At 67.3% G+C, this 55,819-nt stretch carries 54 protein-coding genes and 1 pseudogene (1 of these 55 cut by a window edge); 19 read left to right on the top strand and 36 right to left on the bottom strand.

Features of this window, described 5'->3' with window-relative positions; translation table 11 throughout:
- Positions 1 to 422: the 5' portion of a flavoprotein gene (locus VES41_RS18410; RefSeq protein WP_324820399.1), read on the bottom strand. The gene continues 211 nt to the left of window position 1, outside the view; only the first 422 of its 633 coding nucleotides appear in the window; its start codon is at positions 420 to 422; its stop codon lies beyond the left edge, outside the window.
- The gene (locus tag VES41_RS18405; RefSeq protein WP_324820022.1) at positions 403 to 2,496 is read right to left on the bottom strand and encodes a sigma-54-dependent Fis family transcriptional regulator; all 2,094 of its coding nucleotides are present in this window, start codon (positions 2,494 to 2,496) and stop codon (positions 403 to 405) included. The genes VES41_RS18410 and VES41_RS18405 overlap by 20 nt, the downstream gene beginning before the upstream one ends.
- Before the next feature lie 147 nt (positions 2,497 to 2,643).
- On the opposite strand from VES41_RS18405, the gene VES41_RS18400 reads away from it, so the two are divergent.
- A complete protein-coding gene (locus tag VES41_RS18400; RefSeq protein ID WP_324820020.1) occupies positions 2,644 to 3,153 on the top strand; it encodes a dihydroneopterin aldolase in 510 nt (169 codons plus the stop codon).
- A 16-nt stretch (positions 3,154 to 3,169) separates the two neighbouring features.
- Here the strand turns inward: VES41_RS18400 and fae are convergent, their stop codons facing one another.
- The 8 genes from fae to VES41_RS18360 form a co-directional block, all read right to left on the bottom strand.
- Positions 3,170 to 3,682, bottom strand: a complete 513-nt coding sequence (fae, locus tag VES41_RS18395; RefSeq protein WP_324820018.1) for a formaldehyde-activating enzyme — start codon at positions 3,680 to 3,682, stop codon at positions 3,170 to 3,172.
- Between the two features lie 122 nt (positions 3,683 to 3,804).
- Positions 3,805 to 4,710 carry a triphosphoribosyl-dephospho-CoA synthase gene (locus tag VES41_RS18390; RefSeq protein WP_324820016.1) on the bottom strand — a complete coding sequence of 302 codons (906 nt, stop codon included), beginning with the start codon at positions 4,708 to 4,710 and terminating at the stop codon, positions 3,805 to 3,807.
- On the bottom strand, positions 4,707 to 5,645 hold the full coding sequence (locus VES41_RS18385) for a RimK family alpha-L-glutamate ligase (protein ID WP_324820014.1): 939 nt from the start codon (positions 5,643 to 5,645) through the stop codon (positions 4,707 to 4,709). Before VES41_RS18385 ends, VES41_RS18390 begins: the two co-directional genes overlap by 4 nt.
- On the bottom strand, positions 5,645 to 6,646 hold the full coding sequence (mch, locus tag VES41_RS18380) for a methenyltetrahydromethanopterin cyclohydrolase (RefSeq protein ID WP_324820012.1): 1,002 nt from the start codon (positions 6,644 to 6,646) through the stop codon (positions 5,645 to 5,647). The genes VES41_RS18385 and mch overlap by 1 nt, the downstream gene beginning before the upstream one ends.
- Positions 6,643 to 7,785 carry an ATP-grasp domain-containing protein gene (locus VES41_RS18375; RefSeq protein WP_324820010.1) on the bottom strand — a complete coding sequence of 381 codons (1,143 nt, stop codon included), beginning with the start codon at positions 7,783 to 7,785 and terminating at the stop codon, positions 6,643 to 6,645. The genes mch and VES41_RS18375 overlap by 4 nt, the downstream gene beginning before the upstream one ends.
- Before the next feature lie 13 nt (positions 7,786 to 7,798).
- Complete coding sequence (locus tag VES41_RS18370; RefSeq protein WP_324820008.1) at positions 7,799 to 8,719, bottom strand: NAD(P)-dependent methylenetetrahydromethanopterin dehydrogenase; 921 nt, start codon at positions 8,717 to 8,719, stop codon at positions 7,799 to 7,801.
- A 22-nt stretch (positions 8,720 to 8,741) separates the two neighbouring features.
- Complete coding sequence (locus tag VES41_RS18365) at positions 8,742 to 9,785, bottom strand: beta-ribofuranosylaminobenzene 5'-phosphate synthase family protein (protein ID WP_324820006.1); 1,044 nt, start codon at positions 9,783 to 9,785, stop codon at positions 8,742 to 8,744.
- Between the two features lie 122 nt (positions 9,786 to 9,907).
- A complete protein-coding gene (locus VES41_RS18360) occupies positions 9,908 to 10,297 on the bottom strand; it encodes a 4a-hydroxytetrahydrobiopterin dehydratase (protein WP_324820004.1) in 390 nt (129 codons plus the stop codon).
- Positions 10,298 to 10,402: 105 nt separating this feature from the next.
- Here VES41_RS18360 and VES41_RS18355 point away from each other — a divergent pair, with 105 nt between their 5' ends.
- Complete coding sequence (locus VES41_RS18355) at positions 10,403 to 11,200, top strand: pentapeptide repeat-containing protein (protein ID WP_324820002.1); 798 nt, start codon at positions 10,403 to 10,405, stop codon at positions 11,198 to 11,200.
- Positions 11,201 to 11,221: 21 nt separating this feature from the next.
- On the opposite strand, the gene VES41_RS18350 is transcribed toward VES41_RS18355, so the two are convergent.
- The 3 genes from VES41_RS18350 to VES41_RS18340 form a co-directional block, all read right to left on the bottom strand.
- Entirely contained in the window at positions 11,222 to 12,937 is a 1,716-nt protein-coding gene (locus VES41_RS18350; protein ID WP_324820000.1) for a response regulator, read from the bottom strand.
- Between the two features lie 4 nt (positions 12,938 to 12,941).
- Positions 12,942 to 14,444: an ATPase domain-containing protein gene (locus VES41_RS18345; protein WP_324819998.1), complete on the bottom strand. Its 1,503-nt coding sequence runs from the start codon at positions 14,442 to 14,444 to the stop codon at positions 12,942 to 12,944.
- 163 nt (positions 14,445 to 14,607) lie between these two features.
- Positions 14,608 to 14,892 (bottom strand): hypothetical protein, encoded by a 285-nt coding sequence (locus tag VES41_RS18340; RefSeq protein WP_324819996.1) that lies wholly within the window; start codon positions 14,890 to 14,892, stop codon positions 14,608 to 14,610.
- 177 nt (positions 14,893 to 15,069) lie between these two features.
- Here VES41_RS18340 and VES41_RS18335 point away from each other — a divergent pair, with 177 nt between their 5' ends.
- Entirely contained in the window at positions 15,070 to 15,444 is a 375-nt protein-coding gene (locus VES41_RS18335; protein ID WP_324819994.1) for a response regulator, read from the top strand.
- Between the two features lie 167 nt (positions 15,445 to 15,611).
- Complete coding sequence (locus VES41_RS18330) at positions 15,612 to 16,883, top strand: twin-arginine translocation signal domain-containing protein (protein WP_324819992.1); 1,272 nt, start codon at positions 15,612 to 15,614, stop codon at positions 16,881 to 16,883.
- Between the two features lie 93 nt (positions 16,884 to 16,976).
- Here the strand turns inward: VES41_RS18330 and VES41_RS18325 are convergent, their stop codons facing one another.
- From VES41_RS18325 to VES41_RS18295, 7 genes are all read right to left on the bottom strand, one after another.
- On the bottom strand, positions 16,977 to 17,600 hold the full coding sequence (locus VES41_RS18325; RefSeq protein WP_324819990.1) for a TIGR02466 family protein: 624 nt from the start codon (positions 17,598 to 17,600) through the stop codon (positions 16,977 to 16,979).
- A 29-nt stretch (positions 17,601 to 17,629) separates the two neighbouring features.
- Entirely contained in the window at positions 17,630 to 18,760 is a 1,131-nt protein-coding gene (locus tag VES41_RS18320; protein ID WP_324819988.1) for a hypothetical protein, read from the bottom strand.
- A 103-nt stretch (positions 18,761 to 18,863) separates the two neighbouring features.
- Entirely contained in the window at positions 18,864 to 19,274 is a 411-nt protein-coding gene (locus VES41_RS18315) for a hypothetical protein (RefSeq protein ID WP_324819986.1), read from the bottom strand.
- A gap of 83 nt (positions 19,275 to 19,357) precedes the next feature.
- Positions 19,358 to 19,972 (bottom strand): hypothetical protein, encoded by a 615-nt coding sequence (locus tag VES41_RS18310; RefSeq protein ID WP_324819984.1) that lies wholly within the window; start codon positions 19,970 to 19,972, stop codon positions 19,358 to 19,360.
- A 65-nt stretch (positions 19,973 to 20,037) separates the two neighbouring features.
- Positions 20,038 to 21,948: a TRAP transporter large permease subunit gene (locus tag VES41_RS18305; RefSeq protein ID WP_414719179.1), complete on the bottom strand. Its 1,911-nt coding sequence runs from the start codon at positions 21,946 to 21,948 to the stop codon at positions 20,038 to 20,040.
- Entirely contained in the window at positions 21,906 to 22,925 is a 1,020-nt protein-coding gene (locus VES41_RS18300) for a TRAP transporter substrate-binding protein (protein ID WP_324819979.1), read from the bottom strand. Before VES41_RS18300 ends, VES41_RS18305 begins: the two co-directional genes overlap by 43 nt.
- A 35-nt stretch (positions 22,926 to 22,960) precedes the next feature.
- Positions 22,961 to 23,770: an IclR family transcriptional regulator gene (locus VES41_RS18295; protein ID WP_324819977.1), complete on the bottom strand. Its 810-nt coding sequence runs from the start codon at positions 23,768 to 23,770 to the stop codon at positions 22,961 to 22,963.
- 189 nt (positions 23,771 to 23,959) lie between these two features.
- Here VES41_RS18295 and VES41_RS18290 point away from each other — a divergent pair, with 189 nt between their 5' ends.
- The 3 genes from VES41_RS18290 to VES41_RS18280 are packed head-to-tail and all read left to right on the top strand — an operon-like array spanning position 23,960 to position 27,363.
- Positions 23,960 to 24,532, top strand: a complete 573-nt coding sequence (locus VES41_RS18290; RefSeq protein WP_324819975.1) for a TetR/AcrR family transcriptional regulator — start codon at positions 23,960 to 23,962, stop codon at positions 24,530 to 24,532.
- 30 nt (positions 24,533 to 24,562) lie between these two features.
- Positions 24,563 to 25,084, top strand: coding sequence for a (2Fe-2S)-binding protein (locus tag VES41_RS18285; protein ID WP_414719187.1), 522 nt, complete (start codon positions 24,563 to 24,565; stop codon positions 25,082 to 25,084).
- Between the two features lie 14 nt (positions 25,085 to 25,098).
- Entirely contained in the window at positions 25,099 to 27,363 is a 2,265-nt protein-coding gene (locus VES41_RS18280) for a xanthine dehydrogenase family protein molybdopterin-binding subunit (protein ID WP_324819971.1), read from the top strand.
- 46 nt (positions 27,364 to 27,409) lie between these two features.
- Here VES41_RS18280 and VES41_RS18275 read toward each other — a convergent pair whose 3' ends face one another.
- The 3 genes from VES41_RS18275 to VES41_RS18265 form a co-directional block, all read right to left on the bottom strand.
- Positions 27,410 to 27,907, bottom strand: a complete 498-nt coding sequence (locus tag VES41_RS18275) for a hemerythrin domain-containing protein (RefSeq protein WP_324819968.1) — start codon at positions 27,905 to 27,907, stop codon at positions 27,410 to 27,412.
- Positions 27,908 to 28,099: 192 nt separating this feature from the next.
- The gene (locus VES41_RS18270) at positions 28,100 to 28,624 is read right to left on the bottom strand and encodes a DUF421 domain-containing protein (RefSeq protein ID WP_324819966.1); all 525 of its coding nucleotides are present in this window, start codon (positions 28,622 to 28,624) and stop codon (positions 28,100 to 28,102) included.
- 11 nt (positions 28,625 to 28,635) lie between these two features.
- The gene (locus VES41_RS18265) at positions 28,636 to 28,911 is read right to left on the bottom strand and encodes a hypothetical protein (RefSeq protein WP_324819964.1); all 276 of its coding nucleotides are present in this window, start codon (positions 28,909 to 28,911) and stop codon (positions 28,636 to 28,638) included.
- A gap of 238 nt (positions 28,912 to 29,149) precedes the next feature.
- Here VES41_RS18265 and VES41_RS18260 point away from each other — a divergent pair, with 238 nt between their 5' ends.
- The gene (locus tag VES41_RS18260) at positions 29,150 to 29,371 is read left to right on the top strand and encodes a hypothetical protein (protein ID WP_324819962.1); all 222 of its coding nucleotides are present in this window, start codon (positions 29,150 to 29,152) and stop codon (positions 29,369 to 29,371) included.
- Between the two features lie 49 nt (positions 29,372 to 29,420).
- Here the strand turns inward: VES41_RS18260 and VES41_RS18255 are convergent, their stop codons facing one another.
- Both VES41_RS18255 and VES41_RS18250 read right to left on the bottom strand, forming a co-directional pair.
- Entirely contained in the window at positions 29,421 to 30,782 is a 1,362-nt protein-coding gene (locus VES41_RS18255) for an MFS transporter (protein ID WP_324819960.1), read from the bottom strand.
- 201 nt (positions 30,783 to 30,983) lie between these two features.
- Positions 30,984 to 31,985, bottom strand: coding sequence for a tripartite tricarboxylate transporter substrate binding protein (locus VES41_RS18250; RefSeq protein ID WP_324819958.1), 1,002 nt, complete (start codon positions 31,983 to 31,985; stop codon positions 30,984 to 30,986).
- Positions 31,986 to 32,166: 181 nt separating this feature from the next.
- Between VES41_RS18250 and VES41_RS18245 the strand changes: the two genes are divergently transcribed.
- From VES41_RS18245 to VES41_RS18235, 3 genes are all read left to right on the top strand, one after another.
- The gene (locus VES41_RS18245; RefSeq protein ID WP_324819956.1) at positions 32,167 to 33,312 is read left to right on the top strand and encodes a helix-turn-helix domain-containing protein; all 1,146 of its coding nucleotides are present in this window, start codon (positions 32,167 to 32,169) and stop codon (positions 33,310 to 33,312) included.
- A 238-nt stretch (positions 33,313 to 33,550) separates the two neighbouring features.
- Entirely contained in the window at positions 33,551 to 34,096 is a 546-nt protein-coding gene (locus VES41_RS18240) for a hypothetical protein (protein WP_324819954.1), read from the top strand.
- 110 nt (positions 34,097 to 34,206) lie between these two features.
- Complete coding sequence (locus tag VES41_RS18235) at positions 34,207 to 34,719, top strand: VOC family protein (protein WP_324819952.1); 513 nt, start codon at positions 34,207 to 34,209, stop codon at positions 34,717 to 34,719.
- 333 nt (positions 34,720 to 35,052) lie between these two features.
- On the opposite strand, the gene VES41_RS18230 is transcribed toward VES41_RS18235, so the two are convergent.
- Positions 35,053 to 36,126: an AraC family transcriptional regulator gene (locus VES41_RS18230; RefSeq protein WP_324819950.1), complete on the bottom strand. Its 1,074-nt coding sequence runs from the start codon at positions 36,124 to 36,126 to the stop codon at positions 35,053 to 35,055.
- A 220-nt stretch (positions 36,127 to 36,346) separates the two neighbouring features.
- Here VES41_RS18230 and VES41_RS18225 point away from each other — a divergent pair, with 220 nt between their 5' ends.
- Positions 36,347 to 42,370: a hypothetical protein gene (locus tag VES41_RS18225; RefSeq protein WP_324819948.1), complete on the top strand. Its 6,024-nt coding sequence runs from the start codon at positions 36,347 to 36,349 to the stop codon at positions 42,368 to 42,370.
- 87 nt (positions 42,371 to 42,457) lie between these two features.
- Complete coding sequence (locus VES41_RS18220; RefSeq protein ID WP_324819946.1) at positions 42,458 to 43,015, top strand: DoxX family protein; 558 nt, start codon at positions 42,458 to 42,460, stop codon at positions 43,013 to 43,015.
- On the opposite strand, the pseudogene VES41_RS18215 reads toward VES41_RS18220, so the two are convergent.
- The 4 genes and pseudogenes from VES41_RS18215 to VES41_RS18205 form a co-directional block, all read right to left on the bottom strand.
- Positions 42,958 to 43,257, bottom strand: a pseudogene (locus VES41_RS18215) (DDE-type integrase/transposase/recombinase); the annotation flags it as partial. The gene VES41_RS18220 and the pseudogene VES41_RS18215 overlap by 58 nt on opposite strands.
- A complete protein-coding gene (locus VES41_RS24250) occupies positions 43,148 to 43,381 on the bottom strand; it encodes a hypothetical protein (protein ID WP_414719178.1) in 234 nt (77 codons plus the stop codon). The gene VES41_RS24250 and the pseudogene VES41_RS18215, both read right to left, overlap by 110 nt.
- Before the next feature lie 23 nt (positions 43,382 to 43,404).
- A complete protein-coding gene (locus VES41_RS18210; protein WP_324819944.1) occupies positions 43,405 to 43,503 on the bottom strand; it encodes an IS3 family transposase in 99 nt (32 codons plus the stop codon).
- 205 nt (positions 43,504 to 43,708) lie between these two features.
- Complete coding sequence (locus VES41_RS18205) at positions 43,709 to 43,984, bottom strand: transposase (RefSeq protein WP_324819942.1); 276 nt, start codon at positions 43,982 to 43,984, stop codon at positions 43,709 to 43,711.
- 374 nt (positions 43,985 to 44,358) lie between these two features.
- Between VES41_RS18205 and VES41_RS18200 the strand changes: the two genes are divergently transcribed.
- Positions 44,359 to 44,772 (top strand): nuclear transport factor 2 family protein, encoded by a 414-nt coding sequence (locus VES41_RS18200; protein ID WP_324819941.1) that lies wholly within the window; start codon positions 44,359 to 44,361, stop codon positions 44,770 to 44,772.
- Positions 44,773 to 44,866: 94 nt separating this feature from the next.
- Positions 44,867 to 46,435, top strand: coding sequence for a TerC family protein (locus VES41_RS18195; RefSeq protein WP_324820397.1), 1,569 nt, complete (start codon positions 44,867 to 44,869; stop codon positions 46,433 to 46,435).
- A 68-nt stretch (positions 46,436 to 46,503) separates the two neighbouring features.
- Here the strand turns inward: VES41_RS18195 and VES41_RS18190 are convergent, their stop codons facing one another.
- From VES41_RS18190 to VES41_RS18175, 4 genes are all read right to left on the bottom strand, one after another.
- A complete protein-coding gene (locus tag VES41_RS18190) occupies positions 46,504 to 47,166 on the bottom strand; it encodes a MarC family protein (RefSeq protein ID WP_324819939.1) in 663 nt (220 codons plus the stop codon).
- 10 nt (positions 47,167 to 47,176) lie between these two features.
- Positions 47,177 to 47,854, bottom strand: coding sequence for an FAD/NAD(P)-binding protein (locus VES41_RS18185; RefSeq protein ID WP_324819937.1), 678 nt, complete (start codon positions 47,852 to 47,854; stop codon positions 47,177 to 47,179).
- Between the two features lie 414 nt (positions 47,855 to 48,268).
- Positions 48,269 to 48,694 (bottom strand): hypothetical protein, encoded by a 426-nt coding sequence (locus VES41_RS18180; RefSeq protein WP_324819935.1) that lies wholly within the window; start codon positions 48,692 to 48,694, stop codon positions 48,269 to 48,271.
- 462 nt (positions 48,695 to 49,156) lie between these two features.
- On the bottom strand, positions 49,157 to 49,990 hold the full coding sequence (locus VES41_RS18175) for a penicillin-binding transpeptidase domain-containing protein (protein WP_324819933.1): 834 nt from the start codon (positions 49,988 to 49,990) through the stop codon (positions 49,157 to 49,159).
- 62 nt (positions 49,991 to 50,052) lie between these two features.
- Here VES41_RS18175 and VES41_RS18170 point away from each other — a divergent pair, with 62 nt between their 5' ends.
- Positions 50,053 to 50,277, top strand: coding sequence for a hypothetical protein (locus VES41_RS18170; RefSeq protein ID WP_324819931.1), 225 nt, complete (start codon positions 50,053 to 50,055; stop codon positions 50,275 to 50,277).
- 53 nt (positions 50,278 to 50,330) lie between these two features.
- Here the strand turns inward: VES41_RS18170 and glmS are convergent, their stop codons facing one another.
- Entirely contained in the window at positions 50,331 to 52,217 is a 1,887-nt protein-coding gene (glmS, locus tag VES41_RS18165; RefSeq protein ID WP_324819929.1) for a glutamine--fructose-6-phosphate transaminase (isomerizing), read from the bottom strand.
- A gap of 139 nt (positions 52,218 to 52,356) precedes the next feature.
- Between glmS and VES41_RS18160 the strand changes: the two genes are divergently transcribed.
- Positions 52,357 to 52,839 carry an Lrp/AsnC family transcriptional regulator gene (locus VES41_RS18160; protein ID WP_324819927.1) on the top strand — a complete coding sequence of 161 codons (483 nt, stop codon included), beginning with the start codon at positions 52,357 to 52,359 and terminating at the stop codon, positions 52,837 to 52,839.
- Between the two features lie 19 nt (positions 52,840 to 52,858).
- Here VES41_RS18160 and glmU read toward each other — a convergent pair whose 3' ends face one another.
- Positions 52,859 to 54,292, bottom strand: coding sequence for a bifunctional UDP-N-acetylglucosamine diphosphorylase/glucosamine-1-phosphate N-acetyltransferase GlmU (gene glmU, locus VES41_RS18155; protein WP_324819925.1), 1,434 nt, complete (start codon positions 54,290 to 54,292; stop codon positions 52,859 to 52,861).
- A 247-nt stretch (positions 54,293 to 54,539) separates the two neighbouring features.
- Here glmU and glf point away from each other — a divergent pair, with 247 nt between their 5' ends.
- Together glf and VES41_RS18145 are read left to right on the top strand one after the other, a co-directional pair.
- On the top strand, positions 54,540 to 55,631 hold the full coding sequence (glf, locus tag VES41_RS18150; RefSeq protein ID WP_324819922.1) for a UDP-galactopyranose mutase: 1,092 nt from the start codon (positions 54,540 to 54,542) through the stop codon (positions 55,629 to 55,631).
- A 2-nt stretch (positions 55,632 to 55,633) separates the two neighbouring features.
- Positions 55,634 to 55,819, top strand: a 186-nt coding sequence (locus tag VES41_RS18145; protein WP_324819920.1) for a hypothetical protein, incomplete at its 3' end; no start/stop codon positions are given.

Here is a 55,819-nt window from a genome sequence, read left to right as displayed (position 1 = left end):
ATGCCCGGGATGCCCTGCTTGCCGGCCTGCGCGAACATGTTCGTCGGCAGCGTGTCGCTGATGCCGAATGCGCACTTGGCCACGGTGTTGCTCGTGGCCGGGGCGACGACGACGGTGTGGTAGATGCCGTCGTAGAGCATGCCCACCGGCACGCCGCTGGCGGTCTTGTCGCGAAAGATCCTGAACCGCCCCTTGAGGCTGTCGATGTGCAGCTTGTAGATCTCCAGCACCTCTTCGCCGGCAGCCGAGAGGAACAGGTCGACCTTGGGCAGCCGCGCGGCCAGCGCCATCGACTCGTCGAGGTAGTGGCCCGAACCGGTGACGCACCAGGCGAAGCGCGAGCGCGGCTCGCCGTCCGCCGCCGGCGCCTCGTCGCCGGGCGCCGGCTGTGCGCCGGCCGCATCACGCGTCGTGGTCTGGATGGGAAACCTCGATCTGCAGCTTGTGGATCTTGCGATAGAGGGTGTTGCGGCTCACGTCCAGCGCCTTGGCCACGTTGCTCACGTTCCAGCGGTGCTGCTCCAGCATCTGCAGCAGCAGGCGCCGTTCGTTGGCCTGGATCGGGTTGAGCTTGGCCAGGCCCGGCGCGGCATCGGCATGGCCGGCGCGCGACGGGTCGCCCGCCGTACCGCCGCCTGCCGCCGCCTGCGCCGGCTCGCCGCGCCCGTAGCCCGGCGCCGGCGGGTGCTCGCCACCGGCGTGCGACGGTTGGCCGGGGGCCAGCGCGGGCAGGTGGTTGCGGGTGATCGGCTCGCCATCGGCCAGCGCGGCCGCGGCGCCCAGCACGTGGCGCAGCTGGCGGATGTTGCCGGGCCAGAAATACGCCAGCAGGATGCGCTCGGCCTCGGCGCTCAGGCGGGCGTCGGCGCCGCCCTCGGCGGCCAGCACACGGCGCATCAGCTCGAGCTTGTCGCTGCGCTCGCGCAGGGGCGGCAGGTGCACCTCGACGCCGGCAAGCCGGTAGTACAGGTCTTCGCGGAACCGGCCCTCGCGCACCAGCGTCAGCAGGTGCCGGTGGCTGGCGCTGATGAGCTGGAATTCGACCGCGTGCGTCTCCTCGGTGCCCAGCGGCGTCACGCGCCGCTCGTCGAGCACGCGCAGCAGGCGCGACTGCAGCTCCATCGGCATGTCGCCGATCTCGTCGAGGAACAGCGTGCCGCCGTCCGCCTGCAAGATCTTGCCGCGCCGCCCGGCGCGCTGCGCGCCGGTAAAGGCGCCGGCGCTGTAGCCGAACAGCTCGGACTCGATCAGGTTCTCGGGCAGGCTGGCGCAATTGATGGCGACGAAGGCCCCGGCGGCGCGGGCGCTGCTGTCGTGCAGGGCGTGCGCGAACACCTCCTTGCCCGAGCCGGTCTCGCCGCAGATCAGCACCGGCGTGCCGCGCGCGATGACGCGCCGGCCGGTCTCGAGCTGGGCGACGATGCGCGGGTCCTCGATGGCTGCGGCCGGCTGCGCCGCGCGCGCAAGGCCCGGGCGCGGCCTGGCGCGCGTGGCCGTCGTCCCGATCGGCACCGGCGTCGCCGCGGCGCCGAGCGAGCCGCACGCGGCGTCGGCCTGCGAGGCCGGGCGCCGCGCCACCGCGAAGAAGCGCAGCGCCGCGTCGGTGCCGTAGGTGACCACCGGGTGGAAGGACGAAGACGCGCTGCGCTGCAGCATGTCGGCCAGCGAGGTCTGGAACAGGTCCTCGATGCGGCGCGCGCGGATCTGCTCCATCGACTGCAGGCCGAGCTGGAACATCGCGCTGCGGTTGGCGGCCAGCACGCGCCCGTCCTCGTCGACCGCCAGCTTGCCCTCGTGCAGCGTGTAGACGAACTCGGGCCGGCTGTGGAAGTGCAGCGGATGGGCGTCGCGGAACTGCCGGTCGATCAGGCGGTTCTCGATCATGCGGGCGGTCATGCCCAGCAGCACCAGGATGTGCTGCTGCATCAGCAGCGAGCGGCTGGTCACGTCGAGCGCGGCCACGATGTTGCCGCCCGGGTCGTACACCGGCACGGCCGAGCAGGTGAGCTGCGTGTACTGCGTGTAGAAGTGGTCGTCGCGGCGCACCGACACCGGCCCGCCGGCGGCCAGGCAGGTGCCCATGCCGTTGGTGCCGGCGCCCGCCTCGCTCCAGATGCCGCCCGCGCGCAGGCCCAGCGGCCCGACCTCGGCGGCGAACTCGGGCGAAGACACCATGTGCAGGATCACCCCGTCGGTGTCGGTCAACACCACGCCCATCTCGCTGTCGGCCAGTTGCTGGTAGAGCGTGGTCATCTCGTAGCGCGCACATTCGATCACCGCGGCGTGGCGCGCGCGGCGCTCCTCGAGCGGCACGCGCTCGAGCACGTCGGGCGCATGGGGCTTGTCGGGATGCAGGTGGTATTGCTCGACGCAGCGGATCCACGACAGCGTCACCGGGTCGCTGGCCTGTTCCTGGATGCCGGTCCGCACGATGTCCAGCACGCGGTCCGCGTGCGGATCGACCGGCCGAATGCCCTTGCTCAGCGTCAGCGCCATGTTGTGTCTCCTGTCGGGGCCGGATCGCCGGTGCAGCGTCCCGCCTCCATCCTGACTTCGGATACTGGCCCACATTTTGCAGTTTGGGGTGGCCCAAACGATACACATTGCAACAGCATTCGGCGGTTGCGACCAAAGGAGACAGGCATGCCGCATCCGGACCCGGAACCGACGCAGCACGACCGCCCGCGCGCTTGTGCACCGCAGCAACCCGCGACGGATGCGCCGGCGCAGGCGCTCGACCTGATCTTCATCGAAGGCTTCGTCGGCGAGACGGTCATCGGCCTGCATGAATCCGAACTGCACCAGCCGCAGCCGCTGGTGATCGACGTGCATGCGGGCCTGCCGCGCGCGCACGCGTGCGACACCGACCGCATCGGCGACACCATCGACTACGGCGTGGTGTGCGAACGGCTGCGCCAGCTGCTGTCGACCCATCGGGTTCAGTTGCTGGAGGCCCTGGCCGAGAACATCGCCGGCATGCTGCTGGACGAGTTCGGCGCCCGCTGGGTGCGCGTCAAGGTGGTCAAGCCGCGCAAGTTCGCGGACGTGGCGGCCGTCGGCGTGCAGATCGAGCGCCGGGCGGCGCCGCGGCCGTCCCGGTCAGGCGCGGTGCTGCGCCTGATCGGGTCCGGCATGGTGCCCGGCGGGCGCTGAGGCCCCCGCGCCACCTTCAGCTGTGCGCCTGGAACGGGTGGTCGACGCTGCCCTTCTTCGCGACCACGTCGGCGGCGCTGGGCGAGCCGGAGACGGCCCGCTGGATCGACTCCTTGACAGCCTGGTAGTTGTAGTCCTGGATCTTCTTGTCGTCCTCGGCCAGCCAGTGGATGAACACGCCGCAGCAGATGAAGAGGTTGTCGGCCTCGTCCTTGGGGATGGTTCCGTCTTCGACGCAATCGGCGACGGCCATCGCCACCGCACGCTGCGCCGGCCCGAACATCTGCACGGCCTGCTTGGCGCCCTTGATCGTGACCTTGTTGAACAGCACCGTGGCCGGCTTGGTCAGCAGGTTGGGCGCGACCACCGCCAGCAGGCAGGTGAACCCGTCCTTCTGGTTGGTCAGGGCGTTCGCGAACGCTGTCTCGGCCGGGCTGCCGCGCGGCCCGATGATCAGGTCGATGTGGGCAACCTCGTTGCCGTCACCGACGAGCGATTCGCCGACCATCATGCGATCAATCTTTGCCATGGCTTCTCGTCTCCTGTGTTGCGTTTCTGGGGCCATAGGGACACCGGCCTTGCGGGCCAGGCCTGATGCCGTCGTTATCACGTTCCGTGCCACCCGCGGCCGGGGCGGCCGGCGGCACGGCTTCAGGCGCGCGCCAGCAACGCCGCGATCAGCAGTGCGGCCACGGTCATGTCGGCGCTCGTCCCGGGGTTGATGCGCTGCGCCTTGAGCGCCGCGTCCCACGCGGCGAAGTCGGGATCGGCGCCGATGGCCCCACCGCGGCCGGCCTGCCGTTGCCAATGCTGCGCCGCAGCCATGACAGTCTGTGCCACCGCCTCGCCATGAATCCGGACAATGTGTGAATCGGGCACGCTCGCCAGCAGCGCCAGATAAAGGCGCAGCACGGCCGCCGAGGTGGCTGCATCGGCCATGCCATCCGTTGCCGCGGCGGCAGGAAAAGCACCCGGGTCGAGCACCGCATCGACCAGTTCGAACAGCGGTCCGTAGCCGTCCCGGTACAGGCGTGCAATGGCATCGCGCCGCGCCGCCAGCGCCATCGCCGTGCGCAGGTCGACGCTGGGCGCCTGGTTGACGTCCTGCTCCGGCGCCGCGCCCAATCCACCCGGACGGGCGCGCGCGATCGCGCGGAAGGCGGCCTGCGCATCGGCCAGGTCGAGCTCCTGCAGCACGCCGTCGATCGCCTCGCGCAGCGCCGCCGCGGTGACGGCATCGGGCCGCAGGTCGACGGCGCGGGCGATGGGCGCGCACAGCAGCACGATGCCCAGGTTGGTGTTGCAGCCGGCGGCGGCCCAGCTCGCCTCGACCGCGGCTTCGATGCGCTCGCCCACCCGCGCGCCAGGGCGGAACAGCGGCACCGCGGCGGCGCGCGCACTGGCGATGAACAGCTCTGCCGTCATGCCGTGGCCGGGCGAGGCGCGGCTCACGTTGCCGGGCTTGCGCACGGCCACGTCCAGCTCGCACGCGCGCAGGAAGCCGGCCCGCGCCCGCTCGATGGCGCGCTGTCGCGTCGGCGTGACGGGCGCGGTCACGCGCTGCGCGCCTGCGGCGTGCGCATGGGCGCGCCGGCCAGGCGGCGGTCGAGCAGATCGTCGACGATGGCGCGGGCGATGTTGAAGGACGTCACGCGCTGCAGGCCCTGCCAGGCGGCCGCGCCGTTGACTTCGATCACCTGCGTGCCGCGCCGCGAAGGCATCAGGTCGACGCCGGCGTAGTCCATGCCGAGCGCGGCCGCCGCCGCCTCGGCCAGCGACGCGAGGTCGGCCGTCAACGCCGCCGGCTCGCAGCGCGCGCCCTGCGCCACGTTGTGGATCCAGTGCCGGCTCACCCGCCGCATGGCGGTGACCGCGCGCCCGCCGACCACCAGCACGCGCCAATCGAAGCCGGGTGCCTCCTGCGCGGGGATGAAACGCTGCAGGTACGCCAACGCGCCGTAGGCGCCCTCGATGTCCGGCAACGGGTGATGCACGCCGGCCACCCGGCCCACCAGCCGCAGCCCCTTGCCTTGCGAGCCGAACAGCGGCTTGAGCACCAGCGCATGCCCGGCCGCGCCTTCGCGAATGGCAATGCGCTGCGCCTGCGCGAGCGATTCGGTGGCCCAGGTCGGCGGCGTCGGCACGCCTGCCGCATGCAGCAGCAGGCTGGTCATCGACTTGTCGACGCTGCGCTCGATCGCGCGGGCGTCGTTGTAGACCGCGATGCCCAGTTCGCGCAGCGCGTGCAGGACGCCCAGCCGCTTGGTCACCTGCTCGAAGCTGCCGCCGGCGATGCCGCGCACCAGCACCGCGTCCGGCAGCTCGCGGCCGAAGCCGGGAATCACCAGCCCGTGCCATGCGGCGGTGGTGTCGATGCGGCAGTCGGCCAGGTCGACGCAGCGCCCGACGCCGCCGCGCGCGCGCAGCGCGGCCTGCAGCTGGCGCGTGTGCCAGCCCACCTCGTCGGTCATGATGGCGACGGCCGGCGGCATCACGCCTCCTGGCGCCACTGGCCCATCAGCAGCGGCATGTCGAGGCCTCCGGCGTGCCAGGTGTTGCCGCTGTCGAGGTTGCTGACCCACGCCTCGGCCGGCGCGAACAAGGCGCCGTCGATCTTGTAGAAGTCGAAGCCGGCGGCCTGGAAGATGTCGGCGAACGAGCGGCCATGGTCGCGCGAGTTGCGCGAGGGCAGCTGCTGCGCCAGCTGGCGCGCGGCCGCATCGTCGCAGCGCACGGTCAGGTGCACGCGGCCGCCGTACAGGATCGCGTCGTTGGTGCGCCCCATGGCCTGCACGCCGTCCGGGCTGGGCGCGGGCAGCGGCGCCGTGCCCGAGCCGCCCATGATCGCGCCCAGGTCGAAGCCCAGCTCGTGCGCCTTGTGCAACGCCACCTCCAGCACGCGCGCCACCACCTGCGTCGTCCCGCTCGCGCTGGTCGTGGGCGTGAGGATGACGGTCAACCCGGCCGCATCCAGGCCGCAGTCGCGCAGCAGCTTGTCCATGATCACCGGCGGCGGCGGCCGGTCGACCTCCATCACCAGCACGCCGGTGCCGGCGCGGTCGCGGTAGCCGATGTCGGCGAAAAGGGTTTCCTTGGCCGCGAGCGCGCGCGCCGGGCCGGAGCCGAGCGAGAAGAACTTCCTGCCGCCGGTCTCTTCCTTGCTGGCCGCGAGGCTCCAGCCGGCGTACTGGCTGGCCAGGCAGGCCAGCACGGGTTGCGCGCTGTGCACCTCGACCCAGGTCGGCCAGTCCTGCGCCGCGCCGCTGCCGCCGCTGCGCAGCCGCACCTGCCCGAGGCCGCCCATGCAGATCCGCGCCACGCGCAGGCCCGCTTCCACGCTGCCCGCGGCTTCGATGCCGGCATCCACGATGCACGCACCGGATGCGTCCTGGCGCACCTGCACGCCCAGCGCCGCGGCGTTGTGGATCAACGCTTCGACCAGGGGACGGGCAAGCGTGTTCACGCTCAGTGCGGGTGCGGCGGCGGTGTTCATGCGTAGGTCTCTTCCAGTAGGCGCAGCACGTCGCCGCGCCGGCTTGCCAGCATGGCGTGCACGGCCTGGGCATCGGGGCCTCGGGCGCTCACGCTGCACAGCGGATCACCCGCGCCGACCACGGCGGGCCCGGCCGGGATGTCGTGGCAGTCGCCGCGGGCCGCGAGCCGGTCGATTGCCGCGGCGTCCAGCCGCAACGGGCGCGGCGCGAACACGAACTCGCTGCCATGGACCGGATCGCGCGCGCCCTGCGGCGGCCAGCGCGGCAGCAGCCCCTGGACGCAGGCGCGCACGTGCGCGGCCACGATGCCGCCACGCGCGGCATAGAGCGCCATGCTGGCCGATGGCCGGGCGTTGACCTCGAGCACCTGCACGGCATTGCCGTCGGCCATGAAGTCGAGGCTGCACAGGCCGCGCAGGCCGAACCCTGCCGCCGCCGCGCGCACGGCGGCGGTGGCGCGGGCGGCGACCTGCTCGCCTGGCGCGACCGGTCCGACCGCGCCGCAGAACACGAACGGCCGCCCGCCGAGCGGACGCACGATCAACTGGTTGAAGCCGAGGATGGCGGCATCGCGCCCGTTGGCCACGAAGGTGGCAGACATCGGCTGGCCTGGCACCTCGCGCTGGAAGTAGCGCCCGCCGCCCTCCGCATGCCCGGCGTCGTCCGCTTCGCCGGCCGGCCGGATGTGCCAGCCGCCGCAGCCGTGCGCGTCCTTCACGAGCCAGCCGACCGCGTCCGGTGGCGCCGTTGCGCGCACCGGCGGGTGCGCGATGCCGTGCGCATCCAGCAGCGCGAAGAAGGCCTGCGGGTCGCGCACGCGTCGCAGGGCATCGGCCGGCGTGCCGATCAGCGGCAACATGGCCGCGCCGCGTTCGAGCAGGTCGGGCCGACCTTCGAAGCCGGCACCGGCGATCCAGCCTGCCGTGCGCCCGGCCTGGGCGATCGAGGCCAGCGCGGCCAGCAGCCGGTCGCCGTCGATGGCCATTGCCGCCGCCTCGCCGATCGCATCCCAGCGTGACGCGGCCTGGCGGGTGTCGATGTCGCCGAAGAGATCGAGCGCCGCCACCTCGAAGCCATCGTCGCGCGCCGCCTGGGCCAGCATGCGGGCGGAGATGGCGGCCAGTGCGAGTCCGGTCATGGCGGCGCGGCGCTCAGGCCGCCGGCTTGCCGGCCTTCTCGGCGAGGAAGGCGCGCGCGGTGGCGAAGGCGTCGGGGAAGCTCAGCACCACCGCCGAGGGCGCCTCGTGCATCTGCTGCAGCAGGCGCTGCTGCGTCTGGTACTTGACATTGCCGACCGCCAGCGCGCCGATGCCCACCGCACCGGTGCCGGCCAGCGGCTTGGCGTCGTCCGTCGCGCCAACGCCGGCAATGCCTTCGGGGGGCACGGCGTTCAGGTCGGCGGCGACCTTCAGCCGCGCGGCCGATGTCAGGGCCTGCGCCGGCACTGCCTGCACGCCGGCCGCGGCGCACCCGAGCAGGACGTCGGCCTGCGCGATCGCCGCCTGCAGCGCCTGTGCGTCGGCCAGCGACGTGCCGTGCAGGCCGACGGCGAAGCGCTGACCGGTCTCGCGCGCCACCTTGTCGGCTGCCGCGGCGTCGCCGCGACTGCCCAGGTAGACCTCGGCGCCGGCCTGGGCGGCGATCACCCCCGCCACACGGCCCACCGGCCCGCTGCCGCCGACCACGAGCACGCGCAGGCCCTTCAGGCCCTGTGAGTGCCCGGGGCGCAGCGCCGCTTCGACGCATGCGACCATCGCCGCCGCCGTGGTGTAGGCCCCGCTGGGGTCGGCCATCAGCGACACCAGGAAGGGCTTGAACATGGCCGACTTCGCGCGCTCCAGCAGGTCGGCCGCCACCAGCGCGTCGCGCCCGCCGATGAAGATGCCGGTGCGCAGGAGGCCCTTGGGGCTGCGCGAGAAGATGGTGTCCTGCACCAGGCCGGCGATGGCGTCGGGCCCCACCTCGCAGTACGGCGCGATGACCTGGTAGCCGGCATCGGCAGCCATGTTCACGTCGAACGGGCTGAGCTGGCGCCCCGGCGTGACCATGTGAAGGATGTAGGGACGTTCCATGGCAACTCCTGGAGTGGACGCGTCAGGGCGCCGGCCCGGCGGCGCGCCGATCCAGCAGCAGTGCCCCGGTGTTGCGCCCCGACACGACGCGCAGCGCCAGTGACGGGCCGACGACCTGCGACGCCTGCAGCGCGTCGGCGAGCGCCTGCGCACGCGCCGCCGAAGGCAGGATGGCGAAGCCGGTCGGTCCCCACGAGCTCTGGCCCAGGCCGGCATCCGGCTCGGCCGCGGCGATCGCGTCGATCACCCGCTCGACCGCGGCGCTGGCAAACGGGTGGCCGCCCTGCGCGGGCGCGAAGTAGTCGCCCAGCACGTGCTGGACGTGCGTGATGCCGGAGGCGAAGGCCGTGAAGTCGGCCGTCGCCGCGCCGGGCAGCACGCGCATGAGCACCTGGTGGCAGATATCGGCCGCCTGCGCGCGCGGCAGCGGCGCCAGCGACTCGATGCGCCGCCGTTCTTCTGCGCCGGACAACCCTTTCTGCGCGCGGTCCTGCACGACCAGCACGCGCCAGTCCGCCGGCAACGGCACGCGCGACAGCAGCGGCGCAGGCTCGCCGCCGGCGCCGGGCCCGCCGTCGACCAGCAGCCCGCCCTGGTCGAAGCCGGCAATGCCGATGCCCGAGCGCGCGCCCCTTCCGAGCCACTGCGCCAGCCGGGCGGTGGCGATGTCCAGGCCATGCCAGTGCGCGAACGCGCGCGCAATGGCCAGGGCCAGTTGCGTGCCCGAGCCGAAGCCTGCATGGTCGGGCAGCACCTGCAGCAGCCGCAGGTGCAGCGGCTCGCGGCAGCCGCTCTCGCGCTGCAGGCGCTGCATCCAGTCCTGCGCGCGCGCGACCTCGGCCGCGTCGATGCCGGCCCTCGCGCTGACCGACGCGCGAAGGGCCGCGCTGATCTCGACTTCGGTCTCGAAGCCGTCGATCACCAGCCCGAGGCTGCCGAAGCGGCGCCCGAGCGAGGCGCCGGGATCAAGGAAGCCCAGGTGCAGGCGCGCCGGGGCGCGCAACGAGACGCTGGCCCTCGAGTCGACGACCAGGGCTTCATCATGCAGGCGGCGCGGGAAGTCCATCGGTACCTGCGCAAAGCAAGCTCCGTTCCCCGCAGGCCCGCGCGGGCGGCCGGTCCGCGCGCGGCGCAGCGGCAGGGCGTCGGCCTGTATCGGGTTGAGGACACTGTGTCACCACGTGTCCGTCAGTCGTACTTGATGTACTTGAAGCGCGGGTCGTCGGGCGTGCCCTCCAGCGCAGCGCCCTCGACCGCGCCGGGCTGCCACATCACGACCTCCTCGATCTTGCTGGCGAGTTCGAAATCCTTCTCCGTCACGCCCTTGGCGGCATGGTTCATGAGCTTGACCGTGACGAAGGCGTACGACACGGTCAGGTCGGGGTGGTGCCAGGCGGCTTCGGCCAGGTGCCCCACCGTGTTGACCACCATCAGCGTGCCCTTCCAGCCGCTGGTCCTGAACTTGCGTCGGATCCAGCCATCCTCGAAGTACCACCGCGGCAATTCGTCGGCCAGCCGCGCCGTGATCTCCTCGGGCGTGAACACCTCGGAGGCCGTCTTCTTGCGCCAACTGCTCATGTCTGTCCCCTTCGACCAGGTCAACCAGGCGGCCGATGCTAGGTCGCCGCTGGCCCGCGCGCACGGCGCCCGCGCAGTAGCCACGTCAGCGGCCCGGGCCTGCCGATGACGAACGACGCGCGCCGCCCGTGCCGCGCAACCGTGGCTGCGCTGCTGGTCGCCATCGGCGCGGCGGCCGATGCCGTGGCCGCACAGATGAGCGCCGACGAGGTGCGCGGCGCCCTGCAGGCCGCATCGGCCGCGGCGCCGGCCGACCTGTCGGGCAAGGACCTGTCGGACCTGGACCTGAGCCGGATGGACTTCCGCCGGGCCAACCTGAAGGGCGCGAGCTTCTTCGGCAGCAAGCTCGTGCAGGCCGACTTCCGCGGCGCGACGCTGGAAGGCGCCAACCTCAACGGGGCCTGGCTGATGGGCACGGACTTCACGGGCGCGAACCTCAGCGGCGCGAGCCTGCTGTCGGTGGTGGTGCTGGGCGGCGAGGTGAAGAAGCCGCCCACCTTCAAGGGCGCCAACCTGAGCGGCGCGCGCATGATCGCGGACCTGCCCGGCGCCGACCTCTCCGGCGCCGACTTCAGCCGCGCCACGGTGGGCGTGAACATCCGCAACCAGGGCATGGGACAGATGCGCACCGACCTGTCCAATGCCAACCTGGCCGGCGCCACGCTGGCGGACGCGGACTTCAACCGCTCGCTGATGACCTACTGCAACCTCAAGGGCAGCAACCTTCGCGGCACCAACTTCTTTCGCGCCAGGCTCGCCGGCGCCGACCTCACGGGCGCCGACGTGGCCGGCGCCGACTTCACCGAGGCCGACCTCGACGGAACGATCTTTCGCGAGGTGAAGGGCCTGGACGCGGCCAAGGGGCTCGACCGCGCCGAGAACGCCGGCCGCATGGTGCGCTGACGGGACGCTCGCCTGCCCCTTTCAGCGGTGCCCGGCGTGGCCGGCACGCAGCTCCGCCGAAACGGCCTTGCCCAAGGTGTCCAGGTCGAAGGGCTTGGCCAGTATCGAGTGCGATCCGATCAGGCGCTCGACGGCGCTCATGTCGGCATATCCGGTCGCCAGCAGGACGGGGATGTCGCCGTACATCTCGCGCGCATGGGCGATCAGCTCGGCGCCGTTCATGTGCGGCATCAGGAAGTCGACCAGCAGCAGGTCGGGCCTGGCGCTCTTGAGTTCGACCAGGCCGGCGGCGCCGTCGGCGGCCTGGCGGACGCGAAAGCCGAGCACCTGCAGGCACTCGACCATGCTTCGCCGCACGCCCGGATCGTCTTCCACCACCAGGATTTCCGCCTCCGACGGGGCCGCGGCATTCTGCTCGGCGAGCGGCGCATTGGTATCGGCCCCGTCCGGCGCGGCCGCCACTGGAAAGACCAGCCTGAAGGTCGTTCCCGCGCCGACGACGCTTTGCACCTGCACATCGCCGCCGGACTGCCGGGTGAAGCCGTACACCTGGCTCAGGCCAAGGCCGGTGCCCGCATGCTGCTTGGTCGTGAAGAACGGATCGAAGATCTTGCCCAGCAGGTTCTCGGCGATGCCCTGGCCGGTGTCGCGCACGGTCAGGGCGACCGAGCCCATCGGCCTGGCCGTGTCGTCGCTACCGCACTGGCCGTCTGCGCCGGCGCCCGCACCGGGCGGCACCATGGCCGTCTGGATTTCCAGCGTGCCGCCCTGGGGCATGGCGTCGCGCGAATTGACGGAGAGATTGAGAATGGCCATTTCCAGCTGCGCCGCGTCGACGACGACGTAGGCCGGATCGGCACACATCTGCAGCGAGCACTTGACATGGGAGCCCACCGAAATGGCGATCAGCTCGGCCATGTTGCGGATCAGCTCGTTGATGTCGTGCAGCCTCGGCACCAGGCTTTGCGTGCGCGCAAAGGAAAGCAATTGCGCCGTCAGGCGCGATCCGCGGTCCACCGCTTCCTTGGCCCTGCGCGCATAGTTGCCGACGCGTTCCTCGCTGACCTGTAGCCGGCCGATCAGCTGCAGGTTGAGGTTGACCACGTGCAGCAGATTGTTGAAGTCGTGCGCGATGCCGCCCGTCAGCCGCCCCAGCGCCTCCATCTTCTGGTTCTGCACGCGCGAGTTCTCGACGCGCTCGCGCTCCATGATCTCGTGCATCAGCCGGTCGTTCGCCCCGGCCAGGTCGACGGTGCGCTCGGCGATCCGCGTCTCGAGTTCGCCGTTGAGGCGGTCCACGGCGAGCTTGGAGGCCTGCAACTGGGCCAGATGCTCGCGCGTGAGGTACTGGCGGCGGCGGGCGCGCAGGGCGGACTGCGCAGCGCTCACCAGCGTGTCCGGATTCACCGGGCGCTCGAGCAGGACCAGATTGCACAGCTCCTGCAGCGCCAGGCGTGCCTTGTCGCTGCGGCGAACCGTCTGCCGGGCCGCCAGCACCACGAAAGGGTAGTCGGACCACGGCGGCTGGCGCGCGAGCACGGCGCGCAGCGAATCGACCAGATCGTCGCCCAGCGCTTCCTCAGTCAGGACGGTCGCCGCCGACTCCTTGCCGATCTCCTCGATCAGCGCGTCGGCATCCTTGCACACGTGGGCCGACACCTGGCGCGCGCCGAGCACTTCGCCGACGACCTGCGCATCGCGCCCGAAGGGCGCAAGAATGAGGATTCGGTTCTCCACGCCGTCACACCTGTTCATCGTCACCAAGCAGCGACGTGCGGCCGCGGTAGCGCGGCAGCCCCGCCATGACGCCCTCGAAATCCGTCAACGCGTCACCGATCTCCAAGCCACCAGGACCGAGGCGGAACTGGTGGATCGTCGAGGCGTGCGCGCTCGCACGGCTCTTGATGACCGACATCGCCTTGAGGATCTGTCCCCTCGCCTCGAAGTAGCGGAACTGCAGCATGGAATCGCTCAGGTAGCTGAGATCGACGTCGTTGGGCACCTCGCCGCTGAGGCCGTGCTGGGACAACACCAGGATCGTGGCAACGCCCTGCAGGTTGAGGTAGGTGAGCAGCTCGTGCATCTGCAGCATGAGGAAGTTGCTGCCCGGCATGGCGATGAGGTAGGCGTTGAGCGTGTCGATGACCACCGTCGTCACGCCCTGGCGCTCGACCGCGTCGCGCACGTAGTGCGAGAACTGGCCGGCCGAGATGGCGGCCGGGTCGATCGCGTGCAGGAGCAACTGCCCGCTGGCGATGTATTGCTCGATGTCGAGGCCGAGCGCGCGCGATCGCGTCAGGAGCGTCCTGACGCCTTCGTCGAACAGGAAGAATGCCGCCTTGCCCCCCTGCTCCATGGTCGCGCGCGCGCAAGACACCGCGGTCGTCGTCTTGCCTACGCCGGCGGGGCCCGCGAACAGCAGGTTGCTGCCCGGCGTCAGCCCGCCGCCGAGCAGGCGGTCGAGTTCGCGGTTGCCCGACCCGACCAGTCTGCTCGAATGATCGCGCCCGTGTTCGCTGGCAATCAGGCGCGAGAACACCTGCAGTCCGCCCTTGTCGAGCTTGAAGTCGTGCTCGCCCTCGCGGAACCTCACCCCGCGCAGCTTGACCACGCGCAGCCTGCGCTTGTCAGGGCCGTAGGTGCTGGTGTCCTGCTCGAGGTGGATCACGCCATGCGCGATGCTGTGCAGTTGCAGGTCCCCGGCGCTGCTCGACTTGTCGTCCAGCATCAGCACGGTGCAAGTCTGGGTGTGGAAGAAGCGCTTGAGCGCCAGGATCTGGCGCCGGTAGCGCAGGGGGTTCTGCGACAGCAGGCGCAGTTCGGACAGGCTGTCGAACACCACGCGCTCCGGACGCACCCGCTCGACCAGCGCCATGACCCCGCGGATCGTCTCGCCCAGCTCGAAATCCGACGGATTGAGGATGCTCTGCTCGGCGTCGACGCTGAGGCCCTCGTCGCTGACCAGGTCGAATATCTCGATGTCGTCCAGATCCCAACCGTGGGAAAACGCCCCCTGCACCAGTTCTTCCGAGGTCTCCGAAAGCGTGATGTACAGGCCCTTCTGGCCGAGCGAACGCCCCTGCAACAGGAACTGGAGCCCGAGCGTCGTCTTGCCGGCGCCGGGCGTTCCCTCGACCAGGTACAGGTGGCCGCCGGGCAATCCGCCGGCCAGCACTTCATCGAGGCCAGGGATGCCGCTGGGTTGCGGGACCGGTGAGGCGGGAGGCGGGCGGCGGCTTGGCATGGCGAAAGGCGTCGTGTTGGACGCTTGGACATTGGACTCGCCGAGCGTAAACAGTTATCGGTTCGCCCCAGGTTCCGTGGCACCAGTCGACGTGTAGGCCGGCGCTGCGGGCACGTGTAGTCGATCGGGCCTGGTCCGCCGGCACCGGGCGCGCCGGCCGGTTCTAGGACGCCCGGCTTTCCGCTTCGCGACGCAGCGTCTCGTTGACGTCGTCGAGCTTCTCGGCCGCCTTGCCCAGGCGCCTTTCGATCTCACGCGTCTGGGCCACCGCCTCCTTCGCGTCGGCGCTCTCGCCGCCGTCCGGCGCCGACTGGTCCAGCACCGCATGAACCACGACCAGGTCGTCGGCTGCCTCCTTGATCTCCTCGGTTACCTCTTCGTTCTTCTTCAGCGCTTCGTCCAGCGGCGCCGCCTGGCCAGGCGCATGGGAGGCGGGGGGAACGGGCATATGTGGTCCTCAAAGTGGCTGAAAAGCCGGAATCTACCGTCGTTCGCTGCCCGGAAAACCCTGGAGCCGCAAGTTTGCGGCACCGGCCTACAACGCCGTCGTTGCGCATCGCATAGCTTTGCACGCGCACCGACGTGAAGCCTTGTCGCATGCGGCAAGCAACAACCCTCTATCACGATGCCTCTCACGACAGTGCTGATCGAAGACAACCCGACCATCCGCGACAACCTGATCGCGGCGATGCGCGAACTCGTCGGCGTCGAAGTCGTCGCCGTCGCGGCGACGCCCGCCGAAGCCATCGACGCGCTGGATTCGTACGGGCAGGGCTGGCACCTGGCCATCGTCGACCTGTTCCTCAAGGGCGGTTCGGGCATGGCCGTGCTGCGCAGGTTTCAGCGGCGCGGCGCTGGACAGCGGATGGTAGTGCTCACCAACTACCCGACGCCCGAAGTGCGCCAGCGGTGCATCGAGCTTGGCGCAGACGCGGTTTTCGACAAGTCGACCGAACTCGACGACTTCTTCGGCCTTTGCATGGCCTATGCGGCCGGCTGACGGGTCCGTCCGCTGCGCCGCCTTTTCGGCACCTGGTCGGCTCGGCTGACGGACGCCCCGATGCCGGGGCCGCCGCTTGGGCCTTCACAAAATTTGTTGGGATCCGAATTTTGTGGACCCCTCCATACACTCGTCCATCGATCGCATCAAAACACTGGAGACCAACGATGGAGAGACGCAATTTTCTTTCGGGAGCCGCCGCCGTGGTGGCTGGAGTCGGCCTGGCAGCCTGCGGTGGTGGCAGCTCGAACTCCGGGCCGGTGGCCCAGTCGCCTTCGGGCTCCGAACCTCCTCCCGTCGACGTCGCTCCTCCTCCTGCTCCGCCTGTCGTCGATCCGACCCCCGCCGAGCCGCAGAAGCTGGTCACGCAGCTGTGGTCCCGCCACCTTCAATGGGTGAGCACCCAGGCCGAGTCCCAGAATGGAACGGACCCCTACGGCGTCGGCATCAAGATCGGCGAGGCACTCCTGGCGTGCGGCTACGCCGCGGTCGATCTCACGGTGCGCGCCGACGGCCATGTTCTGCCCCAGAACGTGAAGACGCACCTGCCCGACATGCTCAAGGGCATCCGCAGCACCGGCGCGATCTGCGACCACATCGGCGTGAACTTCACGCCGTCGATCGACCCGCTCAATACCAGCTGGATCGTGGCCGAGAACGTCGAGGAGATCCTGGCCGTGGCCAACGACAACGGCATCAGGAAGTACCGCTTCAACAACGCCAATGGCACCGCTGTTCCCGGCACGACGGGCACCGGCCTGACCGTGGCCTCGTTCGCCAGCAACACTTTCGGCGACACGATGACGGCGCTGCTCGACGGCGTGCGCGCGAACCACGAGCGCCTGGCGGCGCTCAATGCCAGGTACGGCAACCTGTGCGGCGTCGCCCACACGCATGGCGGCAACATCGGCACCAGCGTGTACGACTACGAGTACGCCATGCGCGACATCGACCCGGCACTGATCGGCATCAACCTCGCGATCAGCCATACGGCTGGAGCGGCGCTGGGCGGCGGAAGCAATCCGGCTTGGGAGCTGCAGATGCGCCGGCACATGCCGCGCATCAAGTGCACGGCGGTCGAGGACATGCGTGCGACGGTCAACGCCACCACCGGCGCGATGAGCGGCACCACGATCGAGCCGCTCCCGGGCACCGCCGGCGGCGGGGTGATCAACTGGACCAACTTCTACGGGCACCTGCTGCGCGGCGGGTTCAGCGGCGCGGCCGAGTCGCAGATCGAGTACGGCATTCCCAACGGCAACAACGGCGCGAACATCAGCCTGAACACCGCCTTCTGGTCGGACAACGCCAACTTCGTCAATGGCAACCTGACGCCGGCGATGATGATCGCGACCATGAAGAATGCGTCGACCTTCATCCGGGAGCGCGCGGCGATTGCCGGCTGGGGCAAGGACGGAAGCAACAGCCAGGTGATCTGAGCCTCGTTGCCCGCGGGACGGGCCGCTTCCGGAGGCGGCCCCGATCAACCCGGCGGCGCGCCGCGAGGGGCACGCCGGTTCTTCATCCGGCGCTCAGCCGAACTCGACCCGGTAGCCCCACGAGTCCAGACGGTTCGGGATGGCATTGAACGACATGGTCATGCGGCGCTCTCCCTGGTTGGCCGGCACCGCGTGCAGCAGGTAGCTCGGGAAGAGCAGCAAGTCGCCCGGCGCGGGGGCCGGGCTGACCCATCGCTGGGCATTGAAGGGAGTGGACGCCACTTCCGGGCCGTCGTTCCTGAAGACGAAGTCGGTTCCGGTGGACGACTTCATGAACACGGTTTGCGAGCCCGCGTGCGTCGGCGTCAGGTACACGATGCCGGACACGAAGCTGTTTGCGTGGATGTGCTGCGCCTGCATGCCGCCGGTCTCGAGCACATTGACCCACATTTCCTTGATCGCCCAGTCGAGCCGCTGGCCGAACATGAGCGCGCCCATGTCGACGACCTTGGGCGTGATGGCCATGGCGGCCTCCACCAGCAGGGGGCTGTCGTCGGGGTTGAGCATCGCGGTGTGCGACAGCTGGGCCGACTCCTTGTTGCCTTGCGTTGCCCGCGCGCTGAAATGCCGCACCAGCCCCTGCACGAGACGCTCGTCGAGTGCGGCCGGAACCCGCAGGATCGGCGTGGGGAACAGGCCGAACACTTCATCCTTCATGGCTTCTTCCCCGCGCTGCGCTCGATGGCTCAGAGCAGCTGCGTTCCGTTCTGGCCCCAGCCGGCGGCCGCCGCCCGGACCCGGATGAAGTCGGATGCGTTCTTCATGGTCGCGATCATCATCGCGGGCGTCAGCCTTCCTTGCGTGAACGCGGCGTTGTCCGCGAAGAAGGCGCTGTTGAGGCTGATCGTGCCCCCGATGGCGTCGGCAATGGTGTACTCGATCTGCGACTCGGCAGCGCCGCTGTAGCCACCGCCGAGCAGCAGCTGGTAGAACGATGTCCAGTTGATCAGGCCGCCGCCCGTGGTGGCCGGATTCGGCTCGATGGTGCTGGTGCTCACCGCACCCGTGGTGGCGTTGACTGCCGCACGCATGTCCTCGACCGCCGTGCACTTGATGCGCGGCATGTGGCGCCGCATCTCGAGCTGCCACAGGGCGGTGCCCGAGGAAGGCGGCGGTGCCGCACCGGCCGTGTGGCTGATCGCCAGGTTGATGCCGATGAGTTCGGGATCGATGCCGCGCATCGAGTACTCGTAGTCGTACACGGTGGTGCCGATGTTGTTGCCGTGCGTGTGGGCAACACCGCACAGGCCACCGTACTGGGCGTTGATCTGCGCCAGGCGCTGGTGGTTGACGCGCACACCGTCGAGCAGCGCAGTCATGGCATCGCCATACGTGTTCGGGGCGAAGTTGGCGGCGCCCGCATTGTTGAATCGGTACTTCCTGATGCCGTTGGCGCCGGCCACCGACAGGATCTCGTGCACGTACTGGTCCGCGATCCATTGGGTATTGTCCGGATCGGCAGGCGGCGCGAAGTTGACCCCGATGTGGTCGCAGATGGCGCCCGTGCTGCGGATGCCCTTGAGCATGAGCGGCAGCACGGTGGCAACGTTCTGGGGCAGCACGTGGCCGTCGGCGCGTACCGTGAGGTCGACGGCTGCATAGCCCGACTGCATGAGCGCCTCGCCGATCATGATGCCCGTGCCTTCCGGGTCCGACTGTGCGTACGCCTGCGTGCTGACCCATTGAAGATGACGCGACCACAGCTGCGTGACCAGCTTCTGGGGCTCCGGTGCGGCCGCCTGCGCAGCGGCTTCCTTGCCCAATGCCAAGCCGGCCGCCATGACGGCAGCCCCCGAAAGAAAATTGCGTCTCTCCATCGTCGGTCTCCAGTGTTTTGATGCGATCGGATGAACGAGTTTAGGGAGCGGTCCACAAAATTGAGCTGCCAACAAATTTTGTGGACCCGTCCTGCGCACCGGCTCACTCACCGCGGCACTGGGCGGCGATGTTGTGCAGTTGCATGGTGGTGCCCGGTATGCGCTTGTGCGAGCGGAACGCCTCGAAAAGCGCCCTCTCCATGGCGCTTGCACCCTCCGGCGCCGCGGGCAGCGTCGACCACATGGGCCACTTGCGCGCCGCGAAGCGTCGCACCTGTTCGGCCAGCGCCTCGGAGCGTTGCCAGGCGGACAGCGACGGATCGGTCTCGAGCCATGCCATGCACAGCAGGTCGTCGCGCCGCGCCCGGCTCAGCGCCCGCTCGCTCGTCGGCAGGCGCAGGCAGCGCTCGAGGGGAACACGGCCGCTGTTGGCAAGGAACGCGGAGAAGCCGTTGCACAGCCAATCGATGTCCTCTCCCCTGAGCGTCTTGCTGGCGACTCGATGCGCGCGCATCAACTGGTTGTCCTGGCCGGCCGCCACGGCGGCCTTCGCTTGCAGCCCGGGAACGCAAAGCCCTGCAGCAGGCGGCCGTTTCATTACCGGACGTCGGTTGCGACGGCTGAGTGGGAGAGCGAATAGATGCCTCGGGCGGCACCGGCCAGCGCGAGCGCCTCGTCGGCCAGGAGGTCGGCCTCGAGCGCGCGAAGCACAGTCGCGTCGTACGCCGTGACGACCAGGACGTAGTCGGCGAACTGGTCCGGCGTGGCCCGGATCTTCTGTTCCGTCGTCTGCGCGATGGCCGGCGTTTCGTGCCGCAGGAGGTGCGCGCCCGTCAGGCCGGGGCGCTCAGTGAGCCCGCCGGCGATGGCGCTCAACGCGGCTACGCGCCCGGCGTCGTCCGGGCCGGACGCGAGCCTGATGGTCATGGCGCAGCGCGCCGTCAGGCTTCCGTGCGAGGCCAGCACGTGCGACTGGCAGCGGACCATGTCCTTGTGGAACGGCATCAGCTTGCGCGACCAGGGCGTCGGGTCGTTCAGGCGCGCCAGGTAACCGGGCGAGGAGAGCACTTCGTGCCCTTCGAGTTCGTAGATGACGAAGACGCCCTCTCCGCCGTCTGCGCTGGTCCAGCGCGAACTGCGCAGGAAGCCCGGGATGCCCAGGCGCTCGGGGAAGTGCTCGTGCGAATGCCAGTCTTCGAATTCGGACTTCATCTCCGGCGCCATGTTCCACCACATGGCAAGAGCCGCTTTTCCTAGGAGAGCCATTTAGAGAGATTTCACTTGATGAAGACTGTCGAGATTGCGGGGATCGCGGCGATGACGACGAGGCCCGCGACCAGTACGGCGAGGTAGCGCCACATGTGCTTGATGACAGCGTCGGGCGTGACCTTGCCGATGGCGCATGCCGCGTAGAAGCCGATGCCGAAAGGCGGTGCGAACAGGCCGATGCTCATGGCGATCACCACGACCATGGCGTAGTGCACGTCATTGATGCCGAAGGCGTGCGAGACCGGCAGCAGCAGCGGCGCGAACAGCAGGATGGCCGGGATGCCCTCGAGGATGTTGCCCAGCAGCAGGAACACCACGATGGTGATTGCCAGGAAGCCGAAGGCGCCACCGGACACCGCGGTCATCGCGCGGGCGAGGTCCCCCGAGAATCCCGACTGGGTCAGCGACCAGGCCATGCCGGTCGCCGTTCCGATGACGAACAGGATCGCACCGGACAGTGCCGCCGTCTCCACCAGCACCGGATAGAAACGCGACCATTGGACGGGCCGATACAGCAAGATGCTGACCACCAGCGCATAGACGATGCCGATCGTCGAGACCTCGGTGGCGGTCGCGACCCCTTCGACGACCGCCCAGCGAATCACGAACGGCAGCGCGATCGCCGGCAGCGCGGCGACGAACGACTTGCGGATCAGGGGCCAGTTGGGGCGGGAATCGGCCGGCGGCGGCTCGGAGCGCGAGCGCACGAAGGTGACGGCGGCGAGGAAGAACGCCAGGATCAGCGCAGGCAGGAGGCCTGCGGCGAACAGGCTCGCGATCGAGATTCCGGTGACCGACCCGAGCGTGATCAGCACGATGCTCGGCGGAATGGTGTCGGCCATCGCGGCCGAGCTTGCGAGCAAGGCGACCAGGTCGCCGTCGTTGGCGCCGCGGCGCCGCATCTCGGGAAAGAGGCCCGGCGCGACGGCGGCCATGTCGGCAACCTTCGAGCCGGAGATGCCCGAGACCAGCAGCATGGCGACGAGCAGCACGTAGTAGAGGCCGCCGCGGATGAATCCCATCAGCGCCGCGAGGAAGGCGATGATGGTCCGTGCGAATCCCGTGACCTCGATCAGCAGGCCCAGCAGGATGAAAAGCGGGATGGCCAGCAGCAGCGGCTGCGACATGCCCTGGTCCAGCCGGTTCATCACCACGCTCATCGGCGTGGAGGTCGTCACCGCCAGGTAGCTCAGCGTCGCGATGGCGAAAGCGAAACCGATGGGCACGCCGATGAAGATGGCCGCCCCGACGATCACCACGAAGAAGACGAGCAGGTTCAGGTTGCCGATATTCTTGAGCCACGGCCCCAGCGCCCAGAGCGCCAGGCCCAGCGCCACCAGGCCCACGGTCGCGCCGATGGTCGGCAACAGCAGCTTCGTGCGTGCCGCCTGCAGCGCCACGGTGACGAGCATGAGGCCCAGGCCCAGCTCGATCCCGAAGACGCGCCAGCTCGACGGCACGCCAAGATTGGGAAGCTGTGCGAATGCCTCGTCCTCGACGTACTCCAGCGCCGGGCGCAGCATCAGGCACAGCGTCACGAACACCACCGCCATCACGCCGGCGCGCAGCAGCACCTGCCCGCGCGCCGAGGCGCTTCGCTGCAGCGCGCTGAAGGCCAGGTGCTCGCCCTTGCGCAGCGCGATCACCGCGCCGAGCATGCCCAGCCACAGGAACATGCTGCCGGCGAGCTCGTCCGACCACACGATCGGATGGTGGAACACATAGCGCGCGATCACGCCCGAGAAAAGCAGGATCACCTCGGCCACGATCAGCGCCGCCGCGACGAAGTCGACGGCGCGACCGAGCCAGGTGTCGACTGCCTGCAGGAGCGGCGAGGACGATGCCGTCCGGGGCTCCTGCGACGCCTGGCTGGTGCTCACGCGAGGTCCCCGCCGGCTGCCTGCTCCAGGACCTTCCATGCCGGGTCACCGAACTTCTTGCGGGCCGCCGCGTAGTAGCCGTTGGCGGTCAGCTTCTTGCGGAAGGAGTCGGCGTCGATGTCGTTGAACGCCAGGCCGGCCTTGGCCATGGTGTCCTTGTACGACTGCTCCTGCCCGGCCAGGTCCTGGCGCTGCGCGAGCCCGGCCTCGTTCAGGCGCTTCTCGACGATCTCCTGGAGCTTGGGCGGCAGGCCGCGCCACACGCGGCCGTTGATCAGCACCCAGTTGCCTTGCCAGATGTGGTTGCTCAGCGAGCAGAACTTCTGCACCTCGAAGAACTTGGACGTCAGGATCACGCCCAGCGGGTTCTCCTGTCCGTCGACGATCTTGGTCTGGAGCGCCGGATAGACCTCGTTGAACTGGATGCTGGTCGGCGCGGCGCCCAGGGCCTTGAACAGGTCGACATAGGCCGCGGCGCCGGGCACGCGGATCTTCATGCCGGAGATGTCGTCGACCGTCTTGATCGGGCGGGTCGACGAGGTGATCTGGCGGAACCCGTAGTCCCAGATGGTTGCCGGCGCATAGAGATTGGCCTGCATCAGGGCGGCGCGGATGTGCGCGCCCAGCGCACCGTCCATGCCTTTCATGACCGCGGCCGAGTCCTTGAACGCGAAGCCCACGCCATCGAGCGCGGCCATCGGCACGACGCTCGAGGCGATCAGGCCGCCGACCACGAACATCTCGACGGCGCCCGAGCGCACCTGGTTGAGCAGGTCGACTTCGCCGCCGAGCTGGTTGTTGGGGAAAAGGCGCAGTTCGATGCGCCCGTCGCTGTCCTTGGCGATCTGGTCGGCCGCCTGCTGCAGCCTGACGTTGGTCGGGTGGTTGATCGCCAGCGGGTGCGCCACCTTGAACACGAACTCGGCAGCGCGAGCACGCGAGATGAAGGGAGCGCCGACGAGCGGAGAGGCGGCAATGGCGCCCAGGACGGCGCGGCGACTGATCGAGGTGTTCAAGGAATGTCTCCAGTGATGTTGCGAGTTGGTGAAGTTCAGGACCTGTGAGGGGGAACCGGCTGGTTCGGCCGGCGCTGGAAGATCTGCGAGACCGTGCTGGCGGCGGTGAGCTCCCGGGCGGTCTCGATCAGCGCATTGCTGAGCGATTCCATGCGCTCCTGGGTCAACCGGGTCGTGGGGCCGGCGATGATCAGGACGGCGACGACTTCCTTCTTCGGGTCGAAGACGGGGGTGGCCATCGAGCTCATGCCCGGCAGGAAGACGTTCATCGTGGTGGCGAAGCCGCGCTTGCGCGTGGCCTGCACCTGCTCCATGAACGCCTTGAGCGATACCGGTGCTTCCGGCCCGTAGCTTTTTGGGTCGCCAAGGCCCTGCTTGGCGACCAGCCGCAAGGCCTCGTCCTCGCTTTTCGTGGCCAGCCACACCAGGCCGGCGGCGCTGCAAGAGAGCGTGACCGGCTGGCCCATCTCGGGGTCGTAGCGCAGGCCGTGCGTCGCGCCCTGCGCCTTCGCCACGTAGATGAGCTGGTCGCCGTCCACGATGGCGAGGCGCACCAGTTCCTTGCACTTGAACGCCAGCCGTTCGAGGATGGGCTGGGCCACGTCGACGATTCCGCCGGAGCTGAGCAGGCGCAGGCCGAGCGACACGACCTTCATCGTCAGGGCGAACTCGCCATGACGCTCGTCCTTGCGGACGTAGCCGGCTTCGACCAGGTCGTTCAGGAGCCGGTGCGTCGCGCTGAGCGGAACGTCGACCTTCGTCGCCAGCTCCGACAACGTTCGCCCGTCGGGGTAATAAGACAGTTCCTCAAGGATCTTGAAGCTGCGGTCAATGATGTTGCTCATTGCTGGGCCTCCAAAGTTTCGAGCGATTCTATGGAACGCTCTCCCATTTTGGAAGCGCCTTCCAGATTGATATTGCGTTGCAATCGTAGGGGTTTACCCTTCCAACGAACAAGGTGCTCGGCGACGTCACGCGGGCCGTTGGATGAATATTTGTTCGCCAATAGCGCGCGCGGCGCTATGATCGCGCCCGTGAAACCCAAGGACGACGAAAAGCTCCGCGCCATCGCCGAGGCCACGTTCTCGCTGGTCGAGAAGACCGGCCTGAGCGGGCTGACCATGGCGGGCATCGCCCGCGAGGCCGGGCTGGCCACGGGCACGCTGTACGTGTACTTCAAGTCCAAGGAGGAGTTGATGGTCGCGCTCTACGAGCAGGCCAAGACCACCACGACCGCGAGCCTCATGCACGGCGACGACCCCAAGGCGCCGTTTCGCAGCCGCTTCCGGCACATGTGGACGAACTGGCTCGATCACCGCCTGACGCATTACGCGCAGGTGGTCTTCCTGGAGCAGTACTACAACTCGCCCTGGTTCAGCGAGGAGAGCCGCAACCTTTCCGCCCGGCTGATCAGGGACTGGGTCGCGCTGATCGAGTCGGCCAAGGCGCAGCAGATCCTCAAGGACGTGCCCACGGTCCTGTTGACCAACAGCTTCGCCGGCTCGGTGCGAGAAACCGCCAACCTGCTGCGTTCCGGCGCGCTGGCCCGCACGAAGGACAACCTGGCGATGGCCTTCGGCCTTTGCTGGGACGGCATCAAGGCCTGAGGGCACTTGACCTGGGCCGCGTGCAGGCCTATCGTTTGCCCGAACCGATATTCGCCCAAGAACAGAAGAAAGCCCCACATGACCACCCTCCACGTCAACGGCAAGGACCACCAGGTCGACGCCGACCCCTCCACGCCCATCCTCTGGGCCCTGCGCGACACGCTGGGCATGACCGGTACCAAGTTCGGTTGCGGCGCGGCCCTGTGCGGGGCCTGCACCGTGCACCTGAACGGCCAGGCGATCCGCTCGTGCGTCACGCCGGTCTCGGCCGCGGCGGGCCAGAAGATCACCACCATCGAAGCGGTCACCGACGGCAGCGACAAGGTCGGCAAGGCCGTGCGCGAGGCGTGGGTCAGGCATGACGTGGCGCAGTGCGGCTACTGCCAGAGCGGCCAGATCATGTCGGCCACCGCCTTCCTCAAGACGGTCGCGCCCGGCAAGCTGCCCACCGAAGCCGAGATCGATTCGGCCATGGCCGGCAACATCTGCCGTTGCGGCACCTACGCGCGCATCCGAGCCGCCGTCGCCGACGCGGCCAAGACGCTGGCTTGAAGAAGGAGACCGCCATGAACTTCGACCAAGCCACCTTCGAGCTGCCCGCCAACCTGCGCGCCCTCATGCTGCGCAGCGCCGACACCGACGAACCCGCCGGCCTGCCGCGCCGCAGCTTTCTCAAGCTCACCGCGATGAGCGGCTTCGCGCTCGGCGTGTTCCCGATGGGCGCGCTCGCGCAGGACAAGGCACAGGACAAGGGTGCGACGGCTGCCAAGCCCGCGGGCCTGAAGCCGCTGCAGCAGCCGGCGGCCTTCGTGCGCATCGACCGCGACGGCACCACCACCATCACGATCAACCGCCTCGACTTCGGGCAGGGCGTGCAGACCGGATTGCCGATGATCCTGGCCGAGGAACTCGACGCCGACTGGTCCAAGGTCAAGAGCGTCCACGGCACCAACGACCCGGCCTATGTCGACCCTGCCTTCGGCATGCACATCACCGGCGGCTCGGGCTCCATCAAGAACTCCTACACGCAATACCGCGAGCTCGGCGCCCGCACGCGCGCCATGCTGGTCGGCGCCGCGGCGGCACAGTGGAAGGTGGATGCCGCGACGCTGCAGACGCGCAACGGCGCCGTCATCGGCCCCGGCGGCAAGCAGCTCGGCTACGGCGAGCTGGCCGAAGCGGCAATGAAGCTGCCGGTGCCCGAGACCGTCAAGCTCAAGGACCCGAAGGACTTCCGCCTGATCGGCAAGCCCACCGGCCGGCTCGACGCGCAGGACAAGTCCAGCGGCCACCAGAACTACGGCATCGACATGCGCCTGCCCGGCATGCTGACGGCCGTGGTGTCCCACCCGCCGGTGTTCGGCGCCAAGCTCAAGTCGGTGGACGACGGTGCAGCGAAGGCGATCAAGGGCGTCAAGGCCGTGCTGCGCGTGCCGCTCGACCGCGGCGCCGAAGGCGTCGCGGTGGTCGCAGACGGCTACTGGGCCGCCAAGCAGGGCCGGGATGCGCTCAAGCTCGAGTGGGACGACAGCGGCGTCGAGAAGGTCGACAGCGACAAGCAGCTGGCGCAGTACCGCGAGCTGGCAACGAAGCCGGGCAAGCGCAAGTACGACGCCGACATGTCCAAACTTGCCGGTGCTGCGCACAGCATCCAGGCGGAATTCGTCTTTCCCTACCTGGCGCACGCGCCGATGGAACCCCTGAACTGCACCGTCAGCCTCGCCGACGGCAAGGCACAGGTGTGGACCGGCACGCAGATGCCGGGCATCGACGGCATGGCGGCGGCCAAGGTGCTGGGCGTGCCGCCGGAGAACGTCAAGGTCCACGTGCAGATGGCCGGTGGCGGCTTCGGCCGTCGCGGCCTGCTGACCAGCGACTTCGTGACCGAGGCGTGCAGCGTCGTCAAGGCCGCGCAGGCCTCGGGCATTGCCGCGCCGATCCGCACGCTGTGGAGCCGCGAGGACGACATCAAGGGCGGCTACTACCGCCCGATGCACCTTCACACCGCGAAGATCGGATTCGACGCGCAGGGCAACGTCACCGGGTGGGACCACGTCATCGTCGGCCAGTCGCTGCTCATGGGCAGCATGTTCGAGCCGATGATGGTCAAGGACGGCATCGACGCCACCGCCGTCGAAGGCATGAAGGAACCGTACGACGTCCCGATGCGGCTGACGGTGCATCACCCCAGCCAGAACGTGCCGGTGCTCTGGTGGCGCAGCGTGGGCTCGACCCACACCGCCTTCGTCATGGAAACGCTGCTCGACGAGATCGCGCGCACCACCGGGCAGGATCCGGTGGCCTATCGCATGAAGCTCATCGGCGACAAGCACCCGCGCCACAAGGCGGCGCTGCAGCTGGCGGTGGACAAGTCCGGCTACGGCAAGAAGAAGCTCGAAGCCGGCCGCGCCTGGGGCGTGGCGGTGCATGAATCCTTCGACTCGGTGGTGGCGTACGTGGTCGAGGCATCCGTCAAGGACGGCACGCCCGCCCTGCACAACGTGACCGCCGGCGTGCACTGCAACCTGGCGGTCAACCCCAGGAGCGTGGAAGCGCAGGTGCAAGGCGGCGCGGTGATGGGGCTGTCGATGTGCCTGCCCGGCGCGGCCATCACGTTGAAGGACGGCGTCGTGCAACAGAGCAACTTCGGCGACTTCGTGGTGCCGCGCATGACCGACATGCCGCAGATCGCGGTGCATATCGTGCCCAGCGCCGATGCGCCCACCGGCATGGGCGAGCCGGGGCTGCCCCCGCTGGCGCCGGCGTTCGCGAACGCGGTGGCGGCGATCACGGGCAAGCCGGTGCGGGAGCTGCCCTTCAAGTTGGCCTGAGCAGGCGCGCCCGGCTCCAAGCCGGGCGCGCGTTTGGTGCAAGCCGTCAGGCGGCGGCCATCTCCTGCGCCAGCAGTTCTTCCTTGCGCGCCGCGAGTTCCTCGCGCATGCCGACCAGATCGAGCCCGCGGGCGGCACGCGCCTTGACGAAGATCTCGTTGCGCTCTTCCTTCACGTGGTGGTCGATGTATTCGCCCAGCACGATGACCTTGGCGTCGAACTTGCCGTCGACGTCCTGCGCGGCCTGGATCTCCGCGATCAGGTCCTTGGCGGTGCCGTGCTCCACCTCGGCCTCGTCGAGCAGGTCGGCGTCCTTCTTGAGGACTTCGCGCAGCGCCGGATAGAAGATCTCTTCCTCGATCTGCGCGTGTACGCTCAGTTCCATGCAGATCTGCATCGCCAGCTCACGCTTCTTGCGGGCGGCGCTGGCCGCCTTCGATTGCGTCAAGGTTTCGTATTCCTTGAACATCTTCTTGACGTTGCGATGGTCGGCGTCGAGCAGGCTGCAGGCATCCGGCTCGGCGCGCTTGGAGGTGGTGGCCATGTTCGTCGACTCCAAAGTGGGTAGTGGGGAATCGAACTTTCGAGTCTGCACGAGTCCGCCGGCGTAGGACGCCGGCCGCAGGTACTGCCATCCCTTTGCATCGGACGGGCATCGGCGCGGCCCTGATGCCCGTGGTCCCCGGGCGCCGCCCCGGGGGCGTTGCTGCCTTCGCGTTCGACGCCGCCCTTATCCCTATCGCTTGCCAGGGCCGGGCGCAGCCTCCGGCTTCACCGGATGGGACTTGCCGTCCCGGGTGAAGACGCTCAAGGCACCGTCACTCTCGAGCCGGGCGATGCGTACTTCGCTGATGTCTTCCACCCCCTGCTCCCGCAGCTTCCCGAGCAGCTCGTCGGTGGTCATCATCTGGCGCGCGAGCATGCGGTGGTTCGGCCGGCCGTCGCGCACGAGCGTCTCGGGCGGCGGCTCGATGAAGCGCGCCACGACCGGCGATCGGAAGCTCAGCCAGTCCATCGCGTAGTTCCAGCACGCCAGGGTGGCGAGAAGCACGAAACCGTCGGCGACCGTGTTGTAGTCGCCCTGCATGGCGTTGCTGGCCGCATCTGCAACCAGCACGACGAACAGGAGATCCGCGACGCCCAGGGAGCCCACGTCCCGGCGCAGGACGAAGCGGAACACGATGAAAAGAAACCAGTAGACCGCCGTGCCGCGCACGACCATTTCCAGGATCGGCTTGTCGAAGGCCAGGATGTCGGACATTGGCGCCGCGTCTACGCCCGCGTCCGCGTCTGGCTGCACGGCGCGGATGCGGCTTTGTCCTCGCACGGGACAGCCGCCGTCTGCGTCGTGGGCTGGAAGGGGGCGACGGACGTCTTCTGGCCTGGATCATGGCGTGCGGTCCAGATCAGGACGATCAGGACGGCGGCAACCAGAAGTGCCGCCAGAAGCACCGCCATCCAGCGGTGCGCGCCTTTTCCCTTGTCCCGCGTCGTCTGCGAGAGTACCGGCCGCCGGGCGGCGCTCGACTCGATGTCTTTCTCGGCCATGGGGTGCCTCCGTCTGTTGAGGCGATGATGGCGGCCCCTCTCCACTTGCCGCGTAGGCAGGCGGCTGCAAGCGGGCTCGGACAATTGCTTCCCAAGGTTGAAATGGAGGCGCCCCTGTGTGGCAAATGTCACGTGCCCCAGTCCGTTTGGACTAGTGCCGCGCGAACACTGGATGGGTACTATCGGTTTACATGATTACCGGGGCCCACCCGATACGAACGCCGTCAACGAGTCCCGCATGCGCAATTTCTTCCAGTCCCGCAGCCGCCCGCAGCCGTCCGCACCGGTCCAGTCCGGCCGGCCGGCTCCTCAGGCTGCCGCGACCTTCCACTCCCAGCTTCGCGCCGAAATGGACGATGGCGTGACGGTCAGCGAGTTGTCGGAACTGGAAGCGCGCGCGCTTTGCGCACGGGAAGGTATTCCGTTCTTCTGGCGCGAGCCGGCGGCAGCGCCGGCGTAGGGCGACGCGTAGAGCACAGCGCAGACCAGCAAGTCGGCGCCACGGGCCTTCAAGCGGTGCCGTGGGTTCTCGCCACGATCGGCTGAGGCGCGGGCGTATCGGGCGTGGTGTCGAGCCCGGCCTCATCGCTGGCCACCGATGGCTTGAAGAATGCCGCCGCCGCTCCGATGGCACAGAGCACCATCACGTACCAGGCCGGCGCCATGTGGTCGAGGCCGCTCAGGGCGCTGACCAGTACCGGCGTCAGGCCGCCGAAGATCGCGTAGAACACGTTGTAGCCAAAGGACAACCCAGTCGACCGCACCGCAGCCGGGAAGGCGCGCACGCCAATGATCGGCACGATGGCGATGGTGCCGACGAACAGGCCCGCAATCGCATAGTGCGCGACCAGCCATCCGAACGACGACGGCAACCCGGCAAAAAGGGCATGGCAACTCAGGGCCACGCCCACCCAGCCGACGAACATCACCACGCGTGAGCCCACACGGTCGGTTGCCCAGCCGACCAGCAGGTTGCCTACCAGCAGCGCCATTGTGGCCACCGCATTGGCCGCCATCGTTTGCGCGGCAGGGACGCCATACACGCGCTGCATATAGCTGGGTGCCAACAACAAGACCACGCCCAATGCCGCAGCCAGCGTCCAGGTCTGCAAGCCCAGGTATGCCAGGGCGAAGCGGTTCTGGCTGATGATGGCGCGCAAAGGCATGGCCCGCGCGGACACCTGGCGACGCTCGATCATGGCCTGGAACACCGGCGTCTCGCGCAGGAAACTGCGCAGGTAAACCGCCACGAGGCCGAACACGCCGCCCAGCACGAACGGCAGGCGCCACGCGAAATCGTGAACCTGCGCGGCCGAGAAGTGCAGGTGAACCACGTAGGCCACAAGGCTGCCCAGGAGAATGCCGCCGCTCGAGCCGGCGGTGATGGTGCCCAGGCCGAAGCCGTAGTGCTTCGGGGGCGAATGTTCGCCCACGAACACCCAGGCACCGGTCAGCTCGCCACCGACGGCCACACCTTGCAACACGCGCATGACCAAGAGCAACGCCGGTGCAAACCAGCCGATCTGGTCGAAGGTCGGCAGGCAGGCGATCAGCAGCGTAGGCACTGCCATCAGCAGCACCGACAGCGTGAACATGCGCTTGCGACCCAAACGGTCGCCAAATTTCCCGAAGACCAGCCCACCCAGCGGGCGCGCCAGGTAGCCCGCCGCGAACACGCCGAAGGCCTGCATCTCGCGCTCCAAGGGCGACAAGTGGCTCGGAAAGAAGAGCGTGCCGATGACGCCCGCGAAGAAGACATAGATGACGAAGTCGTAGTACTCGAGCGATCCGCCCAAGGCCGAAAAGGCCAGGGTCTTGATGGCGGATCGATCGAGCCGGCGTTGCCCTGCAGGGGCTGGTGTGGAGCTCATGGAGATCTCCTGGTGGAGTGATGGGTTCATTGACCGGATCGTAGGAAAGCGGGCTGCGCCGAAGTTGCTCCACAGTCCCAATCCGTGATCGGTGGTCCAGCGCGCCGGTCCGACGATCACGCTTTCCCAACGGGCTCTTCTTCTTGGGGCTGCTGCGCCGCGATGCGGTGTGCAGCGCCATCTCCTTGAGCGCCTGCAGCCCTACTCGGGCTTCACCCCGGCCACCCGCACCATCTCCTGCAGCACGGAAATCTCACCGGCATAGAAGTCTTGCGTCGCCTGCAGGCCCGCAGGTTCGGGCACGGTGCCGCCAGTGGCCTCGAGCAAGCGGCGCGTCTCGGTCTGGTGCAAGGTGGCGCTTACCGCCTCGTACAGCCGGGCGGCCTCGGCTTCCGGCAGGCTTTGCGCAACAAAGACGCCGACCCACGCCGCCGGATGACCCAGGCCGCGCGCGCTCCGGCTTTCATCCAGGGCGGGGGCCTGCGGGTAGCGCGCCACCCGATAGGCGCCTGACACCCCCAGTACCTTGATCTTCCCGCTGTCGACCAGAGACCCCACCACGTTGTCGACCGGCAGCATCGTGAAATCGATGGTGCCGCTCATCAAATCCTGCATCAGCGGTGCGCCACCGCGGTAGGGAATGTGCGCCGCCGCGATGCCGCTGAGCTTGCGCAGGTTCTCCGTCACCACATGATAGAGAGAGCCCGTGCCCGGGCTGCCATAGTTCAGGGGGTTGGCCCCGGTGCGTTGCGAAAGGGCCGCGAGTTCGTCGACCGACGAGGCCGGCAAGTCCTTGCGCGCATACAGCGCAAGCGGCGCCTCGTACAGCGTGGCCAGCATGCGGAAGACTTCCGGCCGGTACTTCACCGCCTTGATCGTGAGCGGCGCGAGGATCGTCTCGGTTGGCGAGCCGACCAGAAGCTGCGATGCATTTCCGCTGCTGCCAAGAAATCGGTCTGCTGCGATGGAGCCGCTGGCCCCCGTCAGGTTTTCGACCACGACGACGCGCCCCATGGTCTGGCCCAACCCGGGCGCCAGCGCACGCGCCAGCACGTCGGATACGCCACCCGGGGGAAAAGGAACGATGAGCGTCACCGGCCCGGCCGCTTGCTGGGCGCAGGCGGGCCCGCCAAGGCCTGCCGCCGCCAGCAAGCAAACCGAGAGCAACCCTGACAGGAACCGGGATACGGCGAAGTGGCGCATCTTGAACCCTCTCGTACGCGCGGACGGCATTTCCACCACGGGAATGCAGGTCCGATAGCTCGCATATTCCAGGCCCGATGGCCCGCCAGCGCGGCCCGGCCTGGGACGGAATGACAAGAACTGGAACGCTACGCACACACGGCGCGACACGAAATCCATACAGTACCGCCATCCCCGAGCAGTGCCCAGGACGGGCCGGACCGATAGTGCGGGATACCCGCCAACTGCTCCTTCCCGATGCCCAGTCGCCGGCTCCCTTCTGGGTGGCGACCCCTTGGTAGATTTCAAGATGGACTTGCCAGATTGCTCCCCCCACGCCCAGCGCGTTCCGCAGTTCCGCTTCCAGTCGGCCGAGCACGCGCCCGGGGATGCCCTCGCCCTCTGGCGGGACTGCCTGTCACGAAGCTGGGAACTGAACGTGGATGAAGGCGCCGGCGCCGTGCCTTTCCACGCCGAGGCGCACATGTGGAACATGGACCGCCTGATGTTCAGCAGCGGCAGATTTGGGCCGACGCAGGTGCGCACCCGCCGCGAACGGAACATCCGGGCCGACCAGTTCGACCACTACCGCGTCATCCTGCTGCGTGAAGGGCGATTCGATTGCGACGCCGAAGGCCGGCGCACCAGCCTGACACCGGGGCGCTTTGTCATCACCGACATGGCGCGTGCCGAGAGCAACGAATCGTGCAGCGCAAGCCTGGCGCTGTTTGTGCCGCGCAGCGAACTCGACGACGCGCTGCCGCATCCCATCGACCTGCATGGCCTGTCGCCGGACAACGCCTGCGCGAATCTGCTGGCCGAGCATCTGGTCACCCTGGAAGCGCGCCTGCCCGAAGCCACCCTGCCGGAAATTCCTTCGCTGTCGCGCGCCACGGTCAACCTGCTGGCCGCGTCGATCGCGGCCACTCCTGTCAACCTGGAAGCATCGCGGGCCGCGGTTGAACACATCCTCCTGCGCCGGGCGCGCCGCTTCATCGAAATGAACCTGAAGGAAGAGGAACTGGGCGCCGCCATGCTGTGCGCGCAATTGCGCGTCGCGCGCTCGACGCTCTACCGCCTGTTCGAACCGCTGGGCGGCGTGTCGCAGTTCATCAAGGAACGCCGCCTTGCACGCGTGCATGAGTTGCTGGGCGCCAGCGCCCTTACCCGCTCCATTGCCGATCTGGCCGAGCAGCACGGCTTCAAGAGCGCAGCCCACTTCAGCAAGGCCTTCCGTGCGCAATATGGGTACAGCGCCCGCGAAGTCGTCCGCGAGGCCCAGGCGAGACGCCCGGCCGCCGCAGCGCCGAACCGGCTGGACCAGTGGCTCGGCGGATTGATGCACTGACTGGACGGGCCCACGGTGGGCTTTGGCGATCCGACCGAAGGATGCAGGGGGCCAGGCTTGGGCCGCCAGCGGACTTGCGCGTCGGTGGCCGCAGATGGCGTCGACCTGGGCTAGCGTTCCTGCGGCCACGGGACGCCCGGACATGAACCGGGACAGGCGGAACACCCCGATCCGCGCGCGCTTCCTAGCATCAACGTACCCCACGGCCTCTCATTCATGTCGAGAAAAGGTGCCTGTCTTGAATCCACGCGGCCTCCTCAGTCCGTCGCGTCCGGCGCGCACGGAATCGGTAATCCGCATCCCGCTCCTGGGCATGTCGGTGCGCATTCGCACGCCCCCGAGCGCGGGCGGCACGCCGGCCATCGTCGAGCTGCTGTATGCGACTGGCGGTGGCATGCCCTTGTGGCGGCGCGCTGAAGGCGAGATCGTGCAGATCGTGACGGGTCGGTATCTGTTCGAAGTCGACGGTGAGCGCTTCCTGGCGCGCCGCGGCGACGTCGTCTGCGTGCCCGGCGGTGCCGTGCGGGCCTGCGTCAACGTGACGGGCACCGGGGCGAGGCAACAGGTTGTCGTACACCCTTGCCTTGATGCAACGGCCTTTTTCAGCGAGCTGGCGCACGTCTTTGCGCACAATGGCGACGTCTTGCCTGACGACATGGCCGCCGATGCCCTCAAAGCCTTTGGCGAACGCTGGCAGATCCAGTTTCTTGGCACACCCCTGGCACCCGACGCACGCGGACCGCAAGGCACACCGGTCGCCGCGGCCATTCTCGATCCGTTCTGAGCATGAGAGGCCGTTGCGCCCGGCCCGAAGCGACCTCGCGGCGAAACGCGCTGCACACAGATGGGACGGTGGGCCAACTGCGGCGCAAGCCCAAAAACTAAGCTCCCCGCATGCTTTGCAAGAAACTCCACCACGCTGCCTTCCGCTGCAGCAACGCACAGGCCACCACCGATTTCTACACCGGCGTGCTGGGCCTGAAGTTCTCCCACGCGATCACGCAGGACATCGTGCCCTCGACTGGGCAGTACTGCCCGCACATCCACATCTTCTTCGAGATGGAGGACGGCAGCAGCATCGCGTTCTTCGAGTGCCCGACCGCGCCTGGCGAAATCAAGGACATGGCCTCGCCAGCGTGGATCCAGCACTTTGCATTCCAGGTTGGCAGCCCGGACGTGCTGCACCAGGCCAAGGCCGAACTGGAGCACCTGGGCATCCCTGTGGTGGGCCCGGTCGACCACGATGGGTTTGTCCTGTCGATCTACTTTGCGGACCCCTCGGGACATCGGCTGGAACTGACCACGCCGATCTGCGCGCCGGAGCGCTTGAAGGATTTCGAAGCCGATGCGCCAGCGGTGCTCGCGGGTTGGGTGCGCATGCACAAAACCACCGAGCAACCATCATGACTTGATCGGGGTCTTGGTCAGCGGAACGCTCCTTCGCGCGGCCAGGTCGCACAACGGCTGGCTGCCGCGGCCCGTCGCCGACGCCACGCTGGCGCAACGGGACCCTGCAGGCTGGCTATTTCATTCTGGCGGCCAGGGCTCTTCGACCGGCATCCGCGCCTCGACTTCGAAGAGGTATGCCGTCTGGACTGAGCACCGGGCGTGCCGAATTGCCTCGCTGCCGTCAGTGCAGGCAGGTGGATGAGCTGTTGTCTATGGACTAGCGCAGAGCGCCTACCGCGAGAGCGGCGCGGGCCATGCTTCCGGGCCGCACGAACTAGCGCTTCTCGTTGCTCAGCGTCGGCTCGGCGACCATTGACGTGTCTGAGCAAACCAGGTAGAGGCGGTGTGTTGGATGGAAGGGCTTTGGATCGTTGAATCGATTGCTTTCGTGCCTGTCGCTTCAGACAACGCCGGCTGCCCATGCACATCACTGGGCGCATACCCGAAGTACCGGCGAAAGGCCCGGCTGAATTCCGCGCCGTTGCGAAATCCAAAGCGGTCCGCGAGCTGCGCCATGTAAATGCGTTGCGTCGCGCCAGCGATGACGGCATGGCAGTGAACGAGGCGCCGCTCGTTGATGTACGCCTTGATGCCACCATACGGCTCGAAGACCCTATAGATGCCTGACCGAGATACGCCTAACTCCGCGCACAGCTCGGCGGCGCCAAGGTCCGCATTGCCAAGGTTCGCCTCGATGATGCGCTGCGCCTTGCGATGCAGGGCCTGATCAAGGGTGTCGCGAGCCAGACCCAAGCTCTCAAAAGACGGTGCCAGCGCGGCGGCCAGCAGGTGCAAGGTGGCAGAGGTCGCATGCCCGCCATCGCGCTGGCGCATGGCCTGCGCGTTGCTCGCCAGGCTGAGCAAGTACTGCGCGAAGATCTCGCCGGCGGCGCCGCCCAGCGTCACGCCATGCAGGTCGAAGGCGCGGGGCAGCAAGGCGTCGAGGGCATTGCGCGGCAGGAACAGGCAGATGTCGCGCCCTGCGCCGTAGTGCCCAACTCCGACACGCGCCAAGTCGACGAGGACGGGCTGTCCTTGGTCCACGCGCATCTGCCGGCCATCGAAGTCCAGATCGATGCCGCCGCAAGTGGTGGACATCAGCACGCCGTAGTGATCCAGCTGGGTGGCGCGAATGTGCTCGCGTCCCCGCACCAGGGCATGCGGCGTGTGGTTTCGCACCATGAGCGCCATGCCGCCAACCAGGTGCCCGCGACCCTCGAAGAGTTCGCCACGTGAATCGCTTGTGCTTTCGAAGCCGAAATTCTCCCCGAGCACGTGCTGCACTTCGTCGCGGATGCTTCCGCGCCCGTTGTGACTGATCGAACTGCAATCGGTCAGAACAAGCTCATCTTCCTGGCCTGACATGGGTGCTCCTCGATGGTGGGGCATGGACCGAATCTTGGACTAGGTGCCAACGATCCGGACGCACAGTGTACCGGCGAGACCACGCAACTTCTATCGTTCAAGGCCTGTATTCACCGACCTGTGATCCGTCATGAACTCCCGCTGCACCCTCGTCCCCAATCGCTCGACTCGCGTACCGACAACGCCACTTCGCCCGCTGTGCCGGGTACTCGCCTTCTCCGTGGCGACGGCCACCTGCAGCGCGGTGGCGATGTTCCCGGACCTCGCCCGTGCCCAGGCGAACACCCCGCCGCTGGTGCTCACCAATGTCGGCTCGACGCCTGCCCTGGGCAGCGGACAGGCCGGCGGCCAAGGCCAGAACTTTTCCGTGACCACCGGCGTGGACAACATCTATGGCGACAACAGCGCCAATCCCGCGATCGAGTTGTCGAGCACCGGCGGCGCTGGGGGCACGGGCTCCGATGGTGGCGACCCCACAGGCGGTGGCGGCGATGGCGGCGCAGCGGGCGCGGTCTCGCTCAACCTGATCCAGTCCTCTGGTGTCTACAGCGGCACCACGGCGGCCGGAGCAGTCATGCTCACCAGCAACGGCGGGGCCGGCGGGACGGCCGGCAAGATGGCCGCCGAGCTAGGCATGCCGGGCAGCCCTGGCTCGGGCGGCAACAGTGCCGGCGTCCAGATGATCCAGAACGGCTACGTCACCAGCACCAACGGCTGGGCAGGCAACACACCCGGCACGACCGCCGTGCTGATGACTGCCAATGGCGGCGACGCGGCCGAGCCGCTGGCCACGGATGGCGCCCAGGGCGGCGGCAAGCAGGTCGGGCCGAGCGGAGGCACGGGGGGCACGGGCGGCAACATCAACTACACACTGGGCCTGGGCGGCGTCACTTCCGCCGGGGCCGGCATCGTGGCCGTCAGTCAGGGTGGCCAGGGCGGAGACGGGTACCTGGCCACCTCCGACATCGGTGAAGGCTATGGAGGCGCCGGTGGCGTGGGGGGCAACGGCGGCAACATCACGATCAGCACAGGCACGGCGCTCGCCACGCCCACTATCACGGCCACTGGCGCGCCAACGGCGGCCACGGGCGCAACGATCCCGATTGATGCGCAGGGCAACACTGCGCAGGCGGCGTTGATGGCCGCCGGCATCCAGGCGCAGAGCCTGGGTGGCGTCGGCGGCGCCGGGGGCCTGGGCGACGGCAGCGTCTCCAAGGCGGGCAAAGGCGGCAACGCGGGCGATGGCGGCACCGTCACCCTGGAGCTGGGCAATACCAATATCTCGACGAGCGGCTATGCCGCCGCGGGCGTGCTGGCGCAGAGCGTGGGCGGCGCGGGCGGTACCGGCTCGAGTGCCGGTAGCATCTTCTACACCAAGGGGGGCAACGGCGGCGTGGGCGGCAATGGGAACACCGTGGTCGTCAACATGGCCGAACCCCAAAGCGTGGGCTGGCCCACCTCGCTCATCGCGACCGCGGGCGATGACTCGATGGGCGTGGTGGCGCAGAGCATCGGCGGCGGCGGCGGCGCGGGCGGCGCGGTGGCGACAGGCTCCATCCTGGCCGGCGTCGCGCTGGGCGGCAATGGCGAAAGTGGAGGCGAGGCGGGCCCCGTCTACCTGAACAACGGCGCGGCGGCCGATTCCACCACGCCGGCACAGGCGGGTTTCGTCATCTCCACCCAGGGCGAGCATTCCAGCGGGCTGGTGGCGCAGAGCATTGGCGGCGGTGGCGGCGCCGGGGGCTCTGCCACCAACACGGTGCTCGGCCCGTTCACTTACACCGTCGGCGGCACGGGTGGCACGGGTGGCGATGCGGGCACGCCTGGCATCACCCAGGTGTCGGTCGTCAACGAGGGCATCGTGAGCACCGCGGGTGCGCATGCCAAGGGCGTGGTGGCTCAAGCAGTGGGCGGCGGCGGCGGCGACGGTGGCTCGGCGATGGCACTGACGGCAAGTGCGCAGTTGAATGTCAACGTGTCGGTCGGCGGCAGCGGAGGCTCCGGCGGCAACGCCGGCGATGTGGTGGGCACCAACGGCGGCGAGATTCTCACCAACGGCTCGGACGCATGGGGCCTTCTCACGCAGAGCGTGTCTGGCGGTGGTGGCAATGGAGGCATGAGCACTTCCGACGCATTCCAGTTCGCGGCCACCCAGGCCGCCCCCTCCGTCATCATCAACGCCAGCATCGGCGGCCAAGGCGGCAGCGGCGGCAACAGTGGCAATGTGACGGCCTCCAATAGCGGCGCGATCGTGACGGCCGGGGCCGCCGCGCACGGCATCCTCGCCCAAAGCATCGCGGGTGGCGGCGGCAACGGTGGTGACTCCGATGCATTGTCGGTGGGCGCCAGCGCCGGCAAGGGAACGTCCATCAAGATGACCCTCGCACTCGGCGGCTCCGGCGGAGAAGGTGGCAACGCCGGCTCGGTGGCCGTCGACAACAGCGCCAATGCGCTCATCTGGACGTTGGGGAACAGCGCCAACGGAATCCTTGCGCAGAGCGTCGCCGGCGGGGGTGGCTCGGGCGGCCTCGGCACGGGCAGCACCAAGTTCCTCGGCCAAGGCCCGACATCCGGCGGCACTTCGACCGTCAGCGTGGGTGGCGTCGGAGGCGGCGGGTCGGCCGGTGGCACCGTGACCGTCACGAACGAAGGCAACATCATGACCATGGGCGACGGCGCGAACGGCATCTTTGCGCAGAGCGTGGGAGGCGGCGGCGGCGTCGGCAGCGGCACCACGGCCAGCGGCTCGAGCGGCAAGATCAGCGAGAAACTCGTCGTGGCCGGCAGCACCGCGAACGGTGCCAGCGGCACGGGCGGCACCGTCAACGTCACCAACAGTGCCACTGTCGTCACCTTCGGCGGTGATGCCGCCGGCATCCTGGCCCAATCGGTGGGCGGCGGTGGCGGCAAGGCAGGTCAGGCCACGACGGCCGGGCTGCCTACGGCCAACTCCAGCACCAGTTCCCTGTCCAACTTCCTGTCCACCAGTGCGGCACTCAAGGGCTTGATCACCCCATCTAGCGGAGTGACCGCCTTCGGGGCCAACGGATGGCAACTGTCCAGCCTTCAGCAGATGGAACGCTGGGGCCAGGACTACCTGAGCTACGCGGCCGCCAATTCTTCCGGCACGCTGCCTGATTTCACGGGCGGCAACATCGCCATGGAGACCTATCTGGGCGGCGGCAGCAGTGGCGATTCGACTGGGGGCGACGCCACCCAGGGCGACGGCGGCGCCGTGAACGCGACTAACAATTTCGCCATCCAGACCTTTGGCCCCGCCTCCCCTGGCATCGCAGCGCAAAGCATTGGCGCGGGGGGCGGCATCGTCGGCGCAACCGCGGTGAACCAGTTCCAGGTGACTTCCGGAAACAACGCCCAAGCACGAATGACCATTGGTGGAAATGCAATCAACACCGGCGACGGAGGCGCGGTCACCGTGACCAACAGCGGCAACATTGGCACGCAGGGCGATGCCAGCTTTGGCGTGTTTGCTCAAAGCGTGGGCGCTGGCGGAGGAGAGGCAACGATCACTGCCAGCAATTTCCTGGGGATCGCCGGCTCAGCCATCGACATCACGCTGGCCGGCAACAACGCCAGCACCGGAAATGGCGGGCCCGTCACTGTCAACAACACTTCCTCGGCCCTCAACGCTGCCATCAATACATGGGGCAATGAAGCCGTCGGCATCGTCGCCCAGAGCGTGGGCGGCGGTGGCGGCAACGTGATCGTCATGCAGACGACGGGCAACAACGGGAACTCCTCCGGCGCCATCAGCTATGCCGATTCCAAGGGGCTGTTGAATTCGGTCACCGTCGGCAGCAACAGCATCATCGAGAATCAAAATGCCACCACCTGCGCAGTCGCCAATGGCTACCTCCTTAACGCCTGCGGCAGCGGCGGCGCGGTCACCGTCAATACCAGCGCTGCGAGCAGCATCTATACGGCGGGGATGGATGCGCATGGCATCCTGGCGCAGAGCATCGGTGGCGGCGGTGGCTGGGTCATGGGCATCACTTCTGGGAGCAATGTCCAGCCATTTGCCAAAGGCGCCTACATGGGCGGTGACGGCGGCGCCGTCAACGTTTCCGTGGGCGGCACGATCACCACTACGAACGCGGGCGCCATCGGCGTGCTCGCGCAAAGCGTGGGCGGTGGCGGCGTGCTTTCCGTGGGCCCGTCCGGCATCTCGTCGCCGATCGCATTCGAACAAGCATCCAAAGGCAACGGCTCGCAGCGGTATGGCGCCGGCGGTGACATCGACATCTCGGTGGCCGGTTCAGTGAGCACGTCCGGCTCCAATGCCCCTGCGATTTTTGCGCAGAGCGTTGGCGGCGGAGGCGGCTTGTGGTCTACAGCCAGCGGTACCCTGATGGGTTCAGCTGGCGGCGACGGCGCTGCGGGGTCCATCAAGATCGAAAACACCGGCACCATCCAGGCGACCGGTCAAGGATCGAGCGCCATCTACACGAACTCGGCGGGACAGGGCTACAACTCCCAGGTCGCCATCTACAACTCCGGCACGATCACAGGCAATGTCAGCGCGCCGGCCATCGTATTCACCGGCGCCAACAACAACGGCGATGGCTCGGTCGTCAACGGCGGCACCATCAACGCGCTGGGCGGCACGGCCGTCTCGGCCCCCGACTCCTTTGCAGTGGTGACCAACAACGCAGGGGGCACGATCAACGGCGACGTGCAGCTGGGCGCCGCTCACGGAACGATGACCAACAACGGCTATTGGAGCACCGGAAGCTCCAGCACCGCACAGTCGGTGACCAACAATGGCACGCTGAATATCAACGGAGCCAACGGCAACGCGCTGGGCACCAGCACGATCAACGGGAACTTCGTGAACTACGGCCAGTTGCAAAGCTCCGTGGACTTCTACAACAAGCAGGCGTCGGTGCTGGAGGTGAGCACCGGCGCGCTCCAGAACGGCACCACGGTGCTGGTCAGGCCGCAACTGCTGGCCCCTGGTGCAGTCACTATCATGCAAGGCGGCCTCATCTCCAGCCCGCAGTACATCGGCGTCACGGACCCGGGCAACAATTTCCTGTTCAGCTACGGGATCGTGCGCCCGAGCGTGCAGGTGGTGCAGGTGACGCCGCTGGAGACCACTTTCTACAAGCAGGCGACGGCCTATACAACCAACATCAACCTTGCGAACCTTGCCAGCTCCCTCGACGCTTGGTGGGGCGGCTCGAACGGCACCATCACCGAATCGCTCGCACAGACCTATGCCGGCTTCGCAACGATCGGCAATGGCGCCGCCTACATCAACGCGCTTTCCAACTTGAGCAACGAAAGCTCGGGCGCGGCCAGCGTTGCGCACCTGGCGGCCAGCAACGCCTTCGTGGAGCGCATGAACAGCTGCCCGCGCTTTGAGGATGGCGGCCTGTTCCAGCGCGAGCACGACTGCGTGTGGGGCCGCGCCATCGCCAACGGCACCGATCACGGGACCTCGGGCGACAGCGTGGGCTACCACCAGAGCAGCCAGGTGTTCCAGCTGGGCGGCCAGAAGGAAGTGGCACCCGACTGGTTCGTCGGTGCCTCGGTCTCGGCCGACGACAGCAGCCTGGACACTAAGACGGTCAACGACACGGTGAGCGGCAACGGCTGGACTGCTGGCCTGGTGGCCAAGCACCAGATGGGCGACTGGCTGGTGTCCGGCGCGATCACCGCCGGGCAGATGTCCTATGACTCCACCCGATCGATCCAATTTCCAGGCATGGGCGGCACCGCCACCGCGTCGTACGACGTGAGCCACGTGGGCATCCATTCGCGCATCAGTCGGCAGCTCGCGTACGACACCTGGTACCTCAAGCCGTACGTCGACCTGCATGCCACGCACATCGAGTCTGGCGGCTACACCGAGCAGGGCGCGGGCCCGCTGAATCTGCGCGCCGCCGGATCGAACACCAACGTGCTCGGTGCCTCGCCCATGCTCGAAGCCGGCACCCGTTTCAACCTGAGCGGCGGCATGACGCTTCAGGCCTACGCTGGCGTGGGCGCCACTTTCTACAATCAGGGCAACCTGGGCGCAGACTTTCAGTTCGCCGACAGCGCGCCTGGCGGCAGCTCGTTCCATGTGAGCAGCGACATTCCAAGTAACCGCATCAAGACTACGGCGGGCCTAGACCTCAGCGCCAGCGACCGGGTGAACGTGCGGCTGGAATACACGGGCGAGTTCGCCGATCACTTCCGCTCGAACACGGCGGCGCTCAAGGCGACTTATAAGTTCTGACAGCCCGGAACCGCCAAGCAATGTGGCAGGACTTCTGATTGAAACAATGAAAGCTCAGATCATCCTCCCAGACGCGCACGTGCACTGATGCACGCCACCGCTTGCGGCGAGGCAATAGATTTCAGACAGTCGACCACAAGCATGCTGCACAGCCAAAGAAGCCCGTGTCGCACTTGGCCAGGCATCGGTCGCCTTGTCTGGACCAACCGAAAAATCACCAAAATGAACTCAACTAAAACATCGAAACTTGCTGCCCCCTCGGCGCCTGCCTTGTGGTCGGGGCGCGTCCTTGCGGCCGTCGTGGTTCTCATCCTACTAGCGGACGGTGGCATCAATCTCTTTGTGCCGCACCTTGTGGCGGGGGCCATGAAAGAAACAGGATTTGCCCCCCATCTGTCGTCCGCCATTGGCTTGATTGCAATAGTTTCCGCGGTCCTATATGCCATTCCCAAAACCAGCGTGCTCGGCGCGATCCTTAGCACTGCATTTTTGGGGGGAGCGATATGCGCACACGTTCGTCTTGGGGACTTCGTATCGCCCGCGCAAGCGGTCAGCCTCGCCCTCGGCATCGCTTCATGGGTTTCTCTCTATCTGCGTTCGCCGGAGATGCGTCGCTTAGTCCCTTTGACAGCCTCTAGCCAATAGCGGCGCAGACTGGCGAATGAGGCGCCAGCACCGCGCCAGCCCTGGTCCGAGTGGACGATCAGTTCGGCGGCAGATCTGATCCGCGAAAGCGCTGCCTTGAGCGTGCTGGAAGCCAGCTGGAAGAGCGGGCGTCTAGACATGCGGTGCACGATGATCTCGCCGTTGTAGAGGTCCATGCAGGCCGACAGATAGAGCTTGCGGCCATTCACATTGAACTCGGTGACGTCGGTCGACCAACTTCTGGTTGGGCGCGGTCGCGCTGAAGTCGCGCTGCAAAACGTTTGGCACGTGCTCGTCGCTCACGCCAGGGACATGCCGGGAACGCTTCTTCGCCCGGAGCAACGCACGTAGCCCCATCTTTTGCATCAGGCGCTGCACGCACTTGTGGTTTACCGGCACTCCAGCGAACTGGACAGCGCCGCCGTGATCCGTCTGTAGCCGTAGCGGCCCTTGTGCTCGTCGTAGATGGCGCAGATCCTCGCTTCCATGGCGCTCCTCCGGTTGGCACGCTCGGTCGCTGGTACGCGACCTCCGCGCGCGGTCGCTCGTTCTCTTCTCGCAGGGCCTGGGCCGAATCGGTGCTGGCCACGCTTGGCGGCGCTGGGCGCTGTCGTTCTGGGTTCATGTTGGAACGCTCTTGCTTCCCGCTTCCGAGAGCCTCCACGCCGCCTTGGTCAAGATTGCGTCGCCAGACTACGACCTGGTTGGGATTGCGGGCGTGTACCGCCGCCACTTGGCGGCTCGAAGTTCACGGTCCTGATAGGCTAGGACCTGCAGCTTGAATTGCGCACTGTACGCGCTGCGCTTGGGACGCAATCCATCGAGTCCATGCAGACGGTAGTGGCTGACCCAGGTGCGGATCTTCTCCTCGGGCACCGACCACTGCCGAGCCAGCAGCTTGGCGCCACGTTCGCCCGCCATGAATCCCTGGACGACTTCGAGCTTGAACTCCGTTGTGTACTTCTTCATGAGACCCCTTGAAGCTTGTCCAACTTCTGGCAGTCAGTTCATTGTTGAGGAGGCTCAACATGAGCAATTCGAGCAAGTTCTCACCGGAGGTGCATGAGCGAGCGGTGAGGATGCTGCAGGAGCACCGTCGAGGCGAGATCTTGTGAAGCGCAGCGCGTGCACACGAAGTAGTAAGTTCATGGGCATTCGAGGAGAGTGTTGATCCATGCCTCGAACGCTAGGGAACAGCCTGGGTGATGCGGTCCACAGGGATCGCCGTCCGGCCGCTGCTCGTGACGTGACACACCGCGTCCAGGAATGGGACGCACAGGGCACTGTTCAGGCGTACCGCTGCCTACGATAGCCTCCATCACGAACCTTTTGAAAGTGCCCTCATGGACCGCACCGTCACCGCCATCACCGCCGAATCGGTGAGGGCACTCTTCGCGCAGCTGGAACACGGCTATGAGTCCTTCTTCACGCATGTCGCGGAAGACGTGGACTGGACCGTTCACGGAACCCATCCGCTTGCGGGTCACTACCGCTCCAGGAGCGAGTTCATCGCGGCGACCTTTGCCAGGATCACGAAGGTCCTTCGTGGGGGCACGCAACTGCGCGTCGTCAACGTGATGACCGACGGCACGCTGGCGACCGTCGAGATGCAATCGATGGCCACCGCGGCGAACGGGATGCGCTTCGACAACCGCTACTGCTGGGTCGTGCGCATCGAGAACGACAAGATCGTACAGGTGCGGGCCTATCTCGACTCCGCCTTGATCCAGAGGTTGTTCGACGAGAACCAGGGGTAGTTCGGTCTCGCATGCCCGGCATGGTTCCCGCCGTCCCGCGTCTCCCGCCCTTGTCGCCGGCCTTCCATCTTCGTCCTCCGAATCCGTCCCGATGATCGAACTGCTTTCCGATCCCTCTGCCTGGGTGGGTCTGCTCACCTTGATCGTCCTCGAGATCGTTCTCGGCATCGACAACCTCATCTTCATCGCCATCCTGGCCGAGAAGCTGCCTCCGCGTCAGCGAGACAAGGCCAGGGTGCTGGGGCTCGGTCTCGCCCTCTTCATGCGCCTGGCGCTGTTGTCGGTCGTCTCCTGGCTGGTCACGCTGACGACACCCCTGTTCAGCCTCGGTACCTTCGCCTTTTCCGGAAGGGATCTGATCCTGCTCTTCGGTGGTCTCTTCCTGCTGTTCAAGGCGACCTCCGAGTTGCACGAGCGGCTGGAGGGCGTCTCGCGCAGCGCCGCGGCTACGGGGGCCTACGCGAGCTTTTCGGTGGTGGTCGCGCAGATCGTCGTACTGGACGCGGTCTTTTCGCTCGACGCGGTCGTCACGGCCGTGGGCATGGTCGACCAACTGCCGGTCATGATGGCCGCGGTGGTGATCTCCGTCGGCGTGATGTTGCTGGCATCCAGGCCCTTGACGCGCTTTGTCAACGCGCATCCCACTGTCGTCGTGCTGTGCCTGAGCTTCCTGCTCATGATCGGCCTGAGCCTGGTCGCCGAGGGTCTTGGCTTTCACCTGCCGAAGGGCTACCTCTATGCCGCGATGGGCTTCTCGATTCTCATCGAGTCCTTCAATCAATGGGCGCACCGAAACGACGTGAAGGCACAGGCGCGTCGACCGTTGCGCGAGCGCACGGCGGAATCCATCATCCGCTTGCTCGGAGGTCGTGGTCGGGGCGAACCGGTGCCAGGGCACGAGCCGCCTGGCGTGCAGGAAGAGGCGCAGGTGTTCGCGGTCGAGGAGCGCAACATGGTGAGCGGCGTCCTCACGCTGGCCGAGCGCAATGTGCGCTCCATCATGACCCTGCGCTCCGACATTTCGTGGGTGGACCTCGACGACGCACCCGGGGACATCCGAGCGCAGTTGCTGGACACGCCGCACGGCATATTTCCTGTGTGTCGCGGCTCGCTCGACAACGTCGTGGGCACGGCACGAGCCAAGGACCTGCTGGCGGCGATCATGCACAACGGCAGAGTCGACGATGTGAAGCACCTGCGTCCTCCGCTCTACGTTGCCGAGTCGACGCCCGCCATTCGTGTCATCGACATCTTGCGAACCGCGCGGGGCCAACTGGTGCTTGTCCACGACGAGCACGGCGCGCTCAGGGGCGTGGTCACGCCCATCGATGTTCTGGAAGCCATCGCAGGCGAGTTTCCCGACGAGGACGAGACGCTCGAAGTCCAGGCGACCGGCCGGAACCAGTGGACCGTCGCCGGAACGGCAGACCTGCGTCTGCTGGAGCAGACCTTGCAGACCCATGACCTCGCAAGCGACGACGACAGCTACGTCTCCATGGCCGGACTGCTGCTCGCAAAGCTGGGGCACCAACCCGGGAACGGCGAGCGTTGGTCACATGACGATCTGGAGTTCACGATCGCTGACTCGGACGGGCAGCGCATCAAGTCGGTATCGGTTCGCCGGATCTCGCGCGACCTGGCCACCCAGGAGGATCAAGCCTGAGCGATTTGGGCACAGGCGTCATGACGCTGGCGGAAGCCACAGGGACTTGGCCGCAACCCGCCACGCCATCAGCTAGTGAACAGGACCTTCGCGCCCGTCGTGGCGATCTGAAGGCCGACGCAGAAGATGAAGAACGCGATCAACCGATTGAAGATTGCTTCGCCCCGCGTCCCGAGATAGCGCTGGATGCGCTGCGTGTTGCTGTAGAAGAAATAGACCAGCGCGCACATGCAGACGACCGCGACCTCGATGGCACCCATGTTCAGCAACTGCGCGCCGACGTCGGCGTTCGCAGCATGCGCGCTCAGGGTCAGCAGCACGGAGACCGTACCTGCACCTGCGGTCAGAGGAAACGTGAGAGGGAAGAACAGCTGATCCTCGATCGCCAGTTGGGAAGTGTCCGTTCCAGCTGCGCTCTCCCTGCGCGGCTCATTGCCCGCACCCAACAGCTGCCAACCCGAGCGGCAGATGATGATGCCTCCGGCCAGCTGCACCACCGGGATCGACAGACCGAAGAGGCTCAGGATCCAGTGCCCGAGCAACAGCGTGACCGTGCAGACGCAAAACGCATAAAAGGTGATCAGGCGCACCGCACGAGCCTTTCCAATGCTGTCCAGTTGCGACAGGTAGGGCATCACCACGAATGCGGTTCCGACCGGGTTGATCACCGGGAACAAGGCAACCACACTGATGAAGATCAGGTGTACGAGGGAATGCAGATCAGCGGCCATGTCGGGATTGTCAATGTGCCCATTGCGGCCGCCGCATTCCAGTTGAAGGGGCGGCGTCTTCGTAGCGCATGTCTCGCCGATTCGCGCGGCCCGCCGACTGCGTGGAGAGCAGCTGTGTCGCTGTCGCTTCGGCTCTGATCAGGGATCCTTCGACCCAGCCCGGGTGCTTGGTATGGATGTCAGAGCAGATCAGGACGCCGGGCGCGACCTGTGCGAACTGCGCCGCGGACGACGTCTCGGCAGCTCGCCTGAAAAAGCTGATGCCGTGCTCCCAGAAGTTCCACCGCAGGAGCGGCGCCTGCAGGCCCGTGGGCACGCGCTGGTCCATGTGTTCTTCAAGGAGTTCGCCCGGCGCCGGGTCGGTCCCGGAATGATCCGATGTGAATTGCACGGGGTAGTCGAACGGCACCATCGGCAACTGCAACTCCTCGCAAAGTGTCACGAGCCGCCCATGCCGCCCGGCGTGAAGGCGGCCTGCCCCGTATTCCACGACGAGCAGATCGCAACCGGGCCGTCCGGACCATAGGCGTCCGCCAGGCTCGCGACCCTTGTCGAAGATCGAAAGTCTCCCTTCGAATCCGCGTTGCCGCATGCAGTGCGCGGTGGCCAAGCCGGCGATGCCGGCGCCGATGATGGCGATGTGGGAAGGGTTCTTGCCGCCACGGCGGCGAGCAGTCAGGGGTGGCATAAGCATCTCCTTGGCCCGACGACGCGAAGGCGCTTCCGGGTGTACCTGAATGCTAGGTTGCGGGGGTTCGGATGAGTTCTCCGTGCGTACCAGTTCCGTTCGATTCGTCCCATCGCGAGGCGGACCGCGGCCAACTACATCCGGCAACGTTTGCCTAATGGGTTCTCTTGAACGTCAAGTGACAATTGACCTGCATTCTGCGAAAGCGCCTCGGTACGGTCCGCCTGTTCTGCGACGAAGGCTGGAGCGCCGCTGCCAGGAGGGCGACAGTCGCTTGGGCGAGCCGGGGTCAGCCGGTGGTGGCGCAGGACCATGGGTTCAAGAGCGCCACGCACTTCAGCCGGGCATCTCGCGACCAGTAAGTCCTGCGAGTTGACGCGCAGATCCGGAAGCTTCCTGCGATGAAGCACGAATTCAAGGCCGACCCTCGCGCGGTGTGTCATAGAGGCTGGCTCTGATTCCCTTCCTTGCACGCCCCCAGATCTCCTCGTCCGGCAAACTGGTCTCGATGAGTTCAACCGGAACACCAGCGTTGTCGATAACGGCCACCTGGTAGTCGTCGATCGGCGTATAGGGTCCAAGGATGACCGCATGGCCTTCGATCGCCAAGGCCAGGTTGCTGACCTTGTAGGCGAGATGGGGCTGCGTCCGCAGCAACGGGTGCAAGGGCGAGTCCGGTCCGAAGCGATGCCACTGGATCGGTAGCGGGCCGGAAAGGTCGTCGGTGGTGTACATGTCAGCCTTCGCCGCGTAGCGGGCACCCAATGGCATTTCTGCAATGGGAATGCCGATGTGGTGCAGTACGTAAGTCACGCCAATGCGTCGCATGTTCATCTCCATCTTCGATGGTTATCGTGGTTCGTGGTAGGCCATGAGGCGTTCCCGCTGAGGCGGCCAGGCGGTGGCGCCGGCCATGTCGGGGTGACGCGGTGTCTTCATGCGGAGCGATCTCCATGAGGTGTTCATGCAGATCAATGCTAGGAACCCATGCGCGGTGCGTGTCGGCCATGCGTCCCGCTTCTTGACTTGGCGTGTCATGCGCAACGGCCGACATGATCCACCGGTCGATCTCCGCTCACTCCCTGACATGCATGCCACCGATTCCGCGATCGTCAGAACAGGTAGTTCACCCGCAGCACACCCTCGTCGGAGTGGTAGCCGCTGCCGAACTGCCCGCCGTACTCGGCATGGGCGAGGCGGAGAGCATGGTGTCGCTGTTGCCGTTGACGTTCAGCCCCAGCGCACCCGCTCCTTGCTCGCTGTAGCTGCCGGTGTACTGGATCTCGCCGGATGGCCCACCGATCAGGTGGTGGCACCCGCGGGCCAGGCACCGATGCTGCGCAACGCGCCTCGCACGACGTCCATGCGTTTTGGCAGGTCGCCTGTGCGGCGCGGCGTATCGATGTTGAGCGCGAAGAACACCGCCCCTTCCGGGAACTCCATCCAGCCCACCCACCAGCCGATGCTGCCGCTCCACCCGCTCTTGGCGCGCAGTATCCAGTGGCTGCCCGCTTCATTGACGAGTACGTCCTTCACCAGGCGCTGGTGCGCCACCGCAAAGGGCAACTCGTTGCGATAAAGCGCGCGCAGCATGGTGATCTGCTCCTGGGCGGATACCGCCAGATCGCCGTCCACCCAGAAGGGGTTCTTGCCGGTGGCCAGGCAGTTGCCGTAGCCGATCTTGCGCATGTAGGCCTCTTCGCGCGCTGTGCCGAGCTGGCGTGCAAAGCCTTCGAAGACCCACACCGCGGAATCGCGTACGGCCGAACGGAGCGTCTGGTCCTGATTCCATGCTGGAATGGAGCGCTGGACGCCATCCCACTTGAACGACTGGAACTCATCGCGAACGAGTCCCGCATCGAGTGCGATGAGGCTGTGCGCAATCTTGTAGGTGGATGCAGGCGACAGCCGCAATTCCGCGCGCGACGCGTCGTGAATGAAGGTGGTGCTCGCGCTGCCGCGCGCATCTACCACCACCAACGTGCCAGGAACCTCGGCTGCTTCGAACAGCTGCGCCCATTCCGGGCGAATTCGGACAGTGCGCTCGGAGACGGCACCGGTGTTGCCTTGGGCTCGAAGGATTGCCGGCGGGGATGAGGCCGCAGTAGCAGCCAAGACGAAGTGTCTGCGTTTCATGGAGTTCAGGTTTTCAGTACAAGGCGCGCGTGTCGAGGGTTGAATCGATGCCATGAAGCGTAATGAAAGGCACCCTGGCCAACTTTTCCAGGAATCCCGCCGCTGAACTGATTCCCTCACGATCGACCGCCGGCAAGCGACTGGATCACTACCGGGTCGAGTTCCTCAACGACGGATTTTTGAAACGCGACGCGGACGGGTCGGCGCACGTCGTCAGGCCCGTTCCCACCGAACAGCGGCAGTTGCAACAGCTCATGCTGCGCCGCAGCACAAGACGGGCCCTATAGCAAGTCCGACAGACCCTACCCCATCGGACAACATGTCGACGCCCCGCTTCCCCCTACTCCACCGTCACGCTCTTGGCCAGGTTGCGAGGCTTGTCCACGTCCGTTCCCCGCGCGCATGCGGTGTGATAGGCCAGCAGCTGCAGCGGCACCACGTGCAGCAGCGGGCTCAGGGCGCCGTAGTGTTCCGGCATGCGGATGACGTGCACGCCCTCGCTGCTCTCGATGCGGGTGTCGGCGTCTGCCAGCACGTAGAGCACGCCGCCGCGGGCGCGAACTTCCTGCAGGTTGCTCTTGAGCTTTTCCAGCAAGGTGTCGTTGGGCGCGACGGTAACGACCGGCATCTCGCTGGTGACCAGCGCCAGTGGCCCGTGCTTGAGTTCGCCGGCGGCATAGGCCTCGGCGTGGATGTAGGTCACTTCCTTGAGCTTGAGGGCGCCTTCGAGCGCGATCGGGTAGTGCAGCCCGCGGCCGAGGAACAAGGCGTTTTCCTTGCGCGCGAAGTCTTCCGACCAGCTGATGATCTGCGGCTCCAGCGCCAGCACCGATTGCAGCGCCACCGGCAGGTGCCGCATCTGCCTGAGGTAGGCCGCCTCCGCCTCTTCGGTCAGCCGGCCCTTGGCCTGGGCGAGCGCCAGGGTCAGCAGGAACAGGCCGGCCAGTTGCGTGGTGAATGCCTTGGTCGAGGCCACGCCGATCTCGGTGCCGGCGCGGGTGATGTAGGCGAGCTTGCATTCGCGCACCATGGCGCTGGTGGACACATTGCAGATGGTCAGCGTCTGCTCCATGCCAAGAGAGCGTGCGTGCTTGAGGGCGGCCAGCGTGTCGGCCGTCTCGCCGGACTGCGAGATGGTCACCACCAGCGTCCTGGGGTCCGGCACCGATTCGCGGTAGCGGTACTCGCTGGCGATCTCGACCTGCGTCGGGATCCTGGCGATGCCTTCGAGCCAGTACTTGGCGGTGCAGCCGCTGTAGTAACTGGTGCCGCAGGCCAGGATCAGCACCTTGTCGATGTCCTTGAACACCCGGTGCGCGCTGGCGCCGGGCGCGCCATCGGTGCCGACGCCGTCGAACAGCTCGGGCACAACGCCCTCGATGCCTTCGAGCGTGTCGGCCACGGCGCGCGGCTGCTCGAAGATCTCCTTTTGCATGTAGTGGCGATAGGGACCGAGCTCGGCCGCACCGCTGTGCGCATGGACGGTGCGCACCTGGCGCGAGACGCTCTTGTGATTGCGGTCCACGATCCAGTACTTGCCCGGCTGCAGGTCGACCACGTCGCCCTCTTCCAGGTAGATGATCTGGTCGGTGACGCCGGCCAGGGCCATTGCATCGCTGGCCAGGAAATTCTCGTCGCCGGCGGCCCCCACGCCCAGGATCAGCGGCGAGCCGGCGCGCGCTCCGACCACGCGGTGCGGCTCGTCGCGGCAGATGGCGGCGATGGCGTAGGCGCCGTGCAGCTGCGCCACGGTGGCCTTGACCGCCTCGAACAGATCTCCGTCGTAGTGGCTGTCGATCAGGTGGCCGATGACTTCGGTGTCGGTCTGGCTGGAGAACACGTAGCCGCGGGCGATCAGTGCGGCGCGCAACGTCTCGTGGTTCTCGATGATGCCGTTGTGCACGATGGCGATGCGCGCCGGCTTGGCGCTGCTGCCGTCCACCGCCTCACCCGGGCCGTGGCTGAAGTGCGGATGCGCGTTGTGCACTTCGGGCGCGCCATGGGTGGCCCAGCGTGTGTGCGCGATGCCGGTCAGGCCCTGGACCCGGTCTTCCTCCACCTGCGCCAGCAGGTCGGCCACGCGCGAGGTGGTGCGCGTGCGCGTCAGTTCGCCCGCATGCACCGCAACGCCGCAGGAGTCATAGCCCCGGTATTCGAGCCGCTGCAGGCCCTGGACCAGGATGGGGACGATGTTGCGATGGGAAGTGGCGCCGACGATGCCGCACATGGTTTGTTCTCTCGGTTCGGTGAAGTGGCGCGAATGTTAGGCCGACCCCGGTGAACAATGCTTTCTTTGATAAGACGTTGTCGGAATATTATTTCCCAATCAGCCATTGATGGTGATTTATTCCATAATCGATCCACATATGGAAGAACTGTCAATCGACGCAATCGACCTGCGCCTGCTCCAGGCTCTGCAGGAAGACGCTTCCCGCACCAACCAGCAGCTCGCGGCCCTGGTGCACGTTTCTCCGCCCACCTGCCTAAGGCGGGTGCAGCGCCTGCGTCAGGCTGGGGTGATCGAGCGCGAAGTGGCGTTGCTGTCGCCGGACCGGCTCGCGGCGCTGCTCGGCCACGGGCTGCAGGCAGTCGTCGAGGTGTCGCTGGACCGGCAGGACGCCGATTCGCTCTCGGCGTTCGAAGCGCGGGTGATCGCGGACCCGGCGGTGCAGCAGTGCTACCGCGTCTCTCCCGGGCCGGATTTCGTGCTCATCGTCGGGGCGCGCGACATGCCCGACTACCTCGCGCTGGCGCAGCGGCTGTTCACCGCCGACGCCAACGTGCGCAACGTCAAGTCTTTCTTCAGCCTCAAGCGCGCCAAGTTCCAGCCGAGGCTGCCGCTGGCGTGATGCCGGGCGCCCGGGCGGCTCAGCCCGGCTTCTTCTTCACCGGCCGCGTCCAGTTCGGGTAGTAGGCCTGGCGCGCCCGCGCCACGGCCAGGCCGCCGGGCTCGGTGCTCTTGTTGATGGTGGAGCCGCCGCCGACGGTCCCGCCGGCGCCGATGGTCACGGGCGCCACCAGCACGCAGTTGCTGCCGATGTGCACGTCGTCGCCGATCACCGTGCGGTGCTTGTTGGCGCCGTCGTAGTTGGCGGTGATGCTGCCGGCCCCGTAGTTGACGCGCTCGCCCACGCTGGCATCGCCGATGTAGGCCAGGTGATTGGCCTTGGCGCCGTTGGCCAGCGTGGCATTCTTGATCTCGACGAAGTTGCCGATGTGCACCTCGGCGCCCAGGCGGGCGCCGGGGCGCAGGCGCGCGAACGGCCCGACCAGGGCCGCCGGCCCCACGGTCACGCCGGCCTTCTCGCCGTCGATGTGGGTGAACGGGTGAATCACCGCGCCGGCCTCGATGCGCGCATTGGCGATCACGCAATGCGCGCCGATGTGCACGCCGGCGCCGAGCGAGACGGCGCCCTCGAACACGCAATTGATGTCGATCTCGACGTCGGCCGCGCAGGCCAGCGTGCCGCGCAGGTCGAAGCGCGACGGGTCGGCCAGTCGCACGCCCTGGGCCATGAGCGCCTGCGCCTGGCGCAGCTGGAAGGCGCGCTCGAGCGCGGCCAGCTGGGCCGGGTCGTTGACGCCGGCCACCTGCAGCGTGTCGTCGATCCGCGTGGCCACCACCGGCACTTCGTCCAGCGTGGCCAGCCGCACGATGTCGGTCAGGTAGTACTCGCCCTGCGCGTTCTTGTTGTCCAGGCGTGCCAGCCAGGGCTTGAGCAGCCGGGTCGGGACCGCCATCATTCCGCTGTAAACCTCGCGCACCAGGCGCTGCTCGGGCGTGGCGTCCTTGTGCTCGACGATGGCCTGGACGCCTTCGCCTTCACGCAGGATGCGGCCGTAGCCGGTGGGGTCGTCGAACTCGATGGTCAGCAGCGCCAGCCGGCGGCCGGCGCTGGCACGCACGAGCGCCGCCAGCGTGTCCTGCCCGATCAGCGGCACGTCGCCCGACAGGACGATCGTCGTTCCGTCGTCGTCGAGCAGCGGCACGGCCTGCTGCACGGCATGGCCGGTGCCCAGTTGCAGCGCCTGCCGCACGAAAGCCAGCGGCGCGCCCTCGGGCGCCGCGTTGTTCAGCGTCTCCTCGACCTCGTGCGCGCCGTGGCCGGTGACCACGACCACGCGGCGCGGCTGCAGGCCGAGGGCGGTGTCGATCACGTGCGTGACGAGCGGGCGCCCCGCCAGGCGATGAAGCACCTTGGGCAGGCTGCTTTTCATGCGGGTGCCCTTGCCGGCGGCCATCACCACGACGTCGACCGGACCGGCGTCTTCACCGGCTTGCGTGTTTCTCTCTTGCGACATTTGAGCCATTCGAAATCTTGGGGGAACTGCACCAGAGGCAGCAGCGGATTATGGGCGGACGCCGCCGGCGACCCCGCCCGCGAAAGGGCGCCGTCACGCCCGGGCAACGGCACTACGGCACGCTACTTGCGCCTGGTGTGAGGCCGGCGCCGGCCTTCCGCCACTTGGCCTATGGCTGTTTGCGTACGTGCAACGAACGTTTCCTGTTGTAAACTAATTTACTATAACCAACCCCGTGGAAGGCAAAATGGATGCGGCGACCGTTGTCGGAGCAGGATTTGCCGGAAGTGTTGTAGCGCGAGAATTGGCGGACGCAGGATACAAAGTCCTGGTTGTCGACAAACGCAGCCATATTGGCGGCAATGCTTACGATTGCGTTGATCGTCACGGCGTATTGATTCATCAATATGGCCCGCACATCTTCCATACCAACAGCGCCCGTGTGCTGCGCTGGCTGTCGCGCTTCACCGACTGGCGGTTCTACGAGCACCGGGTGCTGGCCAAGGTGGGCGAAAAGCTCCTGCCGATCCCGATCAACCGCACCACCATCAACCAGCTCTATGAATTGGATCTGGACGAAGCCGGGGTCGAGGAATTCATCGAGGCGAGACGGGAAAGCCGCGAAATAAAAAGCAGCCTCGACGTCGTTCTCAATAGCGTCGGCGCCGATCTTTGCAGCAAATTCTTCGAAGGCTATACCCGCAAGCAATGGGGAATAGAACTTTCCGAATTGGCGCCGGGCGTGGCGGCGCGCATTCCCACGCGCACCAATGACGACGACCGGTATTTCACCGACACGTACCAGGTGATGCCGGCGGCCGGCTACACCTCGATGTTCGGGCGCATGCTCGACCACGAGAACATCACCGTGCGCCTGCAGACCGATTTCAAGTCGCTGGACGCCGCCGAGCGGGTCGGCAAGCTGGTCTACACCGGGCCGATCGACGAATATTTCGGCCACCGCCATGGTCCGCTGCCCTATCGCTCGCTGCGGTTCGAGCACCGGCACTACCCCGACGCCGAATTGACCCAGCCCGTGGGCACGGTCAACTACCCCAACGACCACGACTACACACGAATCACCGAGTTCAAGCACCTGACCGGCCAAGTGGCCAAAGGCAGCTCGGTGGTGTTCGAGCATCCGCAGGCGGACGGCGAGCCTTTCTATCCGATCCCGCGTCCGGACAACCAGCTGCTCTACGAGAAATACGCGGCCCTTGCCGAGAAGGAAGCGGACGTCTTCTTCGTCGGGCGCCTGGCGCAATACCGCTACTACAACATGGACCAGGTGGTAGCGGCTGCATTGACCACCGCCCAGACCATCCTGGGACGCCGCTGACCATGCAAAAGCGCTGCGTCCTCGTCAACCAGGACAGCCAGGATGGCGACGTCGTCATCAACCTGATGCTGTTCTACGAATCCTGCGGCTACGAGGTCACCATGACCACCGAGCCGAAGCCGGCCGACCTGGTGGTGATACAGCGGGCGTTCAGGCGCGAGTCGGACCCGCCGGTGCGCATCGAGGCC

It is taken from the genome of Variovorax sp., from assembly GCF_035634955.1.
Lineage (GTDB): Bacteria > Pseudomonadota > Gammaproteobacteria > Burkholderiales > Burkholderiaceae_C > Variovorax.
The sequence above is the reverse complement of the archived record's forward strand: the minus strand, read 5'-3'. Positions and strand labels throughout refer to the sequence as shown.

Bases quoted from the DNA above. Each gene is read 5' to 3' on its own strand.
- VES41_RS18175 (WP_324819933.1), bottom strand. From the start codon at position 49,990: ATGAAACGCAGACACTTCGTCTTGGCTGCTACTGCGGCCTCATCCCCG.
- VES41_RS18365 (WP_324820006.1), bottom strand. From the start codon at position 9,785: ATGGACTTCCCGCGCCGCCTGCATGATGAAGCCCTGGTCGTCGACTCG.
- VES41_RS18325 (WP_324819990.1), bottom strand. From the start codon at position 17,600: ATGAAGGATGAAGTGTTCGGCCTGTTCCCCACGCCGATCCTGCGGGTT.
- VES41_RS18375 (WP_324820010.1), bottom strand. From the start codon at position 7,785: ATGACCGGACTCGCACTGGCCGCCATCTCCGCCCGCATGCTGGCCCAG.
- VES41_RS18330 (WP_324819992.1), top strand. From the start codon at position 15,612: ATGGAGAGACGCAATTTTCTTTCGGGAGCCGCCGCCGTGGTGGCTGGA.
- VES41_RS18205 (WP_324819942.1), bottom strand. From the start codon at position 43,984: ATGAAGAAGTACACAACGGAGTTCAAGCTCGAAGTCGTCCAGGGATTC.
- glmU (WP_324819925.1), bottom strand. From the start codon at position 54,292: ATGTCGCAAGAGAGAAACACGCAAGCCGGTGAAGACGCCGGTCCGGTC.
- VES41_RS18400 (WP_324820020.1), top strand. From the start codon at position 2,644: ATGCCGCATCCGGACCCGGAACCGACGCAGCACGACCGCCCGCGCGCT.
- VES41_RS18355 (WP_324820002.1), top strand. From the start codon at position 10,403: ATGACGAACGACGCGCGCCGCCCGTGCCGCGCAACCGTGGCTGCGCTG.
- VES41_RS18265 (WP_324819964.1), bottom strand. From the start codon at position 28,911: ATGGCCGAGAAAGACATCGAGTCGAGCGCCGCCCGGCGGCCGGTACTC.
- VES41_RS18250 (WP_324819958.1), bottom strand. From the start codon at position 31,985: ATGCGCCACTTCGCCGTATCCCGGTTCCTGTCAGGGTTGCTCTCGGTT.
- fae (WP_324820018.1), bottom strand. From the start codon at position 3,682: ATGGCAAAGATTGATCGCATGATGGTCGGCGAATCGCTCGTCGGTGAC.
- VES41_RS18180 (WP_324819935.1), bottom strand. From the start codon at position 48,694: ATGGAGATGAACATGCGACGCATTGGCGTGACTTACGTACTGCACCAC.
- VES41_RS18320 (WP_324819988.1), bottom strand. From the start codon at position 18,760: ATGGAGAGACGCAATTTTCTTTCGGGGGCTGCCGTCATGGCGGCCGGC.
- VES41_RS18260 (WP_324819962.1), top strand. From the start codon at position 29,150: ATGCGCAATTTCTTCCAGTCCCGCAGCCGCCCGCAGCCGTCCGCACCG.
- VES41_RS18295 (WP_324819977.1), bottom strand. From the start codon at position 23,770: ATGAGCAACATCATTGACCGCAGCTTCAAGATCCTTGAGGAACTGTCT.
- glmS (WP_324819929.1), bottom strand. From the start codon at position 52,217: ATGTGCGGCATCGTCGGCGCCACTTCCCATCGCAACATCGTCCCCATC.
- VES41_RS18335 (WP_324819994.1), top strand. From the start codon at position 15,070: ATGCCTCTCACGACAGTGCTGATCGAAGACAACCCGACCATCCGCGAC.
- VES41_RS18280 (WP_324819971.1), top strand. From the start codon at position 25,099: ATGAACTTCGACCAAGCCACCTTCGAGCTGCCCGCCAACCTGCGCGCC.
- VES41_RS18360 (WP_324820004.1), bottom strand. From the start codon at position 10,297: ATGAGCAGTTGGCGCAAGAAGACGGCCTCCGAGGTGTTCACGCCCGAG.
- mch (WP_324820012.1), bottom strand. From the start codon at position 6,646: ATGAACACCGCCGCCGCACCCGCACTGAGCGTGAACACGCTTGCCCGT.
- VES41_RS18275 (WP_324819968.1), bottom strand. From the start codon at position 27,907: ATGGCCACCACCTCCAAGCGCGCCGAGCCGGATGCCTGCAGCCTGCTC.
- VES41_RS18200 (WP_324819941.1), top strand. From the start codon at position 44,359: ATGGACCGCACCGTCACCGCCATCACCGCCGAATCGGTGAGGGCACTC.
- VES41_RS18370 (WP_324820008.1), bottom strand. From the start codon at position 8,719: ATGGAACGTCCCTACATCCTTCACATGGTCACGCCGGGGCGCCAGCTC.
- VES41_RS24250 (WP_414719178.1), bottom strand. From the start codon at position 43,381: ATGCAAAAGATGGGGCTACGTGCGTTGCTCCGGGCGAAGAAGCGTTCC.
- VES41_RS18190 (WP_324819939.1), bottom strand. From the start codon at position 47,166: ATGGCCGCTGATCTGCATTCCCTCGTACACCTGATCTTCATCAGTGTG.
- VES41_RS18315 (WP_324819986.1), bottom strand. From the start codon at position 19,274: ATGCGCGCGCATCGAGTCGCCAGCAAGACGCTCAGGGGAGAGGACATC.
- VES41_RS18255 (WP_324819960.1), bottom strand. From the start codon at position 30,782: ATGAGCTCCACACCAGCCCCTGCAGGGCAACGCCGGCTCGATCGATCC.
- VES41_RS18235 (WP_324819952.1), top strand. From the start codon at position 34,207: ATGCTTTGCAAGAAACTCCACCACGCTGCCTTCCGCTGCAGCAACGCA.
- VES41_RS18270 (WP_324819966.1), bottom strand. From the start codon at position 28,624: ATGTCCGACATCCTGGCCTTCGACAAGCCGATCCTGGAAATGGTCGTG.
- VES41_RS18340 (WP_324819996.1), bottom strand. From the start codon at position 14,892: ATGCCCGTTCCCCCCGCCTCCCATGCGCCTGGCCAGGCGGCGCCGCTG.
- VES41_RS18405 (WP_324820022.1), bottom strand. From the start codon at position 2,496: ATGGCGCTGACGCTGAGCAAGGGCATTCGGCCGGTCGATCCGCACGCG.
- VES41_RS18230 (WP_324819950.1), bottom strand. From the start codon at position 36,126: ATGTCAGGCCAGGAAGATGAGCTTGTTCTGACCGATTGCAGTTCGATC.
- VES41_RS18220 (WP_324819946.1), top strand. From the start codon at position 42,458: ATGCACGCCACCGCTTGCGGCGAGGCAATAGATTTCAGACAGTCGACC.
- VES41_RS18310 (WP_324819984.1), bottom strand. From the start codon at position 19,972: ATGAAGTCCGAATTCGAAGACTGGCATTCGCACGAGCACTTCCCCGAG.
- VES41_RS18210 (WP_324819944.1), bottom strand. From the start codon at position 43,503: ATGGAAGCGAGGATCTGCGCCATCTACGACGAGCACAAGGGCCGCTAC.
- VES41_RS18385 (WP_324820014.1), bottom strand. From the start codon at position 5,645: ATGCCGCCGGCCGTCGCCATCATGACCGACGAGGTGGGCTGGCACACG.
- VES41_RS18345 (WP_324819998.1), bottom strand. From the start codon at position 14,444: ATGCCAAGCCGCCGCCCGCCTCCCGCCTCACCGGTCCCGCAACCCAGC.
- VES41_RS18185 (WP_324819937.1), bottom strand. From the start codon at position 47,854: ATGCCACCCCTGACTGCTCGCCGCCGTGGCGGCAAGAACCCTTCCCAC.
- VES41_RS18305 (WP_414719179.1), bottom strand. From the start codon at position 21,948: ATGGAAGGTCCTGGAGCAGGCAGCCGGCGGGGACCTCGCGTGAGCACC.
- VES41_RS18170 (WP_324819931.1), top strand. From the start codon at position 50,053: ATGAAAGGCACCCTGGCCAACTTTTCCAGGAATCCCGCCGCTGAACTG.
- glf (WP_324819922.1), top strand. From the start codon at position 54,540: ATGGATGCGGCGACCGTTGTCGGAGCAGGATTTGCCGGAAGTGTTGTA.
- VES41_RS18160 (WP_324819927.1), top strand. From the start codon at position 52,357: ATGGAAGAACTGTCAATCGACGCAATCGACCTGCGCCTGCTCCAGGCT.